Consider the following 57,671-nt stretch of genomic DNA (forward strand, 5'->3'; position numbering starts at 1 on the left):
GATGACCAGTGAGGCATTCCTGAATTGGACGACTATCGGTATTGTGATTGGTGGTTTCCTGGCATTTGCATTGTCCATTACGGGAGGTATTTTCTTTGTGAAGCTGTTCAACCTATTCAGCAAGAAGAAGATCAATCCGCTGATTGGTGCTACCGGCCTGAGTGCCGTACCCATGGCAAGCCGTGTCTGCAATGAAATAGCAACGAAGTATGACCCGAAAAACCATGTGCTGAATTACTGTATGTCCAGTAATATCTCCGGTGTAATCGGTTCGGCTGTTGCGGCGGGTGTGCTGATTTCATTCCTGGGATAAACGGTCAGTAGGAAAAATATAAAGAAACTCCGGTATGGCTTTGTAAAGCTATGCCGGAGTTTTTTGTATGTTTTTCTTTGAGGGGCATTTCATTCACTAACCACCTTCCAATATTCAGCCACCGCCATCTTCTCTGCCAGATACGCATCAATTAGGTTGGTGTGTGCCTGCGTCCACGAGAGTTGTGCGGACAACACATCTGCCATGCTGGCTTTTCCTTCATTATAAGAGAAGGTGACAAGGCCCAGATTCTCTTCGGCGAGTATCATATTCTCCCGGGCCGTCTTGACTTGCTGTTCAGTTTCCGTCAGTTTTGTGGTGGCTGCGGAGAGTTCCTCCAGAATATTGTCCGTTACATAGCTTTGTTGCAGCTTCTGTATGCCGATATAGGCTTTCTGTTGGCGGTTTGTCTTGAAGCGGGCTCCCCAACGGAAGATGGGGATGCTGACATTGACTCCTACGACGGGAGTATGAGGTACATCCTGCCCCATATAGGTGATTCCCGTATCCCAACCGGTAGCGAGAAACATGCTGACTTGTGGGTTGTAGCGGCTGAGGGCGGCATGCCGTTGCGCTTCACTGCGGGCGATGTTCACGGAGGTACTGGCATATTCTGCCCGGCGAAGCAGCACATCATCCAGGCCCAGAGGTATGATGGAGGCAGTCGGTATATCTATTTCGGCTATGCTGTCTATGGGAGCGTCCGGTTCCGAGCCCATAAGGATATTCAGTTTTTGCAGGGCAAGGGTATGGTTTTGGCGTGCCTTGATGTACTGCAATTCGGCTTCCTTACGTCGGGTGGAAATCATCAGCAAGTCTGTGCGGCTGATGGCACCGTCATCAAAGCGGTCTTGGATGATGTCGTACTGCTGTTGTACAATATCCTGAAAGGTAGCCGCGGCTTTCAGACCGGCACGGGCGGCAGAGGCATTCCAATAGACGGCGTCACTTTGATAGTGTATCTGGTCGAGGGTCAGCTCTGTGGTAAGTTGGTCCAGTGCCTCTTCGGCTTGCGCCACTTTCTTTTGGGCTATTAGGGAACCTCCGGTATAAAGCGGCTGCGTCAAGGTGGCAAGTGCCTGATAGGTATAAGGGTGGTAGTCTCCTTTCGGACTGTTCCATTGGTCCAGATGATTGAGATTGGCGGTACCCTCGGCAGTGATGTCAATCTGGGGCAGGAAACCGGTGGAGGCAATCTTGCGTGCCTCGGTACTGGCGAATGTTTTCAGATGCTGTTGTTTCAGAATCTGGCTGTATGCTTCTACCTTGTCGCGGTATTCTTCGCGGCTCAGATATGCTTGTTGTGCCCCGGCATTCAGTCCGGAGCACAGTAATGATAGAATAAGTATCTTTGTTTTCATCATTCAATTGGTAAACTGTAAATTGTTGAATGTTCTCTCACTTGATTTTATGAATGGCGCAATAAGCCACCGGCAGCACGAATAGTGTCAATGCCGAGGCTACCAGCAAACCACCCATGATGGTTGCCGCCATGCCGCCGAACATGGCGTCGAACAATAACGGCAACATTCCCAGGATAGTGGTACCCGATGCCATGGCCACCGGGACAATACGGGTGGTCGTTGCACTGATAACGGCTTCACGCGGTGCTTTTCCGGCAGCGGTTTCCGTATCAATCTGGTCCACCAGCACGATGGCATTCTTGATATTCATTCCAATCAGCCCCAGCAAGCCGAGGATGGAGAAGAAGTCGAATGATTTCCCCAATACCACCAGTCCCAGTACAATACCTATAAAGATAAGCGGCAGCATCAGCAGGATAACAATCGGCTTCCGGTAGCTGCGGAACAGAAACAGCAAGGTGACGAACATAAGGAAGAATGTCAGCGGCAGGTTAGCTGCCAGTGCGGCATTGCTTTCTGCCTGGCTTTCCTGCTCTCCGAAGTATTTCATGGTGTAACCTTCGGGCACATCAATCTCTTCTTGCACTTGCTTCCATATACGGTTGAAGGCGGCAATGGCATTCACACCGCGGCGTGGGTCGGCCTGCGCCATCATCACCATCTGCCGGTTGTAGTCTTTCACATTGGAGAACTTGTACTGGAAGTCGAACCGGCTGACGACTTGTTCCAGAGTGGTTGTTTCGCGTGCAGTGCCGAATACGGGGAGTGTACGCAAGTCGTTGATGCGGAAAGAGTCGATAGTTTTATCCTTCAACAGAACGGGAAGTACCTGGTCTCCTTCCCTATATTCCCCAAGTGTCATGCCGTTCGTACCGATCTGGATACTCTGTGCCATGCTTTGACGGGAGATACCCAACGGTTGTGCACGCTCCTGACTGTAAACGGGATGCCATACCGGTATCTTATTGCCCCAGGAGTTGCGCACGTTGATAAGTTCGCCGTCACGGTGCATGATGTCCAGAGCCTTGTTGGTCAACATGACCAGCGTATCCGTGTTATTGCCGATGAACCCGATTTCAATGGCGGCATCTACAGCAGGAGAGAGTTTGAACAACATGGTACGGGTGATGGCATTGGGATAGTTGGCCTTCATGTAGGCATCAAGGTTCTCTTCCTGCTTCTTGGTATATTTGCTGTCCGTTACTTCCACCAGGATATTGGCGAAGTTAGGTTTGGGACCGACGGAAGTGGAGGCCAGATAGTAACGCAACGGTGTGCTGCCGAATGTGACGGATACCCGTTTCACTTCCGGCTGCTGCATCAGATGCGCTTCCACCTTTTTCATTTCGGTTTCTACTTCGCGGATGCTGTACCCGTCCGGATAGAATACATCTGCCCGAAAGTAGGGCTTGTCCAGAGAAGGGAAGAAGTTCTGGGGCATCAGCCCCATGACGATGAGGGAGAGGATGAACAGTGCTGTAATGCTTCCAAGGGTCAACGCCTTCTTGCGTATCAGTGTGCTGAGGATGGAGGCGAATTTATGGTAGAAAGGCTTGTCGTATGGGTCCTTGCTACCATCTTTAGCCTTTGCTTTCAGTATGAAGTTGCCGAATGTAGTGGTTTGTGTCAACGCCAGCACCCAACTTAATCCCAGGGAAATGGCCAACACTACGAATAGCGGTTTCACGATTTCGGCTACGGAAGAGGGAGCCAGATACAGTGGCAGAAACGAACAGATGGCAATGAACGTTGCTCCCAGCAATCCCCATTGGGGACCGGTGGCACCGTCTATCAGCGCTTTTCGGCGGTCGATGCCGCGGGCAATGGCAATTTGGGCATTATCTGTCACCACGATGGCATTGTCCACCAGCATTCCCATGGCTATGATGAATCCGGCGAGGGAGGTCCGGTTCAGACCTACGCCAAGAAACGACATAATGAGCAGTGTGCCTCCGATAGAGAATATAAGGGAAGAGCCAATCAGTACTCCTGCACGCATGCCCATCACCAGCATGATGATTACAATCACAATCAGGATGGATTCTATCAGATTGATGATGAACCCGTTGTTGGCTTCTTTGGCAATCACGTTTTCGGGATACAGACTTTCCAGTTCCAGCCCCACGGGGATGAGGGGCATGAGTTCGGCAAGCCTCCGGTCTACCAGTTCACCGGTTTTTACCACATCCTTTGTCGGGTCGGTGGAGATGCCGATACCGATGGCGCGCTTTCCGTTGACGTGCATGATATTGCCGGGAGGTTCCATGTATCCCTTTTCAATGATGGCGATGTCACCCAGCTTGACTTGTCCGCCGGAGGTAGTGATAACCTGGTTGTGGATATCATCGACAGTCGTGTAGGTACCGTTGGCCACAATGCGTAACTGTTGTTCTCCGGCACTGATTTCACCCGTATTGATAATCTGGTTCTGCGATTGCAGCAGGCCGGCCAGCTGCTTGGGGTCGATACCCATTCCTGCCAGCTTGTTTACGGAGATGAATATATGGATGACCTCTGTCTGTGTACCGAAAAGGGCTACCTTCATCACACCGTCTGCCGTGATGACTTGTGTCTTGATTCGTTCCGCCCAGTTTCTCATTTCTTCATAAGAGAAACCGTCGTTACCCACCAGGCCGTAATAGATGCCGAAAACGTCTCCAAAATCATCCGAGACGGTCGGTACAGAAGAGCCTGCGGGCAGTTGGGGCTGTATGTTGAGCACTTTACGCCGCAGTTCGTCCCACTTCTGCGGAATGGATGCGGCAGAGAGTGACGGTTGCAGTTCGAAGGTTATCTTGGAGAGTCCGTACATGGACTCTGACTTTATCTTGTAGACGCCGCTCATCGACTGTATTTCTCGGGAGATGGGTTCGGTGACGAGCCGTTCCACTTCTGCCGGCTCCGCTCCCGGGTAGCGTGTCATGATGACTGCCGACTTGATGACGAAAGGTGCGTCTTCCTTCTTTCCCAACCTGCCGAATGACAGTATACCGCCGATAAGCAGCACAGCCAGAAAGAAGTAGACTATCTTCGTGTTGTCTAATGAATATTGGGCTAGATTCATAATGAATATTTTTTAGATAAATGGGGAATGTAATGTGCCAATGTGATTAATCACATTAGTACCTTTATTGCTTCTCCTTCTGTCAGCTGGTATACTCCGGCCGTCACAACGGTTTCTCCCGGTTCCAACCCTTTAGAAATAAGCAGGTTTGCCTCTCCCGTTGGAGAATAAACGGTCACTTCGCGGCGACTGACTTTATTACCTTCCACCACCCATACATACGTTTTCCGGTTTTCACTGTCGCCAAATACGGCGCTTAACGGTACATTCATCAGCTTTTCTTCCAGAAAGGGAGCGACATCCGATGCCAGCTTTATTTTGCATGTGAATCCCGGTTTTACGTCATAACGTGTACGGTCAAAGTGCGGGTCGTCAATTGTTATTGTCACCGGAATACCCGTCCCTGCTGTGGAGATGTCAAGATACTCTTCCAGTCTGGCATCGAAAGCCTCTGTGGGGTAGCTGTCGAACACCACCTTGAACTTTACGTCCTTGGCACGGAGCAGATAGAGATAATCATCCGGTACGGTGAACTTGATTCGTAGCTTCTGTGTATTTACCAGCTGTACAACCCCTTCTCCTGCATTGACACGCTGATAGTTCTCTACCAGCCGTTTTTCGATGGAACCCTCGAAAGGGGCTGTCAGCCGCGTATCCCGCATATTGTTGCCGGACAACTCGTAAGTGGATTTTGCTTTCTGATAGTTGGCTACGCTGATTTCGTATTCCTGCACGGAGATAGCCTGGCGGCCAAGCAGCCGTTTGTTACGTTCCACTTGTGCGGCAGCTGTTTCGTAGGCAGCCTTGTCGGCTGCATATTGCAGGGAGATGTCGCGTGGGTCGATGGCGGCAATCAGTTGCCCCTTTTTTACCCGCTGTCCCTCTACAACCGGGAGGTTGATGATTTGTCCGCTGACGCGGAAGGCAAGTCTCACATATTCCACGGCTTCCACTATTCCGGAGAAGTCTTTGCGGATAACCGACTGTGAACTGACTTGCGCAGTCTTCACCGGTCGGATAAGGGTATTGCTACCCTTTTGTTTTTGCCCGCACGACGTGATGAGCAACGCCATGACCAGGGCGAAAAGAAACATTTTTTTCATTGGTAAACAAGTATATAGTTATTCGTTCAGGTATATATAAAAACATAAAACCGGGAAAACAACCAAATGTTCTCCCGGTTATAGGATAAATGATGATTTAATGTGCCAATGTGCTAATTGGCTGCGCAATGTTTATGCTGCGCTATCACGCCGCAGGTCATTGGCACATTGGCATATTAATTTTCAATTCCGTCCCCCGTTCCAGCGTATATGGGTGTCCGTAGACTTGTATGTCCACTTTGCTGCCTGCTGTAAGCGAGATTTCGATTTCTTTTCCTACCCGTATGTGAAGTGTGTTTTTCAGATAATTCACCTTGAATGAATAGCTGTCCCATTTTTGCGGTATGACAGGGGAGAAACACAACGTCTCCTTCAGCACCTGCATACCTGCAAATCCGCGTACAATGGCCAGCCAGCTGCCGGGCATACTGGTTATGTGCAGACCTTGGTCTGCTTCGTTGTTGTAGTCGTCCAGGTCAAGCCGTGTGGCATGCAGGAAAAGCTGGTAAGCTTTTTCCACTTTGCCGATGCGTGCAGCCAGGATGGAATGGATGTGGGGAGAAAGGGAGGATTCGTGTACGGTCATCGGCTCATAGAACTCGAAATTGCGGCGGACGGTTTCCGTGTCAAAATAGAAATAATAGAGGTAAAGTCCGAGCAACACGTCGCTCTGCTTGATGTAGCAAGAGCGCAGAATGCGGTCCCATGACCAATGTTGGTTGATGGGGCGTTCTTCGGCAGGAATGTTATCTGTACTTTCCAGTACTTTATCCATATAGCCGTCATTTTGGATAAAAATACCCCGTTCCTTGTCTTCCGGCAGATACATGTGTTCGATGATGTCTCTCCACCGGGCACTTTCCTTCACTTGGTCGAGATTGGTGATGCGGCGTATGTGGGCATATTCATCCGGATATTGCTGTGCCACCATTTCCAGAAAACGGAGGGTCATCTTGAGGCACTGTATACAGGAATAGTTAGTGTACCAGTTGTTGTCCACATTGTTTTCGTATTCATCCGGGCCGGTAACCCCCAGTATGACATATTTCTGTTTGGGTTGGGAGAAGGATACCCGTTGTCTCCAGAAACGGCTGACGGCAATCATTACTTCCAGGCCATATTTAGCGATATAGTCCATATTGCCCGTCAGCGCTGCATGCTGAACGATGGCATAGACAATGATATTGTTACGGTGGATTTCCTCGAAGGTTATTTCCCATTCACTGTGGCATTCCTCTCCATTGTTGGTTACCTGCGGAAACAACGCTGCACCGTCCTTGAAACCCAGTTTACGGGCGTTTTCGATGGCTTTGGGAAGCTGGTTGTACCGATATGCCAGCAAGTTCTTTGCAATCTCTTTGGGAGTGGAGAGCAGAAAAAACGGTACACAACACAGTTCCGTGTTCCAATAAGTATTTCCGCCATATTTTTCTCCGGTGAATCCTTTGGGGCCGATGTTTAGGCGCGGATCATCTCCCCGGTAAGTCTGATACAGCTGGAATATGTTGTACCGGATACCTTGTTGCGCTTCCGGGTCCCCTTCGATGACGACATCCGTTTCGTCCCAGATTTCCTGCCAGGCCCTTCGATGCTCTTCTACCAGCGTATTCCAGCCTATGCTCTTGGCTTCGCGTGCCTCGGCCACGGAGTGTTCCACCAATTCACTCCGTTCGTGGTAGAGAGAAGAAGCAATGGCGGTGTATTTGATGAGTGTCACGTTGTCTCCGGGTTTTACGTCGGCACCTACGCTGAAACCGGTCTGCTTTTCCTTTTCTATCCGTATGGGGTTGGCAGTGGTTTCCTTGTTGTTTTTGAAGAATTGGTAAGTCATGGCGTAGCACACTTGTGCATCTTCCCGGCGGGTCTGTGTCCAGAGATAGGCACAGCTGCTGGTAGAACCGGAACGCAGTATGTTCCATATTTTCAGGTTTGGCAGGTCGGCATCGTCTACTATATTCCCGTCAAGGATGGGCACGAGTGAGATTCTGCCGGTATAGTTGATGGAAGACACGCTGTACTTGATGAGACAGAGGTTGGGTCTTGCCATATTTGTGATATGCTCTACATGGATGTGGAGCTGGTTTCCGCGAGGAGACGTCACTTCCATGTCCCGGTAGGAGATACCTTCCTTCATATCCAGGCGGCGGTTGAAGCTGTCGACATCCCAGCCTGCCAAATCGAGTTCCTCATCGATGAGGCGCAGGTTGATGCGGCTCCAGTCAGCAGCCCTGGGTATACGGGTGTAATATGGGGGAAATCCGTTCTTCCACCATCCTACGCGGGTTTTGTCCAGGAAAGTGATGCCGGCCACAAATGAACCACGGTAACTGTCACTGCTGTAAGGCTCCTCAAAATACCCCCGTTGCCCGAAACGTCCGTTTCCGAGACTGAATATACTTTCCGACATCCGTTGACGGTCGGGGTGGAATTGGTCTTCGATGATGTTCCATTCATCGGTCTTGAGGTATTTTTTCATGGCGACGTGTTTTCTGTAGTTATCGCCGTAAAGATACGCAATATGCGGAAATAAAAGAGAAAAGTGAGGACAAAAATAGTGAAAGGGGAAGGGAGGGGATTAAAAAAGATAATATAGCACACAGATGACACAGATAAGGCAGATGAACACGGATAAGTTTGTCTAATAATCCGTATTCATCTGCCTTATCTGTGTCATCTGTGTGCAGAAGTAGGAGCTTGGTTCTATTTCTCTCCCTTAGTCTCTTTAATTAAATATACACAGAAAGCACCTATTATCAGCATCACTCCTGCCAATACAAGCATATTGATTTCGGGGGGCAGTACTCCTTTCGGAGTAAACAAGGACAGAATACTGCCGCCCAAAGCTGCCGCAATAATCTGTGGAATACAGATGGTACCATTGAAAAGACCTAAGTAGGTACCCATATGTCCTCCGCTCAGTGCATTGGTCAAGATGGTGAACGGCAGTGCCAGCATGGCAGCCCATGCACAACCTATCAGCAGGAAGGAAATGAACAACATATACGGATTATGCATAAAATAGGTGGAAATGAAACCTATACCTCCCAGAACAAGGCTGAGTGAGTAGACGCGGCGGCGGTCCTTGAACATCGGTATGCAGATGGCCCAAAGCACAGAGCCGATGGCTTGCACGGCAAACAGTACGCCTACCCAGTCGGCGGCATTCTGATATTGCAGGCTCTTGGTGTCGAGTACTATTTTGGTCACACCATCTACCAGGTGCTCCACTGTAGGGGCGTCAAAAGCATTGGCAGCGATACTGCCGTTGGTATAGGTCCACATGAACATAAAGGCAAACCAGCAGAAGAACTGTACCAGTCCGATAGTCCAGAATGCTTTCGGAGCCTTGATGAGCAGCTTCAGCATGTTGGTCTTTTCATGTTCCTCTTCTTCGGTGATGCCGTGATACTCTGCATATTCGGCAGGCGGCATCTCTTTTACTTTGATCGAAGTGTAGATGACGCAGAAGATAAGGATGGCTGCTCCGATGTAGAATGAGTAAATCACCGAGTCGGGGATTACTCCTTGGGGAGCTGTATTGCTGATGCCAATCCATGCAAAGATGAACGGGAAGAGATATCCCACCAGGCTGCCTGCATTGCAGAGAAAACTCTGGATGGAGTAGGCGAGCCCTTTTTGTTTCTCATTCACCATGTCACCCACCATCATTTTGAAGGGTTGCATGGCCATATTGATGGAGGTGTCGAGGAACATCAGCGATACCAGTCCGAAAATCATGGCTGTACTTACTGCCATGCCGAAGCTTCCGGCATTGGGTAGCAGGCACATGACGAGTACGGCCACCAACGAACCTATAAACAGATAAGGGATGCGCCGTCCGAAGCGTGTCCAGGTCTTGTCACTGGCGGCTCCCACAATGGGTTGTACAATGATACCTGCCAACGGCGGTAATATCCAGAAATAACTCAAATTATGCGGGTCTGCACCCAAAGTGGAAAAGATACGGCTGATGTTTGCACTCTGCAAAGCATATGCAATCTGTACGCCGAAAAAACCAAAGCTGATGTTCCACAGCTTCCAGAAACTTAAATCGGGTTTTACTTTCATGATGGTTTAATATGTTTTATTATTTCGTAGTTCCTCTTATCACCAGATTGGTACGTACTATCTTGTTGTTGCTTTTCTCTTCTCCCTCCAGCTTTCCGGTCAGAATGCTGAAAGCGCTTTTACCTACTTCCTCGCCATGCTGCTCCACGGTAGTCAGCTTCGGGTCGGTGCTTTGCGCAATGGCTCCGTCGGTGAATCCGCAGATGGATACTTCGTCGGGAACTTTTACGCCGACCAGTTTGCAGGCATACAGTATGCCCGAAGCTGTCTCGTCGTTGATGGCAAAGAAACCGTCAGGGCGGTTTTCGCTTTCCAGCAGGTCGGGAGTGATGGAGATGGCGCGTTCACGGGTGTCGCACAACAGAATCATGCTGTCGTCCACCGGAATTTTATACTTCTTCATGGCATCCAGGTAGCCGTTTCGGCGATTCTTGGTAATCTCCAGGTGGGGAGCCGCACCATAGAAAAGGATACGCTTGCATCCGGTCTGTATCATGTATTCCACGGCGGCAAAGGAGCCGGCATAATCGTCCACCACCACTCGCTCGGTTTTCAGCCCCGTGCAGATACGATCGTAAAAGACAATGGGAATATCGTTGTTCAGTAGCTCCTGGTAATGGTCGTATTGGGAAGTGTCCTTGGCAAGTGAAGCGATGACTCCGCAGACACGGGCGGCAAGGAAAGAATGCACAATCTTCACTTCCTGCTCGTACGATTCGCTGCTCTGCGCCACTATGATATTATATCCGGCATTTGCCGCCGCTTTCTCAATTCCGCTCAATACGCAGGAAAAGAAGTGGTGTACCAGTTGGGGGACAATGACGCCGATGGTATTGCTGCGGCTTGCGCGGAGATTTACGGCCAGTACATTGGGCTTGTAGTTATGTTCGCGCGCATAGGCATGGACAAGGTCACGAGTTTCCTTGCTGATGTCCGGATTGTCTTTCAGCGCTCTTGACACGGTGGAAGGGGAGACATTCAGCGCCCGGGCAATATCCTTGATGGTAATCTGCGGTTTATTCATGGTATAGTTTTGAGGACAAAGATAAGGTAAACTTCCCTAATCCGATTGCAAAAATAACGTAATATGGTAAATTGTGCTTATTCGTTGAGGTTTATCGGGTTGTAAGTTTGTGCAAACGATTGCGGTTTCTTATCTTTGTCCGGACCTTTAATGAATATAACCTTGAGTATGTACAAATATATTCTTTTTGTTTTTATACTTTTACAGACTGTCCTTCCTTGCCGTATGTGGGCACAGAAGCCCGATTACCGGTTGTTTCAGAATATCAGTTTAGGGACAGAGGCATCTGTCATCAGCTGTTTTCTGCAAGATACACAAGGACTGATATGGATAGGTTCGGATAAAGGTCTGTTCAGCTATGACGGCTATTCCACCCAACCGCATTTCATTTTTGGCGAACGTAGCAATACGCGTATTTATTGCGGAGAAGTAGTAGACAGTACCTATCTTTATCTGGGAGCAGACAACGGGTTATTGATATACAATTACCGGACAGATACTTATGAGGAACCGGGAATTGATTTTCCGACGGACATCCGTACACTGGTGATGTACGATGGGTTGCTGTGGTTGGGCACACTGAACGGGCTGTATACGTATCATCCACAGACCCGTGAGATTTCTTCCGTAAAAGAAGGTATCCCTCATCAGACAATTTACTCTCTTATCCATTCTTCAGACCATCAGCTTTACATTGGTACCTATAATGGCTGTTGCCGCTATACATCCGTTACCGGACGTTTTGAAATGATAGAACTACCTGCTAGCAGGAATAAAAGTAATCTGTTTGTAAACTCTTTGTTGGAAGATGCGGTGAGGAAATGTATTTGGATAGGTACGGAAGGATGTCTTTTCAAATATACTCCTGCCGACGGGCAAATACAGAGAATTGATGCTTTTCATGACAATTCTGTCAAATCAATGGCTTTGGATGGATATGGGCAATTGTTGGTGGGGACAGACAATGGACTGTACATATACGGAGAAGATTCACCTTTACAGCATATCGTGCATGATTCGCGGAACCTCCAGTCACTGTCCAACAACATTGTATGGACTGTTTATGCGGATTGTGAACGGAATATCTGGCTGGGGACGGACTATGGCATATCCATGGCACGTTGTAAAGAGACATTACGCTATGTTCCCATATCGCGGATTACCGGGACGGGGGAAGGAAACCAGTTTTATTCCATGTTGCGTGATGTGCATGGTAATTTTTGGTTTGGGGGAACAAATGGACTTATCCGTTTCACGTTTTCTGAGGAGGAAAGGCCGGAAGGCCGGGTGCCGGGAAAGGGCAGGGATGTTACCTGGTACAAGATGGGAGATAAGAATTTTCCTTTGACCCATAACCGGGTACGACAGTTGTATGAAGACCGGGACGGATACCTTTGGGTGGCAACAGACGGGAGCATCAGCTGCTATGATGAGGAAAGCCGCCAGTTTATACCTTATAGTATAGTAGACAGTACCCGCCGCTACAATACTAACTGGGCATATGGCCTTTTCGAAGACAAGAATGGAAAGTTATGGGTAGCTACTTGTTTGGGCGGTATTTTTGTCGTAGACAAACATAAATTGCTGCATGCCTCTACACAGCCATATGTAGCCGAAGGAACCTATTCCATACACAATGGTTTGTCGGGTATGTTTATCAACCAGATGGTTCCTGACAGTGAAGGAAATGCACTGGCCCTGCTCAGTAGTGCCAACAGTATTGAGAAAATAAATTCTTCTACCAATAATATTACCCATATTGCTTCAGGAGAGTTCAAGGAGGGGCAAAGGCCCAATTTTGTCTTGTGTGCCGAGGATGGTTGTATTTGGATTGGCTTTCCCGGTGGAGTAATGCGTGTGGAGCCTTCGGATAATAGGGTAAAGGTTTTGCCGTTCGATGCTTTCAATCATTATGAAGTGCTTTCCATGATAGAGGCTGAAGGAAAGATATGGATATCCACTACTGACGGATTTTGGGTGGCAGACCAGCGGACATTGGAAGTGCGACGCCTGAGTATTGCCGACAAACGTTTTACCAGCTTGTTCTTTGATAGGAAAGAGGGTGAACTATACTTGGGCACAGCGGATGGCTTTGCCATTTCCTCCCCGGATGCATTGCTGGCAGAACATCCGGAACGCCCGTTATTGCTGACAGCCCTTTATGTGAATAACCGGCTTTATTTGCCCGGTTCGGAGAAAAACTGCCGGAGCATCCGTCTTATGGAACAGATAAACTTGGAGTACAACCAGAATAATCTTGCTTTTGAACTGTCGGATTTGCCTTACTCGCTGGAGGAGAAAAGCAGGATTGTATATCGTCTGGAAGGGGTAGAGCGTGAGTGGACTCTTCTGGCTCCCAATACCAACCGCATCATTTATAATAATCTGGATTATGGAAACTATCGGTTAATGGCAAGTAAGCTGGATTCCTATGGCAAACCCTTTGAACAAATATATAGTCTGGATGTCCATATCCTTCCACCATGGTACTATACTTCGTGGGCGAAGGCATTTTATATGCTGTTATGCTGCGCTTTGATTGTTTGGACCATTCACTTTTTCCGTGTGAAAAACCGCTTGAAGCTGGAACATTTGGAAAAGGAGAAGATTTTGGAACAGTCGCGTGCCAAACTGGAATTCTTTACCAATCTTTCCCATGACCTCAAGACACCTTTAAGTATGATTATTGCCCCTATCAGCAGGATGTTGCCGGAAATTAGGAATCAGCAGGAGAAGAAGCAGCTCGAATTGGTTCAGCGCAATGCCATGAAACTGAATTCATTGATTCATCAAGGGCTGGACTTGAACCGGGTGGATAGCGGCAATAGGACTTTATTGATTTTATCACAGATAGAACTGGTCTCTTTTGCACGTGATTTGCTTGCACTCTATACAGAAGGAAAAATGAAGGAAAAACAGCTCGCTTGTGAATTTCGGACGAATCGGGAACAACTATACATTCAGATGGATGCCATCAAGTTGGAGTCTGTTTTGGATAATCTGCTTTCCAATGCTGTAAAATATACGCCGGAAGGCGGAACCGTTACTCTTTCTTTGGATGCTCCCGAAGGTGGGAGGGAGGTGTATATTTCTGTGGCAGATACCGGTACCGGAATACCAGTTCAGGACCAACCGTATATTTTCCAGCGTTTCTTCCAATCATCCAAGACTGCGGGAAAAAATGAGGGAACTGGAATCGGACTTTATTTGGTGAAAACCTATACGGAATTGCATGGTGGCAATGTTCGGCTGATGTCAGAGGAGAATGTTGGTACTACGGTAACCCTGACTTTGCCGGTTGTGAATCAAGAGCAGACAGCTCCGGTAGGGGTACCTGATTCATCACCGGATATTCTTTCACCGGATGCTCCTCTTGTATTGATTGTAGATGATAATGCGGAAGTGGCGGAATTCATTTACCAGATTCTGCATGCCAAATATCGCTGTCGTGTGGCAGAAAATGGCAAATCCGGATTGGAGCTTGCCATGGAATTGCTGCCCGATTTGATTGTTTCGGATGTAATGATGCCTGTAATGGATGGGTTAGAGATGGTACGGCGTTTGAAAAAACATATCCCTACATCCACCATCCCGATCATTCTGCTGACGGCTAAGAGTGATAAGGAGACAGAACTTGAGAGTATACAGTTACACGTTGATACCTTCATAGCCAAACCTTTCGAGCCGGATATCCTGCTCTTGCGGGTAGAGCAGTTACTCTCCAGCAAGCAGACTCATGAGGCCAAGGCGCGTATGGAGGTACTTGCTACTCCGAAAGCGATAGAGGCCGTTTCGTATGACGAGAAATTTCTGGCAAATGTCACCCGCTTGATAGAAGAGCATATTTCGGATTCCGAGCTGAATGTGAATACTCTTTGTGACTGGGCGGCGACCAACAACAAGCAGATGTACCGCAAACTGAAACAGCTGACGGGAATGACCCCTGTGGAATATATCAAGTCCATCCGCATGAAAAAAGCAGCCATGTTGTTGCAGCAGAAAAAGTTTACAGTGGCAGAGGTAATGTATATGGTAGGCTTTTCCAATCACTCTTATTTTTCTAAATGTTTTCAGGCAGAGTTCGGACTTCCCCCTAAACAATACGCGGCAGAATAATGCCGCTTTTACAAGGACAAACCCTCATCAGAATATATCTGGTGAGGGTTTGTCCTTTTTTTATCCTCTTATGTCCGATATCTGCTTTCGGGGAAAATGATGTTGCTCTAAATTTGCCGGTGAAAGGCAAGACTTGAATTTGATAGCGGAAGAATAGACTCCTGGTTACAGATACTTTCTTACGTACAAATATACAGATAATTGATATTGTTAACTTTAATTTATTGAATGCATGAAGCAAGTTAATCTTAGAATCTATCGGATGATTCTGCCCTTAATCCTAGGGCTATTCTTGTCAGTAGGCACTTATGCACAAAGCATCACTGTGAAAGGGCATGTTAAAGATGCCCTGGGTGGAGTGATAGGTGCAAGTGTAGTAGAAAAAGGAAATACCACAAACGGGACTATCACCGATCTTGACGGTAATTTCTCACTGAATGTACCCAAAGGTTCTACTTTGGTAGTTTCTTTTATCGGTTATAAGACTCAGGAGGTGGTTGCAGCTTCCAGTGTAGTCGTGACCCTGCAGGAAGACAGTGAATTGTTGGATGAGGTTGTGGTCATCGGTTACGGTGTGGCTAGGAAAAATGATTTGACCGGGTCTGTAACGGCAATTAAACCGGATGAAATGAACAAGGGGCTGACGACATCTGCCCAAGACATGATGCAAGGCAAGATTGCCGGTGTCAGTGTTGTTAACAATGGTGGTGAGCCGGGTGGCAGTGCCACTATTCGTATCCGTGGCGGTTCTTCATTGAATGCCAGTAATGACCCGTTGATTGTAATTGACGGACTTGCCATGGATAATTATGGAGTGCAAGGAATGTCCAATCCATTGGCTTTGGTGAATCCGGCTGATATAGAGAGTTTTACTGTGTTGAAAGATGCTTCGGCTACAGCTATTTATGGTTCCCGTGCCTCCAATGGCGTTATCCTGATTACTACTAAGAAAGGACAGAGTAACTCTAAACCCCGTATTTCTTATAATGGTAATGTGTCCGTCAGCATGGTTACGGACAAACTGGATGTACTGAATGCCAAAGAGTTCATGAAACTTGTACAGAACACATATGGTTATTCTGATGAAGAGTTTCTGGCGAGTGCGGAATATCAGGCATTAGGATATACGAATGCTCAGGGCGAGCATCTTTTTGCCGATACCGACTGGCAGGACGAGATTTATCGTACGGCAGTCAGTACCGACCATAATATCACTGTTTCCGGTGGATTGAAAAATATGCCTTATCGTGTTTCCCTGGGCTACACCAATCAGCAAGGTATCCTGAAAACATCAAGTTTTGAGCGTTATACGGCCAGTGTGAATCTTTCCCCTTCTCTTTTTGATGAGCATTTGAAGGTTAACTTCAACGCAAAGGGCATGTACTCTGTGACAAGCTATGCCAATACCGATGCCATTGGAGCTGCCACTTCAATGGACCCTACCAAGCCGGTTTATGGCGGGACGGAATTTTATGATAAAAACTTTGGTGGATATTGGGAATGGCCCGAAGCAGTAGACTGGAAAGATTCTGAATGGGGATACAACATCAATACTTTGGCTACGGCCAATCCCGTCGGGATGCTGAATAACCGTTCGGATAAAGGAAAGTCAAAAGTGCTGATGGGGAACATTGAACTGGATTATAAGATTCATGGTTTCGAGGATTTGCATTTGCATGTTAATGGTGGTATGGATGTGGCAAGCGGCAAGTCCAACAAGAATTACAACCGTTTTGACCTTGACAATTATTATTATGGACGTGTCGGTTGGAATACACAAGATACATACAATTTGTCATTGAACATGTATGCACAGTACATGAAGGACTTCGGGAAAGCGCACCATTTTGATATCATGGCCGGTTATGAATGGCAGCATTTCCACAAAGAGACAGATTACTATTATTATGGAACTTACCCTGATACGAACCTTGAACATGCCGGTGAAATCTATAATCCGTCAGAAAATACACTCTACAAGACGGAGAACTATCTGGTTTCTTTCTTTGGCCGTATGAACTATTCTTTACTCGACCGTTATCTGCTGACCTTCACCTTGCGTGATGATGGCTCTTCCCGTTTCTCTAAAAAGAACCGTTGGGGATTGTTCCCGTCCGTTGCATTGGCATGGAAGGTGAAAGAGGAGGGTTTCTTGAAAGATGTGGATGCTGTTTCCGATTTCAAGTTTCGTGCAGGTTATGGTATCACCGGACAGCAGGAAGGCATTGGCGATTATACCTATTTTGCTTCATATACCCCCAATTCGGAAGGAGCATATTATCCAGTTTTGGGTAATGGCATCACTTACCGTCCGGATGCCTATAATAATGACTTGACCTGGGAAAAGACCACTACTTATAACATTGGGGTTGATTTGGGATTCCTGGACAACAGAATCACTGCCAATTTTGATTATTACTATCGCAAGACGAAGGATTTGATTAATGATGTTTATGTAGCTGCCGGTTCCAATTTCAAGAATAAGGTGACGAGCAATATCGGTTCACTGCATAATAAGGGTTTTGAATTTGCAGTGACATGGAGAGCCATTCAGCAGAAGGATTGGCGTTGGGAGTTGGGATTCAATCTGACACACAACACTAATGAAATAGACGAGCTGGTGAAGAGTACAGGTGACAAATACATCATTCGTCATGGAGGAATTGCCGTTGGTGATAGTGGTTCCAATGGAATCAAGGGATATTCCGTAGGCGAAGCTGTCTCTGCCTTCTACACCTATCAGCAAGTCTATGATGAGAAAGGCCAGCCGATAGAGGGCGAATTCGTAGACCGTGACAATAATGGCATCATCAATGACAACGACCGTTATTTCTATAAGAAATCAGACCCGGACGTATTGATGGGACTTTCCTCGAAATTGATTTATAAAAATTGGGATTTTAGTTTCTCGCTGCGTGCTAGTCTGGGTAATTATGCTTATAATGCTGTTGAATGTAGCCGTTCTGATTTGTCGGTTACCGGTATTTATTCGGGCAATGCATGGCACAATGTGCCTCAGATGTCACTGGCCAAGAACTGGAAGAAAGTGGATGCCCTGGATGCCCTTTCTGATTATTTCATCCAGAATGCCTCTTTCTTGAAGTGTGACAACATTACGCTGGGCTATTCTTTCGACAAATTGTTCGGGCAGAAAATCAGCGGGCGTGCTTATCTCACGGCCCAGAATGTGTTTACGATAACCAAGTACAAAGGTCTGGATCCTGAAATCAACGGTGGATATGATGGCAGTATCTATCCTCGTCCTCTGGTGGGAATTTTCGGACTCAGCCTTAATTTTTAATCCTTTAAAACTAAGAATAGTATGAAATTCAACAATATGAAATCATTAATTCCGGTTGCTGCCTTTACACTTATGATAGGGTTTTCGTCTTGTGTGGGAGATTTGGATGTAAAGCCTATCAATCCGCAGCAAACCATGACTTTGGATCAAAATGCTCTTTTTAACAAGATATATGCAAGTTTCTGTTTGACCGGACAGACCGGCCCAAGCGGTAATGCGGATATTGACGACATGGACGAAGGACGTTCAGAATTTTTCCGCATGGCATGGAACCTGAATGAGCTCACTACGGATGAGGCACACTGGATATGGCTCACAGATACCGGTATGGATGAAATGCTCCACAATTCTTATGGAGCGAGTGCCGCATTCTCTATCGGACTATATTATCGTCTTTATTTTACTGTCACGTTGTGTAACTTTTTCTTGGAGCAGATTCCGGATGATGGCGGGACGTCTTCCATGCAACGTGCGGAAGTCCGTTTTATCCGTGCTTTACAGTATTATTACATCATGGACTTGTATGGTAACGCAGCATTTACGGAAGAAGTCTCTTCTGAATTGGCAGAACGCTATACACGTACCCAGTATTTCGATTATATTGAGAAAGAACTGAAAGAGTGTGAGGCTGATATGGCAGAACCGGGACAGAATACTTATGGGCGTGTTGACAAGGTAGCTGCATGGAATTTGCTGGCCCGTCTCTACTTGAATGCTGAGGTTTATACCGGTACTGCCCAGTGGCAGAATGCCATGGATTACGCAGAAAAGGTGATAAACAACGGGTATTATCATCTGTGTACGGAGGGAGCTACCAATCCGGTGACTGGTGAAGTTTATTCCGCCTATCAGATGCTTTTCCTGGCAGACAACAATACGAATGGGGCACAGTATGAAAACATTTTTCCGATACTCTTTGACGGGGTTACTACAAAAAGCTATGGTGGGATGAATTTTCTGGTTCTTGCCACTTATAATTCAACAATGGATGTTACGATTCCTTCCGGCACGAATTGCAGCTGGGGAAAGTGCGCCCGGGTCCGCAAGCAATTGCTTGACAAGTTCTATACGGCAACTCCTCCTTCGGGAAAGACGGTTGCGGAAATGACAGCTCCGGCCAATGATGACCGTGCTCTTTTCTATGGTGACGGCTTTTCCGCTTCCATTAAAGACGAAACGGATGCGACTGCAGGTTTTGCATGTGTGAAGTTTCGTAATGTCCGTTCGGATGGACAATCCAATCAGGTGGTCGATTATGTAAATGCGGACCTTCCTTTTTTCCGTGTTGCTGAGGCTTATTTGATTTATGCAGAAGCTTCTACCCGTTTGAACGGGTCTAATACGGATGCAAAGGAGAAAATCAATGAACTTCGTTCCCGTGCCAATGCTGCCCAGAAGAATCTATATACGTTGGATGATATTTGTGATGAGTGGGCGAGAGAATTCTGGTTTGAAGGCCGCCGCCGCATGGATTTGATACGGTTCAATAAATATGCCGGTCAGGCATCCTATAAATGGGAATGGATGGGAGGCACTTATGAAGGTGCGCAATTCAGCAATATCAGAGCGATTTTTGCGCTTCCTGAAAACGATTTGGCGAACAATTCCAACTTAATTCAGAATCCGGGTTATTAATCAAAAAAAGAACAGAATATGAAAAGATATTTATTCACTTTGTTGTTGGCGGGATTGGCGATGTTCACTGCATGTACAGATGATAGAGACTCCAATCCGACAGTACAGCAACCCAGTACTTTCGAACTGAATATGCCTGCCTTGGGAGGCGGTGTATATGACTTGGCTAACACAGACTCCATTAGGTTGACCTATGAACAACCAGACTATGGTTATACGGCTCCCGTCAAGTATTATGCGCAGATTTCTGTCTCCGGTACCTGGAATGACGCCACTTCTGCAGAAGCGGATGACGCTACATATATCGAAATGGACGGCTCTGTCACAGTTTGTGAGTTTGGTGCGGCGGCTGATTTGGTGAACAAAGCTATCATGAAATTGGGCAATTATACTGACCCGAGCCAACTGCCTGCTGAAGGGATATCCTTGTACGTGAGAATGAGGGCAAGGCTGAATGCCGGTTACGAGTGCTATTCAAATGTCATAGAACTTTCTGTTGCTCCCTATTATGTAGCTTTGGTATCAGCTGCTCCGGAACTGTGGTACTTGATTGGAAGCTGTATCGGTGATGGTTCTTGGGGAAGCGAAGTAGGTACGGGAGTCATTCCATTGTCACCGGTGGAAGGTGCCAAGTATGATGATGTGACGGGTAAGGGAGAATTGACCTATACCGGTTACTTCCCGTCCGACAAAGGTTTCAAGATTGTAAGGGTGCCCGGTGAGTGGGATGACCAGTGGGGAGCTGATGGAGGTGACTTCAACAAACCGCGTCTCAAGGATGCCGATGGTGAGGGAAGTGATTTTTATGTTCCTGCCAGTGGATATTATAAGATTTCCTTGAACACGAAAGAGAACACTCTCTCCATCGTTGCCACTGATGAACCGAAAAATGTTTATGATGGATTATTGATTTCCGGTGACTTCAACGGTTGGGGTACTGATACGAAGATGATTCCCGTAAATACGGTTGAAGGTGTGGTCAATCATGTCTGGAAGTATGAGTTGGATGCGACAAGTGGAGATACCACGGCAAAATTCTTATATGCTGGATGGACCCCCAACTGGGGAGCTTCCACTTTCCCATATGGATTCGGAGTGAACGGAGGTGCCAATATTCCGGTAGTTGCCGGCAAATACGTAGCTATCCTGAATGACATTGACGGTTATTATCATTTCTTCAGCAAATAATTAATGAAATAATAAGGTAAGATTCGATATGAAGAAAAAAGTATTGTTTTCAGGAATTCTGCTGGCTTTCCAAGTTTTGTTGGGGCATGCCCAGCAGCGTCTTTTGGGGGGAGATATTTCTTTGCTCCCCTCTTACGAGGCGGCAGGAACTGTATATAGAAATGCAGTTGGAGAGCCGGTTGCTCCCCTTGACTTTTTCAAGGAACAAGGTTGGAATGCTGTTCGTGTACGGCTTTTCGTTGAGCCTTCCAAAGCCTCCGCGGAGCATAAGGGAGAAGGAGTATGCCAGGATTTGGATTACGTAACCAAATTCGGACAACGGATAAAGGATATGGGTTATCAGTTCATGCTCGACTTTCATTATTCCGATACATGGGCTGACCCGGGGAAACAGTTCATGCCGGACTGTTGGCTGGATGCCGAAACGGCCTCATTGCCTGACAGTGTGTACCGATACACTAAAAACACCCTTCGGTCTATGGTGGAAGCCGGTGCATGTCCCGATTTGATACAAGTAGGAAATGAGATAACGAATGGGATGATGTGGCCTGCTGCCAAAGTCGATCCGTTGGGAAGTGATAACTGGGATTTGTTAGTGAGACTTTTGGAAAGTGGCGCCAGGGCTTGCCGTGAAGTCTGTCCCAAAGCAAAGATAATTATCCATACCGAGAAAGCCGGCGAATGGAATAAAACCAGGACCTACTACAATCGTCTGCAGCAGCTTGATTATGATATTATCGGACTCAGTTATTATCCTATGTGGCACAAGGCGGTGGGGGTACTTGCCGCTACGCTCGATTCTTTGGCAGTCCACTTCCCGAATAAGGAGGTGATGATAGTGGAGACTGCAGCTTATTATTCGCACGAGAATGACAGATGGGCAAAAAGTGCGGACGAATATTCCGAGTTTTATCCGGTCAGTGCAGAAGGGCAACGTATCTTCACTCGTGAGCTGGTAGCTGAACTGCGCCGTCATGCCAATGTAACCGGGCTGTTCTGGTGGTTTCCCGAGGAGAATGCCAGTGGCAATACTGTGACGGAGGGATGGTTGAACCGTGGACTCTTTGATAACCATACGGGAAAGGTGCTTCCGGCAATGGAAGAGCTCAGACGGTTTGTACAGCCGATTGACCGTTGATTTCAAATTATTGGGAACCTCATCCCTTAGTAAATGTGCTAAATTATTATATTTGCGGAAATAATTAAGATAACGCCATGAAACACATGAAGTTTTTGACTTTCTTTTTTTGTATTGCCTTTGCTGTATTTGCATGCAGCAGCAATAATGAGACAGACCCCAACGCAGGTGGACTTCCCGATAAGGAAGAGCCTCTTACTACGGACTTTGCTAAAGGTGCCGACATAGGCTGGTGCACCGAATATGAATCCAAAGGATACGACTTCTACAATGCTAAAGGCGAGAAGCGTGAATGCACGGCTTTGATGAAGGAGCTGGGACTCAATGCCATCCGCATCCGTGTATGGGTAGACCCGAGCGACAACTGGTGCAATACTGCCGACGTGGTGGTGAAGGCCCAAAGAGCCAAAGCGCTGAATATGGATGTGATGATAGATTTCCACTACAGTGACTGGTGGGCAGACCCCGCCCAGCAGAATAAACCTGCCGCATGGGTTGGTAAGAATCTGGCGGACTTGAAGAAAGCTCTCAGCGACCATACGGTGAGTGTGCTTCGGGAACTGAAGGCGGTCGGTGTCACTCCCAAATGGGTGCAAGTGGGCAATGAAATCCGTCCGGGCATGCTGTGGGATAAAGACAAGGCTTTGAGCGGCGCATCCTATGACGTGAAGGAATCCGACTTGAAAGATGCTCCGGCAAACGCTTCTTCCGAGGTGGTATATCCCATGAATTGGGCCAATCTCGGCGCATTTATCACTACCGGATATGATGCCGTGAAGTCGGTCTGCCCCGATGCCATCGTCATTGTTCACCTGGACAACGGATGGGACAATGGTTTGTTCAACTGGTTTTTCGACGAACTGAAGAAGAACGGAGGCAAGTGGGATATGATAGGTATGTCACTCTATCCTTACTGGTCGCGCGATGCCAAGCCGGAATATACAGCGGCTGATGCCGTTATTACGGACTGCATCAAAAATATCAAAGCGGTAAGTGCGAAGTATAACTGTGATGTGATGGTGGTGGAAACCGGTATGGAGTGTGCCGACGACAAAGGGAACCTGGCAAGTGCTTCCGTACTGGCAGAAGGGAAACGCCAACTGGCCCGTGTCCTGAAAGAGTGCAAAGAGAATACTGACGGACGCTGCAAGGGTGTGTTCTACTGGGAACCGGAATGCAGGCCGAACCAATATCGGCTGGGGGCATTCACTGAAGACGGCCGCCCCACTGTGATAATGGATGCTTTTAAATAATTATATTAACAAAATCTTTTAAAGAAGAATGAGAAAGACAATACTTATCTTTTCCTGCTGCGCTTTTTTTGCCTTGGCGGCAATGGCGCAGCGTACAGAAGCATTGTTGGAAAAGAACTGGAAGTTCACCAAGGGAGATGTTCCCGAAGCAACACAAACAAATTTCGACGACAGTAAGTGGGAGACAGTGACCATTCCTCATGATTGGGCCATCTTTGGTCCGTTCGACCGCAACAACGATTTGCAGGAGGTAGCGGTTACGCAAGACCTTGAAAAACAAGCTTCCGTAAAGACCGGGCGTACCGGAGGGTTGCCTTATGTGGGTGTCGGTTGGTATCGTACGGCTTTTGATGCTTCTGCAGACAAGCAGGTCACTCTGGTTTTCGATGGTGCAATGAGTGAGGCTCGGGTCTATGTCAATGGGAAAGAAGCTTGTTTCTGGCCTTTCGGATATAACTCTTTTCATTGCGATGTTACCGGTTTGCTGAATGCCGACGGTAAAAACAATGTGCTGGCTGTCCGTCTGGAAAACAGACCCCAGTCCTCCCGTTGGTATCCGGGGGCGGGATTGTATCGCAATGTCCACCTGGTTACTACGGAACGTGTTCATGTTCCGGTTTGGGGTACACAGCTCACCACACCGCATGTTTCTGATGAATACGCTTCCGTGCGTCTGCGTACTACAATACGGAATGCCGGTGATGCGGATGTTCGTATTTCTACTGATATTATTGCGCCGGACGGTAAGATAGTAGCCCGTAAGGATAATAGCCGGAAAATTAATCACGGACAGCCATTTGAGCAGAATTTTCTGATAAATGCTCCGTCTCTGTGGTCCCCTGAGACACCTTATTTATATAAGGCAGTATCTAAGATTTATGTAGATGGCAAACAGACTGACGAATATACCACGCGTTTTGGTATCCGCAGCATTGAGATTATAGCTGATAAGGGATTCTTCCTGAATGGTAAGCACCGTAAATTCCAGGGGGTATGCAATCACCACGATTTGGGCCCGTTGGGTGCGGCTGTCAATGTGGCTGCTCTTCGCCGTCAGTTGACATTATTGAAGGATATGGGATGTGATGCAGTCCGTACCTCCCACAATATGCCTACACCCGAATTGGTGGAACTCTGTGACGAGATGGGCTTTATGATGATGTTGGAACCTTTCGATGAATGGGATATTGCCAAATGTGAGAATGGTTATCACCGCTATTTCAACGAATGGGCAGAAAAGGATATGGTAAACATGCTGCATCATTATCGGAACAATCCTTGTGTGGTAATGTGGAGTATAGGAAATGAGGTTCCTACCCAATGTAGTCCCGAGGGCTACAAAGTGGCTTCTTTCCTGCAGGATATTTGCCATCGCGAAGACCCTACACGCCCCGTTACTTGCGGTATGGACCAGGTGACTTGTGTGCTTGCCAACGGGTTTGCGGCAATGATTGATGTACCCGGTCTTAATTATCGGGCTCACCGTTATGTGGAGTCTTATGAGACTCTTCCACAGAATATTGTGCTCGGTTCGGAGACGGCTTCCACTGTAAGTTCCCGTGGTGTCTATAAATTTCCCGTACAGAAGGGAGCTAGTGTGATGTATGATGACCATCAGTGCTCCGGTTATGATGTGGAGTGTTGTTCCTGGTCGAATCTTCCCGATGAGGATTTTGCTTTGTCTGATGATTATGACTGGACAATCGGACAGTTCGTCTGGACGGGCTTTGATTATTTGGGTGAGCCTTCTCCTTATAGTACGGATTCCTGGCCCAGCCACAGCTCCGTTTTCGGTATCATAGACTTGGCAAGCCTCCCCAAAGACCGTTTCTATCTGTACCGCAGCCTATGGAACAAGCAGGCAAATACCTTGCATGTCCTTCCGCACTGGACGTGGCCGGGCAGGGAAGGGGAGAATACTCCGGTTTTTGTTTACACCAGCTATCCCAGTGCCGAACTGTTCGTCAACGGAAAGAGTTATGGCAAACAACGGAAACTTACTGCTGATGAAAGCCGTGCTTTGGAAGGTCAGGACTCCCTTGCTTTGCAGCGTCGCTATCGCTTGATGTGGATGGATGTTCCTTATGAACCGGGCGAAGTGAAAGTGGTGGCTTATGATGCTTCCGGCAATCCTGCAGAAGAAAAGGTGATTCGTACCGCTGGCAAGCCCCATCATCTGGAGCTGGTTGCCGACCGCACCCACTTGTCTGCCGATGGTAAGGACCTGGCATATATCACAGTCCGTGTCGTGGATAAGGACGGTAACCTTTGTCCGGCAGACAGCCGCATGGTAAACTTCTCGGTGAAGGGTGCCGGAAAATATCGCGCTGCTGCCAATGGAGATGCTACCAGCCTCGATTTGTTCCATCTGCCCAAGATGCCGGCTTTCAGCGGTCAGCTGACGGCTATTGTGCAGAGTGGCGAGCAAGCCGGTGAGATCGTGTTTGAGGCAAGGGCTAAAGGATTGAAGTCCGGAAAGCTGGTACTTTATACTTCAGAGAAATAAATAGCACTATTTGCTTCCACTCTACCACACCTGCTCTGTACCCCTTTGTTCATCGGTGTTTGAGGTGCGGTGGAAGCAACAGAAAAAGGTGGAAGCAAATTTTGCTTCCACCTCTGTTTTTAGGGTTGACATGATGTTAACTTGTTGTAATATAATAAGTTAACATCGTGTCGGCCATTTTGTTAATATCGTGTTAATGGCATATTAATATTGTGCAGACACGTTATTCATATCCTGAAAGTATGTTGCTTGGTTCATACATGCATGGCATTTCTTCAGTAAAAGCTTTGTGTTTCTTTTGTTTTGTCTTGATGTTGTGTAGTGCTTAACGGCCATCATCCGATCTGTTGACGGCCGTTAGGCGATTTGTTGACGGCCGTTGGCAGATTGCTTTACGGCCGTTAGGCGGTGAAAAGTTCTGTGGTTCAGTTGAATAAACATATGCATAGCATGCAGGAATGCCGTATGTGGAGTGTACAGATGCATTGTATGATGGTGCAAAGTAGCCAAAATCAAATGACTTTTTCGTATTGTGCAACTGCATGCAATCGTTTGCATTGTTTGCTCCCCACATTTTACACATTCTTTATACTTTACTAAATTAATAAAGCATATTTTTGTGGCGTCATGCTTTAGGTACTTGAAAGACATTAGAAAGCAAAAGTACGAAATTATTTTTACGAATAATATATATAGGTAATTAATATTGTTAACTTTAATTTATTAAATGCATGAAGCAAGTAAATCCTAGAATCTATCGAACGATTCTTACCCTAGTTTTAGGGCTGTTCTTGTCAGTTGGCGCTTATGCACAGAACATCACCGTGAAAGGTACTGTTACTGATGCGACAGGCGAACCGGTAATCGGTGCAAATGTCTTGGAAAAGGGTACAACTAATGGCGTTATCACCGACATTGATGGTAATTTTCAGTTGCAAACCTCTCGTGGTGCAATACTTCAGGTCTCTTTTGTCGGTTTCTTAACAGCTGAAGTAAAAGCAGCTCCTAATGTGAATGTTATTTTGCAAGAAGACTCCCAGTTACTTAGTGATGTTGTGGTAATTGGTTATGCTACAGGTAGTCAGCGAACTATCTCGGGTGCCGTTCAAAAAGTAGGCCGTGAAGAAATGAATGCAGGTGTAGTGGTTAATCCATTGGCTGCTATCAAGGGCAAAATAGCTGGTGTAAATATTCAAAAAACAGGTGGTGACCCTACAGCTGCCCCCGCTATTCGTGTTCGTGGTACTACTTCTCTGACCGGAGGCAATGACCCTTTGGTTATTATTGACGGTGTGTTTGGCGATTTGAACATGTTGAATGCCATTTCTCCTGCCGATATTGAGAATTTTACAGTATTGAAAGATGCTTCTGAAACAGCTCAGTATGGTTCACGTGGTGCATCAGGAGTAATTGTAGTTACTACTATCAAGGGCAAAAATGGTGTGAAGAGTTTGAGTTACGATGGAAGTTTCGGTATTGAAACTGTTTATAAGAATCTGGATATGTTGAGTGCGAGTCAATATAGAGCTGCTGCTCAAAATTTGGGTATCAGTATCCTGGATAAAGGGTATGATACGAATTTTATAGAAGAAATGCAACAGTCCGGTTATACTCAGAATCATCGTTTGTCTTTCTCAAATGGAAATGAGGATTCCAATTATCGCGCTTCTATTGGCGTTATTGACCAGAAAGGTATTATAAAGAACAATACGATGCGCAATTATACAGCAAAGATTGATGCAATGCAAAATATGTTCAATAATAAATTGAAATTAGAATTCGGCATGTTTGGTTCATTGAAAGAAAACAGATATGTGAATGACTATCAAAAAACATTTTATTCTGCTGCTTCTTATAACCCCACTTTCCCGAATGTGAAGAATCCTGAGACGGGAATGTGGGATGAAAATGCCAATGCTAATGAGGTGCATAATCCGCTAGGTCGTTTGGATATTGATGACCGCGAAACGAATGCATTTATTAATGCGAATGCACGCATTACTTATAGCATTACAGATGATTTGAAATTGAGTGCATTTGGTTCTTATACATACAATGTAAAGGAGAACAAGAAGTACATCCCTACTTCTATTAAAGCAGGGTTGAGTAATCGTGGTGAAGCTTATCGTGGTGACAATAAGTCGCAATCTATGTTGGCGAATATGATGTTGACCTATAAGAAGGCTTTTGGCAAGCATTACATCAATGCTTTAGCTTTGGCTGAAGTTCAAAGGGTAACTAACACAGGTTTTGGAGCTACAGTGAATGGATTTAGTTCTGATGATTTTTTATATAACAATTTGCAAGCAGGTGCAGTGTTAAAATGGGGTAATAACACTTCTTATTATAATAATCCGAGTTTGGCATCTTTCATGGGACGTGTTAATTATTCATATGCCGATAAATACATTGTAACTGTGAACGCCCGTACAGATGGTTCTTCTAAAGTTGGAGCAAACAACAAATGGGCTTTCTTCCCGTCAGCATCTTTGGCTTGGGTGCTTTCTGAAGAAGAATTTATGAAAGATATTGATATTATCAGCAATTTGAAGATTAGAGCTGGTTATGGTCTTGCTGGTAATCAGGATGCTATCAGTTCCTATATGTCTTTGCCTTTGATGAGTCCGAATGGTACAACTACAGTAAATGGCCTTCCTGTAGTAACTATGGGGGTGACCCGCAATTATAATCCGGATTTGAAATGGGAAGTTAAGAAAACTTTTGATGTTGGTTTTGACTTGGGAATGTTTGACGAACGTTTGACTTTGGGTTTTGATTATTATAATTCAAAGACAACCGACCTGCTTTACAATTATGATGTGAAGGTTCCTCCTTTTACCTATCCTACTTTGCTTGCCAATATGGGAGCTATGCGTAACACGGGTATTGAAATATCATTGGGTGGAACTCCTCTGAAAACCAAAGATATGGAGTTGAATATCAACGCTAACATAGCTTTCCAACAGAATAAGTTGCTCTCGTTGAATGGCACATATATGGGTGAAGCTATGACCGCCAAAGAATATATGAATTTGGGTGGCATGAATGGTGCTGGCTTCATTGGTGGCTACAATCAGATTATCTATCAGATGGTGGGGCAGCCGGTGGGTGTATTCTATTTACCTAAATGCGACGGTTTGGTCGATAATGGATTTGGTGACTATACTTACCACATCCAAGACATTGATGGTGTTGAAGGGGTTGACCTTGCAGATGGAAAAGATCGCTATATAGCAGGTCAGGCTATGCCTAAAGCTTTATTGGGTGCTAATGTTAGCTTCCGTTATAAACAATTTGATATTCAGGTGCAAATGAATGGTGCGTTCGGGCACAAAATATATAACGGTACCTCTTTATCCTACATGAATATGAATCAGTTCCCCACATACAACGTAATGCAAGGAGCTCCAGAGAAGAATATTAAAGACCAGACAGTGACAGACTATTGGTTGGAGAAAGGTGACTATTTGCATTTTGATTATGTGACATTGGGTTGGAATCTTAATACAAAGAACATGAAAGCTATCAAGTCCTTGCGTGTCACGTTCTCTGTAAATAATTTGGCTACAATTACCGGCTACTCAGGGCTTTCTCCTTTGATTAACAGTACTACCGTAGGTGGTGATTTGGGTGTTGATGACAAACGTTTCTATCCGTTGTCTCGTACTTACTCTTTAGGACTTAGTGTTAACTTTTAATTAGATGTATATTATGAAAAAAAATATATTATATAGCTTGTTGATTTCAACAGTGGCAACTGTCGGTTTGTCTTCTTGCGATGCTTTTTTGGAAGAGAATCCGAAAGATCAGATTACGGAGGAACAGGCATATCAAAATTCTACGCTACTCTATTTAAATACAGTAGCTTCGCTCTATACCGAAGTAGGTGCTAATGGTGGTGGATCGGGTTTACAAGGTACTGACCGTGGTCTTTATGACTTGAATACTTTTACTACCGATGAGGCTGTTATCCCTACACGTGGTGGTGACTGGTATGATGGAGGGTTGTGGCAGGATGTATTCCTTCATAAATGGGGAACGAAGAACGACTTGGTAAAAGGTTCATGGGATTATCTTTATAGGGTAATTGCTCAAGCCAATAAATCATTGGATAAGTTGAATGAAATTTTGGCGAAAGACCCCGAAAATACATCTGTGCCCAAGTATATATCCGAGGTTCGCGCATTCCGTGCTTTGTATTACTATTATCTGTTGGATATGTTTGCTCGTGTGCCGTTGGTTACCTCTTCTACTACGGCAATGGCTGATGTCGAACAGTCTGAACGTTCCGTTGTATTCACATTTGTGAAAACAGAACTTGAGGAATCTGTAGCTGATTTGAGTGATGCTCATAGCAACTTGCCGGGTGAGTATTACGGTAGAATAACGAAACCGGTTGCTTACTTTCTATTGGCAAAATTGGCTTTGAATGCCGAAATTTATACAGACGATAATTGGACTGACGGTTCAAAGCCCGATGGGAAAACTATCAAGTTTACTGTGGATGGAGCAGAAAAAAATGCTTGGGAAGCTACAATCGCTTATGGTACTAAGATTAAAGAGTTGGGCTATCAGTTGGCCGATAACTTTGCTTCCAACTTCTCTACGAAAAATGAAACTTCAGTAGAGAACATTCTTACTATTCCCATGGATCCTAATTTGTATAAAAATGAGTTCTATAACTTGATCCGTTCCCGTCATTATAATCATGGTAATGCTTATGGACAGGGGGGATGGAATGGCTCTTCGGCTACCAAAGAAGCTCTCGATGCTTTTGGATATGGAACAAATGCAGTAGACCCACGTTTTGATGTTACCTATTATGCCGGTAAAGTAGAAGGACCGAAAGGTATTATTAAATTGGATGATGGAACAGATTTGGAGTATCTTCCTGCTGAAATTTCATTGGATATGTCTGGTAAGGCTTCTGAAAAAACTGCCGGTGCACGCATGAAAAAATACGAACTGGATGCAGCTGCAACCAATGATGGTAAATTGCAAACGAATGACATCGTTTTGTTCCGTTATGCTGATGTATTATTGATGATAAGTGAGGCAAAGGTAAGAAATGGCGAAAGTGGAAATGTTGAACTGAATGAAGTTCGTGCTCGCGCTGGAGCAAGTACAGATGTAGTAGCTAACCTTGAAACATTGTTGGCAGAGCGTCTGAGGGAATTTGCTTGGGAAGGTTTGCGCCGCCAAGATTTGGTACGCTTTGGTAAGTTTACACGTGCCTACACTGACAGACCTCAACTACAGGGTGAAGCTAACGGATATACTACCGTGTTTCCTATCCATGAAGATGTTTTAAGTCTGAATACTAAGTTGACTCAGAATTACGGTTACTAATGTTTAATGATTTAATACTTGATAAAATGAAAAAAGTATTTGAATATATAGCAACACTCTTATTGCTACTGGCAGTAGGGACAAGTTGTGAAGAAGGAAATGATAACTGGAAGGTGATTACGGCTGTTCCGACAGGATTGTATATTACGGGTGATGCTACAATTTATAGTGCGGCTGCCACTTCCTCTCAATTGACAACTCCAGCGTTTGACAATGCTCCGGAAGGAACTAATATTGTAGGAATCTATACATGGCTCAAATCATCAGGGAGTTTCACTATGTTGGAGGTGGATTCTGAAGGCAATGAAATCAATTATGGCAGTGGAGAATCTGTTGCTACGACTCCGGCTCCGACTTATAGATTGACCGTAGGTGGTAGCCCGTTCACGGTTGCGAAAGACGGATTATATTATGTAGCTTTTAATAAGGCTGATAATCAGCTCACGGTTATCCCTACTGATTTTGGTATTATTGGTGATGCAACTCCTCAGCAGTGGGATGATGAAACTGCTATGGTGGGTGCTTTGAATGAAGCTCAGGCTACTGTGGAGTATACTATAAAAGATGTAACACTGGATAAGAAAGAAATGAAGTTCCGTTACTTGCATAATTGGGGCGTGGATATTCCTTATCAAGGGGCAACAGTGAAGATGCACTCAAATATGGGAGCCGTCGCAAAAGGTGCTATTTCCGAGGCATTCAGTGAATGTAAAGGTGGAGGGGATAACTTTACTGTAGGTAAAGCTGGCATTTATGATGTTACATTGAAACTGGATTTACGCACCGGTGTTTTTTCTGCTCAGGCTATTTGTACGGCAGAAGACACTTCAAGTGCTACGTTACCCGAAAAGATGTTTGTTGTTGGTGCACCATGGGATTGGAAGTGGGAAAATGCACCGGAAATGATACCGGTACATAGTCACGATGGTATGTTCTGGGGAATCTATTATATTGAAGCAGGTCAAGGCGTTAAGTTCAATAATGAAATGAGCTGGGATACTGGTGACAACTTTGGAGCTGAAAACGAAGAACCCAAAGGGTATGGCGAATATCCGGCAGGTGGAGCTAATTTGGTAATCAGTACATCAGGTTATTATCAGATAGTAGTGATATGTACACTTTCTGCGGATAAGAAGAGCATAAACAGAAAGATTGTTCTTTCTGAACCGGAGCCTTACTTGATTGGTGATGCAGCAGCTGGTGGATGGGATGCTCAGTTGGCAGATGTTGATAAATTCAAATTGAATGCAGAAGGTGAGTATGTGTCTCCGGTATGCAAAGAAGGGAATTTGCGTATGTGTGTAAAATTGGAGAACTGCGATTGGTGGCAAACTGAATTTAATGTTTTTGATGGCAAGATTCTATTCCGCGGTAAAGGCAATGATCAGGATGCCGTTAAGGTAGCTGCCGGACAAACAGTGAAGTTAAACTTCAAGGACAATACCGGGAGTATTCAGTAAGAACAATGTGCTGAAAGAATATAAAGTATTATAATGAAAAGGGCTGCAGGTGAAGTGCGCCCCAAAAGTTGGACAGGTTAAACATTAACCGGTTATAGAAAGAGTTCGGTATTGTACCGGACTCTTTCCATTTAACCGGGACTTTATTCTTTTATAAGTATGTTCTTTTATTTCTTTTATATTATCGGTATCTGTCATTAGCTTCGCTCAAAACCTCTTCTGATTATTTCATCAAGGTATAGTCAGAGCGTAGCGAAGAATCTACTTTCTTTATGAATACGCAGAGAAGAGATTCTTCGCTACGCTGAATACGGATAGTATAAGCTAATTATGGCGACATACTTGGTTTATAATCAGTACTTATAAGAAAACTTGAGAGATAATTGCATTGTTTGTGATGCAGTATTTGCTCAAGATTCAGCTCAGCCCCGACAAAAAGTTGAGCGCACTTTTACCCTCATGCCCTCATAATGTGCTGCATCCCTTTGTCCATCGGGCATACAGCTATGAGGGTAACCATGAGGGCAGCATGAGGGTAAGGCGTTACTCTCATAGCGTATCGTCCGCTCGCTTCGTGGCATCCGGGAAAAACAATGGCAAGAAAGATGTATACCCCTTTGCTTTCTATGCTGAATCACAGAGGTTTGTCGTGTTGAAGCACCTTGTCTGTCAACGGCTCACTATGGTGGGCTTTCTTGTTCATATGGGCAGGGCTGACGCATTAAAAATATTTCATTGATAAAAGTTCACAAAGAAGTTCATCATCCCATCCAGCAGCCTTTCTTTTTCCTTTCACGCTTCCCTTTCTTTCATTTTTCTTAATGACCATCAGTGCTATTTTATTCATAAGTGAAACATTCTGTGCCGCATTGCCCGTTTTTCTGCCTGCGTCTTCATTAAAGGAGACATCCAATTGCCAATGTAGATTGTTCTCAATAGCCCAATGTGCCCGTATGGCTTCTGCTATTCTTTGAGGCTCAAGTCCCAATGAAGTGATATAGAACCTATGGTTTACAGTCGTCTCGCCTGTCGTCCTGATGGTTCTTTGCGAGGAGATTCTCACAACTGCCTTCAATCCCTTCCAATCCTTTAACATCCCGGTTAACGCCTGGCAACTGTACACAAGACACTCACGGCGTTCGTGTCTGCCATGAGCCTCTTCCTCCGTTATGTATTTGCCGTATCTGGTGGCATAATAAGCCTTGTTGACATCTATATTCTTCTTGTCCAAATCATCGAACCATCCTTTGACTGTATTATAAAGATTCCGATGGTTTTCTTTAAGAGCCAGGACATAATCCGCCCCACACTCTATTATCTTTTTGGCAATATCCGTTTGACAGCCCATTGCATCAATGGTTACAAGGCATCCGGTTAAGTCCAATGCTTCCAGCAACAAGGGGATAGCCACAATCTCGTTATGTTTCTCATTGACTTTCAGTTGTCCAAGGCTGATTCCATTAGCTGTAGCCCAGGCACTGACCATATGGAGCTTAAATCCGGGATTCCCGGCGGGGTGGGAAGAGGTACACTTGCTGGCACCACGGATGGTCTTGCCGTCAATGGCCACGACACCCTCATATTTCTCACAAATCTCAAACATCCAGTGCCGGAAAATACGTTCGAAATACTCAGGGTTCAGAGCGCTGAAAAAGCGGTTGAAGGTATCATGGCTGGGGATGGATTCCAATCCGGGAAGACGCTCGCGGAAAAAGTCAATCTTGGCATTGCCGAAATCCTCTATCTCATACCAGGACTCCGCGCCACATATGACAGCAGCCATGGCGATATAAACGATGGCATCGGCAGAATGTACACGTTTTCTGTCAATACGAGGGTCATTGATTTGTTTACAGATACTAAATATTGCCATTGTTCTTGTCAACTTATGTTTCTTAATTGCTTATAAAGATAAGGATTTTAGATGATGTATGAAAGCGTTTTGTCTATTAGTTATCAAGCATATAAAGTATGCTTTTAATAGAATTATAATAGTTACTATGTTTGTAAATGCTGAAAATATTCGCTTGTCGGGACGGGTGGTCCCGCCCCTTGCCGCTGGGCGCTCCCCGACCAATGAATTTTAGATAAAGTAAAATAGGCGCAATAATTGAATTACTAAATTTGTAATTGACAAGATTCAATATTCAGTAATTAAAACTATTACACCTATGGTGCAAAGAAAAGAATTAAATTTTGAAGGTCAAAATATCTATATAGGTATTGACGTTCATTTGAAGACTTGGCATGTGTCAATCCTCACCGAATCCGGTTGCTTGAAAAAGCACAGCCAGCAGTCTTCCGCCCAAGCGCTCTTTGAACATTTGAAGAAACATTATCCCAACGGTAATTATCTGTCCGCTTATGAGGCCGGTTTCAGTGGCTTCTCCACTTATTATTCATTGTTGGATTTTGGTATAGAATGTCTTCCGGTTCATGCTGCCGATATTCCGACGGGACAATACGAATCCGTGATGAAAACAGATGCCATTGACTCCACCAAAATAGCGAGGGCTTTGAAGTCCGGTCTGCTTCGGGGTATTTACATCCCTAAGAAAGAGGTTCTTGATGACCGTAACGTCATGCGTTTGCGTATAACTTTGAAACGGCAACTTTCCGGTTACAAGTCACGAGTGAAGCACCTGCTTTATAATAACGGAGTTATTTATCCTGAATGTTTTCAAAACTCAAAGTCTCATTGGTCGAAACGCTATCTTAAATGGGTACATGAAGATGTACAACTGTTATCAGAAAGTCGAAATTCACTGGATCTGTTGTTGAGACAAGTGGAGTTGTTTCGTAAGAGTCTCCTTGAGATTACCCGTCTGGTACGTACGTTATCCCGTAACGGGCGTTATGGGGAAGCATACGAGAACATCGTCTCCATTCCCGGTATTGGTATGATTACAGGCATGTGCCTTTTGACAGAGATAGGTGACATTCACCGCTTCCGTAATGAAAGACAATTCGCCTCCTATCTGGGACTGGTACCTACAAGCCATAGCAGCGGTGAAAAGACAAGTCACGGCGAGATGACGTTCAGAGGAAATAAGCGGCTTGGCCCTTTACTGGTGGAGAGCGCCTTGGTAGCCATACGGCAAGACAGGGCATTGGCCGCTGCCTACGGAGAGTATTGCAAGCGTATGTTGCCGCAAGAGGCGATAATCCGCATAACCCGTAAATTGTCAAACAGAATACTGATTATACTCAAAAGTGGAAAAAAGTATGAGCATGACAGATGTTACTGACAGAAAATATAAAAGAGCCCTTCAGGCAAATTTCAACCGGGACGACTCCTGCATAAATTATGATGAACCTTCAAGGTTGCATCTCTAAATAGATTGTTGCGTCCTACCTATTATTCTGAAGAAGTAAATTGTTGGCTGCATACATTGTGGTACAACTTATAGAAGTTTGTCTAATAGGGCTTTTATTTAATTTTAAACGACACAAGGCTTACGGCTTTGGGTTAGTTCATAGGTTGTGGCTTTAGTCGCAATCGGGATGAATATTGTTTCTTTTTGTGAACTCAAAAAACGTAAGTGATTGATTTATAAAGTTAATAACAAATAAAAAGGTATTCAATTATTAGGAATACAACATAGAAAATATTTATGGTAAAAACTATAATGCGTCAGCCCTGTAGGCGTTTTTATCAAAGGAAAACGGTGCTGAAGCATAAGGATGCTTGCCTTGACGATGATGAACGCCAAGGGAGAGCAACCTCGCAACCATATTGAAGTTCCGCAAGTTGATTTGGTTCTGTTGTCATATCCGTGTTTCTTGATTCGTAATCCTTATCGTTTATTCTACAATCGGTCAAGCTAAACCGAGGAAAACCACGGCTCTTTCATTTAAGGGAGTCAGAAGGAGTTATCGGGAGTTAAAGGGAGTTGGAAGCCGGTAGTATCGTTATATATCAACAAGAGTATCGGCCTTTAACTCCCGATAACTCCTTCTAGCTCCCGACAACTCCTCTAAATGAAAGAGCCGTGGAGGAAAACTTGAAAAATCAGCAGCAATGCGCCTCTCTACAAGAACTTTTGCTATCTTTGTGTCGTTGATGCCAAAAGTGGCTGATTGAATAGAAAAAACAACAGGAGGACAGCAGATGGACCCATTGAAATACATAGTACCCGGCAGAAAGAGACTTCCCTACGGCATGATGAACTTCGCGGATATCCGCCAAGACAATTATTATTATGTGGACAAGACCCGCTTCATCCCCATGATAGAGGAGGCGGACCGCTTCTTCTTCTTCATCCGTCCGCGCCGCTTCGGCAAGAGCCTCACGCTGAACTTGCTGAGACAATACTACGACGTGCGCACCCGTGACAAGTTCGAAGCCCTTTTCGGTGACCTGTACATCGGGCAGCATCCCACGCCGAGCCGCAACAGCTATCTGGTGCTCCATCTCAACTTCTCCGGCATCGGCGGCGAGCTGAACGACTACCGCAGAGGGCTGGATGCGCATTGCGGCATTACTTTCGAGAACTTCTGCAAGATATACGCCGACCTCCTTCCGCAAGACACTCTGGAAGGACTGCGCAAGGCGAACGGAGCCGTGGAGCAGCTGGACTTCCTCTGTCAGGCTTGTGAACGTGCCGGACAGGATATGTATCTCTTCATCGACGAGTACGACCACTTCACCAACACCATCCTTTCCAGTCCCGAAAGCCTGCGCCGATATACGGACGAGACGCATGGCGAAGGTTATCTGCGCGCTTTCTTCAACAAGGTGAAAGCAGGAACGGATTCATGCATCAAACGTTGTTTCATCACCGGCGTAAGCCCCGTGACGATGGACGATCTCAGCAGCGGATTCAACATCGGCACCAACTATTCCCTCGCGCCGAAGTTCAACCAGATGATGGGATTCACCGAGGAGGAGGTGCGCGAAATGTTGGCCTATTATTCAGCAAACAGCCCCTTCCACCACAGCGTGGACGAGTTGATGGAGATGATGAAACCGTGGTACGACAACTACTGCTTCGCGCAGGAATGTTACGGTGAAACCACCATGTACAATTCCAATATGGTGCTTTACTTCGTCAAGAACTACATTGACGATGGCAAAGCGCCACGCAACATGATAGAGAGCAATATCCGCATCGACTACGAAAAGCTGCGCATGCTCATCCGCAAGGACAAGGAATTTGCCCACGATGCTTCCGTCATACAGACTCTCGTGAGTCAAGGCTTCATCACCGGTGAACTGAAAGACAGCTTCCCTGCCGTCAGCATCACCAATCCCGACAACTTCATCAGTCTGCTCTACTACTTCGGAATGCTCACCATCAGCGGCACGTATAAAGGAAAGACAAGGCTCACCATCCCCAACATGGTGGTGCAGGAACAGCTCTATACCTATCTGCTGAATACTTACGACGAGGCCGACCTGAGCTTCAGCTCTTACGAGAAGAGCGAACTTTCCTCGGCTCTGGCTTACGACGGCGACTGGCAATCCTACTTCGGCTACATTGCCGACTGCCTGCACCGCTATGCCTCGCAGCGCGACAAGCAGAAGGGCGAGTCCTTCGTCCACGGCTTTACCCTTGCCATGACTGCGCAGAACCGTTTCTACCGTCCCGTCTCCGAGCAGGACACGCAGGAAGGTTATGTCGATATTTTCCTCTGCCCGATGCTGGAAATCTACTCCGACATGAAGCACAGCTACATCGTAGAACTGAAATATGCCAAGTATAAGGATTCCGAAACCCGTGTGGAGGAACTTCGCCGGGAAGCCATCGCCCAGGCCGACCGCTATGCCGAGACGGAAACGGTGAAGCGTGGCATCGGCACCACCCGGTTGCATAAGATTGTGGTGGTGTATAAAGGTATGGAAATGCGTATCTGCGAGGAAGTAGGTTGATTGGCTACAAAAGTTTGTCATTCAGCTTTCATAAAACATGGTGGTACGGGAACATTTGCTTGCCATGCAAACGTTTCCGTAAGCTTGCTGCTACTTTTCTCTTGCGTTAATCGGTTTGCCCTTTCTTTTCCGGCTATATTTGTGAAGTGATAACTTTGAACACTTCATATTATGAAAATTATCAATCAACGTAAGATTTCTGTTTTATGGCATTTAATATGCTTCAGTTTAGTGCTGGCATTCGCGGCATGCAGTGACGACAAAGAGGAGTTCCAGGAGTATCTGACTCCTGCTTCCGGTAGTGAATCAATCTTTGAGCAAGGTTTTAGCTTTGGTGAAGCTGCTTCTTCGCAAAGCGTCAGTTTTGAGGCCGGGCAGCAGTGGACAGCCGAGCTGAGTGGTGAAGATACCGGTTGGTGCAACATCAGTCCGGCAAAAGGTACGTCCGGGAAAGCTACGATTATGGTTTCTGTCGGCAAGAATGAGACAGGGAAAGCGCGGACGGCACAATTGAATATTGTATCCGGTTCGAAGAAGAAAGAAATATCTGTCACTCAGGCTGCCAATGCGATTGTAGCTCCGGATGGTTTGAGTTTTACACCGGCAGCACCGGATGCCGACCAGTCCCTTGTAATTACTTTTAAAGCGGATGCAAAGTCTGCTCTCTATGGGCATAAAGGAGATGTGTATGTGCATATTGGTGTGGTCAGTGAAGGAACTTGGCTGTTCGTTCCGGCAGAGTGGACGGAAAACAAGGATAAATGTAAGATGACTTCAACCGAAGCCAACGTATGGAGCATTACGCTGAGCCCGAATATCCGGGAATGGTTTGGAAGCGGGAAGACACCGGTGAACCGGCTCGGAATAGTGATTCGCAGTGCAGACGGCAATAAGAAAGGGATAGAATCGGATTCCTTTGTTGAGGTGACCGACACAAAATATGAAGGTTTTGTTCCTGGTGAAATTAAAACTGCAGCAGTGCCGGCCGGTATGGTCGAGGGTATCAATGTAGTGGATAATTCTACGGTGACACTGGTACTTTATGACAAAGATGCGAATGGGAATCATAAGGACTTTGCCCATGTAGTGGGCGACTTCAATAACTGGACATTGGGCAATGACGAAAAATCGCAGATGTATCGTGATGATGCTTCCGGATGTTGGTGGATTACGTTGGCGGGGCTGGATGCTGGCAAAGAGTATGCTTTCCAATATTATGTAGGTACGAAGGCGGGTGAAGTGGTTCGCCTGGCTGATGCCTATACGGAAAAGATTCTTGATCCTGATAATGATAAATATATTCCGGCTTCTACCTATAACGAAAGTATGGCTTATCCTGAGGGAGGAGTAGGAATCGTTTCGACCTTCAAGATACAGAAAGACAGTTATAACTGGAAGGTCAATGACTTTAAAATAGCAAATCCTGAGCAATTGGTGATATACGAATTGCATCTACGTGACTTTACCGCCTCCAGCGACATCAATGGTGCAATGGGCAAGCTTTCTTATCTGAAGGCTATGGGAGTCAATGCCATCGAACTGATGCCGGTGCAGGAGTTTGACGGAAACGACAGTTGGGGGTATAATCCTTGCTTCTTTTTTGCGATGGATAAGGCTTATGGCACAAAGGCCATGTATAAGCAGTTTATTGACGCTTGCCATGAGGCGGGTATGGCAGTTATTCTGGATGTGGTCTATAATCACGCTACAGGAAACAATCCGCTGGCTAAACTTTATTGGGATGGTGATAAGACTGCAAAGAATAATCCATATTTCAATGTGGAAGCACCTCATCCTTATAGTGTGTTCCATGACTTCAATCATGAAAGCCCGTTAGTGCGTAAGTTTGTGAAGCGCAATCTGCAATTCTTGTTGAAGGAATATAAGGTGGATGGGTTCCGCTTTGACCTGACGAAAGGATTCACACAGACTTCTTGTACTGAAAGCACGGCATCCAATTACGATGCAAGTCGCATTGCTATCCTAAAGGATTATAATGCTGCCATCAAGGAAGTGAAAGAGGGCTCTTATGTTATCCTGGAGCATTTCTGTGATTCAAAGGAAGAAAATGAACTGGCTGCAGATGGCATGCACTTATGGCGCAACCTGAATAATGCCTATTGTCAGTCGGCTATGGGATATGCTGAAAATAGTTCTTTTAGCAGCCTTTATGAGAAAACACCTGCATGGGTAGGTTTTATGGAAAGTCATGATGAAGAACGCGCAGCTTACAAACAGTCGCAATGGGGTGAAGGTATACTGAAAACCGACCTTGATGCTCGCATGAATCAGTTGGCGCTGAACACTACATTCTTCCTTACTGTTCCAGGTCCTAAGATGGTTTGGCAATTTGGAGAGATGGGATATGACATTTCCATTGAGGAGAATGGACGTACGGGCAGGAAACCGTTGCATTGGGAGTATCTGGAGAATACTAACCGCAAGGAGCTGCACGATGTTTATGCGGATTTAATGAAATTGCGTAACGCCCATCCGGAATTGTTCGATTCAAGTGCCATCTTGACATGGAAGGTCGGAGTTTCTGATTGGGACAACGGTCGTTCATTGTTGGTAGAAAGTGTAACGGGCAAGCAGCTGGTTGTTATGGGCAACTTTACGCATAATGCGGTTGATGTAGCTTTCCCGGCAACAGCTGGTAACTGGACCAATTATTTTACCGGAAAGAGTGAAACAATAAATACACAGGTCAATGTACCGGCTCATGGATATGTAGTCTACACTAATTTCTAATTTCGGTAAAAATCATTCATACATCTTTATCAGCACCCGATTCAGCCAGTTCCAACGGAAACGGAACCAGCGTCGGGTGCTGCTTTGTTTTCCCCCGAAGCGGAGAACGAACTCACGGTAGCCATGCCTGCGGAAGGGAAGTCCCACGTCCATGAACTCTAAGTGGCGGTATCCGCGTTGTTTGGCATCATCCAGTGCTTTCCATACGGCAAGAATCCCCGGATATTGCAGGGCATAAGTCTTGCGCATGCCACCAGAGAACCATAGATAGGCGCTGTCATCTGAATAAATGCATGCGCTGCCACCGATAATCTTCTCCTTATAAATGACGATGAAGATTTTGCTTTGCTGCCCTTTTGTCAACTGGTTTTCGAGATGCTGAAAGAACTTGATGCTGGGGAAGTGGCGCCGTATCTTGGAAGAATATACGTGGCGCAACATCTGGGCAAAACAGAGAATCTCCTCTTTGGTACGTGCTTCCCGTACTTGGGCGCCGTTTTTGAGCCCTTTCTTTATTTGCCGGATACGTGACGGGCTGAAACGCTCTTCCACCTTTTCGACGCTGTGCAGCGAGTTGCGTACCCGCAGCCAATTGATGGCGATGTATTGGTTGTCTCGGAAAGATTTGTATCCGAACATGGCATTTTCCAGGTTGCGGAACTCGATGAGAAAAGAATTGCGCAATGCTTCATTGGTAAGCCTTTGCAGCATGTCACTGAAGATAATCTCTTTGTCTGCCTCGTTATTGAAATATTCTCCCGTACCGTACACCTCACATCTTTTGATGATGCCGGGTGGAAACATGCGGACACTTTTACGTATGGCGGCAAGCAGTTTCGCAACGGGCTTGTCATCTTCGGATGCCACAATGAGTATGGGGGTATACCCCGGAGTTGCCTCGTAGATTCGGAACAACTCTGTGGAATGGAAGGTGTTGGTGCCTGGCAGGTCAGGAACCTTGCTCCCACGGTAATATGTAGTGAGTTTGAGGGGCATGGCCTGCAAATTTAAAAAATAATCTCGTATCTTTGCAAAAATTATTGTTAATGTGTCGATGTGCACATTAGCATATTAGCACATAAAATCATTATGGAAAGTTTCAGTGAATTGATAAAAGCACGCCGCAGCATGCGGAAGTTTACAGAAGAAGAATTGACACAAGAACAAGTCGTTACTTTGATGAAAGCAGCCCTGATGGCACCCACGTCGAAGCGTAGCAATGCATGGCAGTTCATAGTGGTGGACGAGAAGGATAAATTGAAGGAATTGTCCTATTGCAAGGAGCAGGCATCGCAGTTCATTGCCGATGCGGCACTGGCTGTAGTGGTTGTTGCCGACCCTCTGGCAAGCGATGTGTGGATAGAAGATGCCTCCATTGCTTCCATCTACCTGCAACTTCAGGCCGAAGATATGGGGCTGGGAAGCTGCTGGGTGCAGGTGCGCGAACGTTTTACGGCTTCCGGTATGCCTTCCGGCGAGTATGTGCACGAGGTGTTGGATATTCCTTTGCAGTTGCAGGTGCTTAGTGTTATTGCTATCGGCCATAAGGGGATGGAGCGCAAGCCTTTCAACGAAGACAATCTGCAGTGGGAAAAGATACATATCAATAAGTACGGAGGAAAGTAACAGTGAGTGCAGCAAAAGCAAACAATAACCGTGATACATATAAGGCCACTGCCATCACACTGATTGTATTCGGCATTCTTTACTTGGTGGACAAATTGGTGCATTTTTCTGCAATCGGCTTGCCGTGGGTGATGAATAAGGATAATTTTCTATTGTATACCGCAGTGATTTTTTTGCTGTTCAAGCATGACAAGTCAGTGGGATTGGTATTGATAGGTTTGTGGCTGATATTGAACTTCGGGTTGATAACTGCCTTACTCGGTACGATGTCCGCTTATCTGCTGCCGTTGGCGTTGCTGGTATTAGGGACTATTCTGTATTGGTTGGCAACAAGATAAGCGTATGGCAGGAAGAAGTATAGAAGATACGTCCATTGCCTTTATCGGTGCCGGAAATCTGGCTACTAATCTGGCAAAGGCTCTTTATCGGAAAGGGTTTCGTATTGTGCAGGTCTACAGCCGTACAAAAGAATCGGCGCAGGAATTGGCACAGACGGTGGAAGCTGCATATACCACGGAGCTGCAGGCGGTTACGAAGGAGGCACAGCTTTATATCGTTTCGCTGAAGGACGCGGCTTTTGTAGAATTATTACCCCAGATTGTTTCTGGAAAGGAGAATGCTTTATGGGTGCATACAGCCGGCAGTATTCCTATGAATATTTGGCAGGGGCATGTAGTGCGTTATGGAGTGCTTTATCCGATGCAGACTTTCAGTAAGCAGCGTGAAGTGGATTTTGGACAGATACCGTGTTTTGTGGAAAGCAACTCGGAAGAGGATGTGCAGCTTCTGAAGGACATTGCTTCTGCCCTATCGGAAAAAGTGTATGAAGCAAGTTCTGAGCAGCGCAAAAGTTTGCATCTGGCGGCTGTGTTTACGTGCAATTTTACCAATCACATGTATGTGTTGGCTGCTGAACTGCTGAAAAAGTACGGGTTGCCGTTCGAGGCAATGCTCCCCTTGATAGACGAGACGGCCCGCAAGGTGCATGAGCTGGAACCGCTTGCCGCACAGACAGGACCGGCTGTGCGCTATGATGAGAATGTCATTGACGAGCATCTGCGGATGCTTGCCGATGAGCCGCAAATGCTGGAACTATATCGGGAGATTAGCGAGAATATACATCGGTTGGCAATAAGATAACCGGATGCCGATGCTTGCCTCTTTTGAACTAATGTTTTGCTGCATATAGGTATATTATAATGAACAAGAAAAAAGTGCAATGAGTACCATAAACTATGATTTGAAAAAGATAAAAGCCCTTGTTTTTGATGTGGACGGTGTGCTGAGTGCCAATGTTATCCCTATGAGTTCGGAGGGTGAACCTCTGCGTACGGTCAACATAAAGGATGGTTATTCCCTGCATCTGGCCGCTAAGCAAGGTGTGTTGCTGGGTATAATTACGGGTGGACGTACAGAAGCAGTCCGCAAGCGTTTTACTTCTTTAGGTTTTGAGGATGGAAATATCTATATGGGTTCTTCTGTTAAAATCCATGATTACCATGACTTCCGTGACCGTCATGGCTTGAAGGACGAGGAAATATTGTATGTAGGTGATGATATTCCCGACTTGGAGGTGATGCGTGAGTGTGGTTTGCCGTGTTGTCCTAAGGATGCTGTGCCTGAGGTAAAGGCTGTGGCTCGCTATATTTCGTATGCAGAAGGCGGTTATGGCTGTGGTCGCGACATTGTGGAACAGGTATTGAAAGTGCAAGGGCTTTGGATGGCAGATGAAAAAGCTTTTGGTTGGTAGTTGTTTCAATCGTTAAATTGTAAATCGTCAAATCGTAAATGATATGATGTTGGATAATCTGAAGAAATATAAGGTGATTCTTGCCTCTAACTCTCCGCGAAGGAAAGAATTGCTGGCTGGTTTGGGAGTGGAATATGAAGTAAGAACTTTGCCCGATGTGGACGAGTCTTATCCCGAAACGTTGCGGGGAGCGGATATTCCTCTCTACATATCCAGGGAAAAGGCAGATGCCTACCGTGATATGATGCATCCGGACGAATTGATGATTACAGCAGATACCATTGTCTGGCTGGATGGACAAGTTCTCGGAAAACCCAAGAATAGGGAAGAAGCTATGCAGATGTTGCGCGACATGTCCGGACGTACCCATGAAGTGTTTACCGGTGTATGCATCACTACCACTGAGTGGCAACGCAGTTTTGCGGCGGCAACAGAAGTGCGTTTTGCCAAACTGAACGAAGAGGAAATTGCCTATTATGTGGACAAATACCACCCCATGGATAAAGCCGGAGCTTATGGTGTACAAGAGTGGATTGGATTCATCGGGGTGGAAAACATATCCGGGAGTTACTATAATATAATGGGGCTCCCCGTACAGAGGCTGTACAGGGAGTTGTTGGAGGTCTAAACCAGATCCATCATTAGAGGGATATCTTTTTCACTGATTCCTTGTCTGACAAGTGTTTCTTTGTCTTTACCGAACATTTCTCTAAAAATCTCCTGCCCGCCATATTCCAAAGCTGCTTTACTGTAAAGTTCTGCAGCTTTTTCTATTTTGCCCGTTCTCCAAGCAACATGTCCGGCATTGAGATAGTCTGCTGCGAGTGGTTTGGAGGCGAGTATCTTTTCGTAATACTTCATTGCTTGCTCATACTTGCCGTTGACAAACGAACACCAGCCTATAGCACGCCATGCTTTGATACAATTGCTTTCGATGAAATCAAGCTTGAAGAAATATTGCAGAGCCTCTTCATATCTTTCCAGTTCGGCAAGGCAGCTTCCGGCGTAGAAAAGGATATTATGGTTTTCCGGCTGGATTGCCTCCACTTTCTTGTAGTATTCCAGTGCAGAGGCAAAGTCCCTTATCTGCCTGTAGCACGTAGCGAGATGGCGGATTGTCCAGACATGGTCGGGCTTTAGTACATCGGCTTTCAGGTAGGCGTCTATCGCTTCCTTATACCTCTTTTCCTTTTGCAGGCAATAGCCAGCCTTTTGGAAAATGTCTGCATTTGCATGGTTCAAGGCTATCAATTCCTTATAAAGCTCCAATGCTTCTGCCGGGTGTTCTTTGCGGAAGTGGAAATCGGCGATGGTAATCAGCAGCTCGGGTTTGCACAGAATATCTTTGAGTGCCGGGATACGGTGCAGGGCAATCTCTTCCTTGAAGATGTCACGGAACTCGTGTCTGCGCTGGCTTAACTTGAAGAAACGGTATAAGTCGTGGACATACTGGTTGCTGATGACATCCGGTCGTTCGGCATACTGCCGTAAAGCGGAAGATTTGCTTTCGTCCATGAGTGCATCCAAATCCTGGGAAGTCATCTGGCTGAGCATCATCGTACGCTGTGACTGTGGTATATGTGCCATTGTAAAGCAAAGGGAATACTTGTCACTATTGCAGAAGAAACCGGATTGGAGGATAAGGGAGAGGATGGCATTGTCTCCGGTAGGCTTGAATCCGAATTCCTTGATGATGCTGGAGTGATGCATGTCGAACGGATAGAACCAGTTGTACGGTTCCTTAAAGAACGGATAAGTCTTGAGTTGTGCAAACGTACTCATATAGACGTCAGCGCCTTCCAGCTGTAATTCGTTCATCTCCCGTATCTTGTCTCCCAGTCCGGAACTTTCAAAAGCTTTCTCCCAATCCGGATTAAGATCGTTTTCCTCAGGGTTCTCTTCAAAACCGAACTTCATGTTGCGCATGATGTTCACATTCCTCATCATCTCCGGAATGATTTCTTCACGCATCTTCTTGTCTATCTTTTCCGTTTCCTGGCTACGGAGCAGCTCGATGTAAATACGGTTCAGTTGCTTGCCGAAACTGCCGTCTTCGTTGAGCAGGGAAAGGCGGGCTGTCAATTCGGGATAAAGCGACAGACGGGTGGGATGAAAAAGAAGTGCGAAAGCGATACCTACCAAAGCCCGTTGGTTTACTTGCGTATTTGCATGCGTTACGGCGTCTAGCAACCATGAGAATTTGCGGGTATCGAAGCATTCCATCAGACTGAGCATGACGGCACTGGTGAACAGGCACAAATCATTGACGGGAAGCATTTCTGATTCCAGTAATCCTTTGGCTTGCTGTTCGTCTTCTGCAGACCAGTCACTGTTACTCCATGTGGAAAGGAAAAGAACCTGGGCGGTTTGTTCGTGCCGTTGCAGTACGGCGTCCATGCCTTGGTTATCCGGCATCAGCTGACAAACGGCCAGGTCATCAGGGAAAGATTCCAATACCTTCTGCAGTGCGGCAATATTGTATTCTTTGGGGAGGCGTTCCCGGTTATTGCGCAGGGAATGGTAATAGTGCGTGGAAACTCCGTCAAGGAGAGACAGACGTGCCTGGTCAGCGACTTCCCAAGTTTCGGTCAGAATCTGGCGATATAGTTTCTGTCGTTCAGGATCGTCGATTCCCTGGCGCATGTATTGCAGCATGTACTGATAGGATGTCTGAGCTTGTTCCAAGCGGTTGCGGAGTGTCCAGTCACCGCTGTTCCAAAGAAAGGCTTCCAGTTGGGATTGTGCTTCCTTCAGCCGTTGCTGCTTGAGTAGAGTAACGATATGCTGATATTGTTCTTGTATGGCTTGTTCGTTCATAAATCAGTCTCTTTTTGGGTATGTATCTTATAAAACTACAAAAAGGATGCCAAAAAGTTCATAAATTTCCATTTCCCCAGCTCAGAAACGAACTTGCAACTGTGCTTGAAGCAGGTTTGAGTTTTCTCCTTTATGGCGGTTACAGTATGTATACTGGGCTTGCAGACGGCATTTGGGATAGAACCAATACTGTACACCTGCTACATAATTGGTCTGTTTATCGGAAATAGTTTTATTTTTGTTGAAATAGTCATAAGAGGCTATTACGTCAAATTTGGGAAGCACATGGGCAGATACGGTTGCATAGTAACCGTCACTTTTAACGTGTCCGTCTTTTCCGGCCAAGTATTCTGTACGTACATCTACGGATTTTGTTTTGATGGTGGCACCTGCCGACCAGCGGTTTCGGGTGTAATTCTCTCCTATGGCTATGTCTGGATTAATGGAAGAAACGGCTACGGCGCATCCTTTCCCTTTAACAAAGGAACCGCCGACGGACAACCATTTCAATGGATGTACCATAAGGCTGCCTACAATATCTTTCTGATTGTTTTTATCTTTTAGGTTGATGCCTTGTCCGTTCATGATGGCAAGGTTATAAGTCATCAAAGAGTCGAACAAGTCTCCATAAATTAACAATCCCATATCACGACCGCTTGCAGAGCCATACAACGGATCACTGCCATTGATACCGGCCAGGTAATTGACGGCTTGAGAATAACAGTTTATTAATTCGACAAAGCAGGGAGACATCGGGTTCTCAATGGTATACATGGTTTTGAACTGTCCGATACGTGCTGTGAGTTGAGGGAGAAAGCGGTATTCCGTGTAGGCTTCCAGAATTTTTCCGGTATTGGCAAAGCTGTACATGAAGTAAGCCGACCATTTATCGGTGATTTTACCGCGCGCCATAAAGATAACTCTCTTTATATCGAAAGTATTGCTGGTACCTTCGCCCGCATCATCGTATGTATATCCCACTTGGGCATAGCCGGAGAGTGAAATGCGGTCTTTTAAAGTGTTGACTACATCATTCAGACAAGCATCTTGTGCTTTCAGGATGCATGTGGCTGATAAAAGGATGCAGGATAGTAGAATTCGTCTCATTATAGGGATGGATAGTAGTAAAAAAGGCAACCCTTTTTTCAAAGAGCTGCCTTTGGGTGTTATTTTGCTTGTTTTTATTCGTTGATAGCAGCGATACCCGGAAGGATTTTTCCTTCGATTGCTTCAAGCAATGCACCGCCACCGGTAGATACGTAAGACACGCCGCTTGCCAAGCCGAACTTGTTGACACAAGCTACAGAGTCACCGCCACCTACGAGTGAGAAAGCACCGTTCTTGGTAGCTTCTACGATAGCTTCGCCTACAGCGCGTGAACCGTGAGTGAAGTTCTCGAATTCGAATACACCCGTCGGACCGTTCCAAAGGATAGTCTTGGAGTTCTTGATGACATCTGCAAAGATCTTTTCAGTCTCAGGACCGATATCAAGACCTTCCCAGCCATCAGGAATTTCGTCAACCGGGCAGAACTTGGTGTTGGCATCGTTGGAGAAAGAATCGGCAATCTTGGCATCAACAGCCAAAACAAGGTTTACGCCTTTTTCTTTTGCTTTCTTCACCAGGTCAAGAGCCAAATCCAGTTTGTCATCTTCGCAGATAGAAATACCGATTTTGCCGCCCATGGCTTTGGTGAAAGTATAAGTCATACCGCCGGCAATAATCAGGTTGTCTACCTTGTTCAGCAGGTTTTCAATGATTTCAATCTTGGAAGAAACTTTGGAACCACCCATGATGGCAGTAAACGGACGTTGGATATCGTTCAAAACTTTATCAACAGCCTTTACTTCTTTTTCCATCAGGTAACCGAACATTTTGTTGTCCTTGTCGAAATATTTAGCGATCAATGCAGTAGAAGCGTGTGCACGGTGAGCGGTACCGAAAGCGTCGTTTACATAGCAATCTGCATAAGAAGCCAATTTCTTGGTGAATTCTTTCTGGCTTTCCTTAACAGCAGCTTTGGCAGCCTTCTTTTCTTCGTCTGTAGCATCTTCAGCCAAACCGCGGGGTTTGCCTTCCTCTTCAGCGTAGAAACGGAGGTTCTCGAGCAACAACACTTCACCCGGTTGCAGAGCAGCAGCCTTTACGGCAGCTTCTTCGCCCATACAGTCGTTAGCAAATTGCACCTCAACACCCAACAACTCTTCGAGATGCTTCAGAATGTGCTTCAAGGAGAACTTGTCAGCCGGGCCTTTCGGACGACCGAGGTGAGAACCGATAATTACACTACCGCCATCGGCCAAAATCTTCTTCAATGTAGGAAGAGCGGCACGCATACGGGTATCATCTGTAATGTTGAAGTTTTCGTCCAAGGGTACGTTGAAGTCCACACGAACGAATGCCTTTTTTCCGGCAAAGTTAAATTGATCAATTGTCATAATACTCTATTTTATTTAAAAGTGTTACTAATTTCTTTTTAGTGAGCGCAAAGTTAGCATTTATTTCTTTTTTTTGCTATGAAACCGTTGTTTATTCTTTGTCTTTGCCGCTCTCTTTGCTAACTTTATATTTCTGGCAGTAATATTTGCACATTAATTGCAAACCGCAGGTATCACATTGTGGAGTACGTGCCTGGCATACATAGCGACCGTGCAGGATAAGCCAGTGGTGAGCTATGGGGATGTCTGTTTCCGGTATATGTTTTACCAATTCTTTTTCGACACTGAACGGAGTTGTACATTTATCTGATACGAGACCCAGGCGATGGCTGACGCGGAACACGTGTGTGTCTACTGCCATAGCCGCTTTATTGAAAACAACGGATTGGATGACATTGGCTGTTTTGCGGCCTACGCCGGGCAGTTTTACCAGTTCTTCAAGGGTATCGGGTACCTCACTGTTGAATTCTTTCACCAACATCTGTGCCATGCCTACAAGATGTTTAGCTTTGTTGTTGGGATAGGAGACGCTGCGGATATACTCGTATACCACGTCGGGAGTAGTAGCGGCGAGTGCTTCGGGAGTAGGGAAGTCCCGGTAAAGGGCGGGGGTAATCATATTGACGCGTTTGTCCGTACATTGTGCAGAGAGAATAACTGCTATCAACAGCTCGAACGGATTGTCATAATGCAACTCTGTTTCGGCTACGGGAACGTTCTCCCTAAACCAAGCAAGGATTTTTTCATAACGCTCTTTCTTTCTCATCTTAATTTGTTTTTATGATAGTGAGGAGATACTTTCAGATTGAAATAGAAGATGGAGATAACCGTGAGGCAGGCTCCGAAAAAATATGCCATATCGAATGAGGTAATCTGTGCGATATAACCTCCTGCTGTCAGACCTATACCAATGCCTACATCCCATGAAGTCAGGTAGGTAGAGGTGGCTGTTCCGCGCTGGTTGTTGGGGGCCAGGTTTACGAACAGCGTATTGAAGGCGGGGAACATCGTCCCGAAGCCTACTCCCAATAGGAGGGCAACCATAAAAAACAATATGTTTGTCAGTTCCGGGACGGTCTTCATCAGTAGTCCGCAAGCGGACAATATGAAGAAACAGCTACATACCAGATATAGTCCTAAAGTTATGACTTGGGTGATACGTCCTTTATCCACTTGTTTGCCGGAGAACATACGGGACACTGCCATGCCGACGGCCATAAAAGTAAAAAACAATCCGGAATTCAAGGTAATTCCTATTTCTTTGGCATACATGGCTACATAAGTGCTTGTCATGCCATATGGTATGGAGAGCAATAGCAGTGCGATTCCTGCCGGGATACCTTTCAGCAGCACAAAGCGGTCCAATGAGATAGGTTCTCGTTTGACTGGTTGTTTGGGTGGGGTCTTGACGAGGCATGCGGCAACAAAACCGATAGTTCCTGATATGAGCGAGCAGGCAAAAATCGTTTCAAAGGAATATATGTCATGCATGAAAAGACCAATCATCGGGCCGAAGCTCATGGCTGTATTGTTCATCAGTCCATAATATCCTACGGCTTCGCCGCGACGGGACGAAGGGGTAATGTCAATCACAATTGTATTTCCCGCTACGGTCACCATTCCAAATGCAAGGCCGTGGACAACCCGCAACATGATGAATAAAGATAGGACTCCCGCTAACATGTAACCTGCGAAAATGGTGATAAAGACGAAGTATGCCACCAGATAAAGAGGCTTGCGGGCTAGCGTGTCGAGCAGGTATCCCGAAAACGGGCGTATGCAGAGCGAGGCAATGGTGTAGCATGACAAGATGACACCTACTGCTGCATTTCCGGTATGGAATACCTCAGTCAGGTAGAATGGAAGAACCGGTAGTATCAGATAAAAGGCAAAATACAAAAGGAAATTGGCAGCCAGGATAAGGCAATAGCCGGAAGTTACAAGTTTGTCTTTTGCCATAGCGAAAAATAGTGGTTAGCGATGAGTGGTTAGCGATGAGTGATTAATGATATGCTGAAAATGCGCAACTTATTAATCACTAATCACTAGCCGTTATTCACTATATTTAGTAAGCGCTCTCGAATTCTTTCAGGAAGCGTGTGTCATTTTCAGAGAACATACGAAGGTCTTTCACCTGGTATTTCAAGTTGGTGATGCGTTCTATACCCATACCCAGGGCATACCCGCTATACACTTTACTGTCTATTCCGTTCAGCTCCAATACATTCGGATCTACCATACCGCATCCCAAAATTTCTACCCAACCCGTGTGCTTGCAGAAGGGGCAGCCCTTGCCGCCGCAGATGTTGCAGCTGATGTCCATTTCGGCACTCGGCTCGGTGAAGGGGAAGTAGGAAGGACGCAGACGAATCTTGGTGTCACTGCCGAACATCTCTTGCGCAAAGAGCAATAAAGCCTGCTTCAAGTCGGTGAAAGATACATTGCGGTCTACGTACAAGGCTTCTACTTGGTGGAAGAATGCGTGTGCGCGGTAGCTGATGGCTTCATTACGGTATACACGTCCCGGACAAAGCACGCGGATAGGAGGCTGTGTAGTCTCCATAACACGGCTTTGCACGCTGGATGTGTGTGTGCGAAGAATGATGCTGTGCGATACGTTTTCTGTATCATTTTCGATGAAGAATGTATCCTGCATGTCGCGTGCCGGATGGTCTTCGGCAAAATTCATGGAGGAGAATACGTGCCAGTCGTCTTCCATTTCCGGTCCGTCGGCGATGTTGAATCCCATACGGGCAAATATATCGATGATTTCGTTTCTCACGATGGAAAGCGGATGGCGAGTTCCTAATTCTACCGGGTAGGCTGAACGGGTCAAGTCAATATCGTCACAGCCGGTATCCTGGCTTTCGAATTGTTCCTTCAAGGCGGCAATCTTTTCTTGTGCTTTGTTTTTCAGTTCGTTCAAGCGCATTCCCACCTCTTTTTTCTGTTCGGCGGCTACATTGCGGAAATCTGCCATTAAGTCATTGATGGCTCCTTTTTTACTGAGGTATTTGATGCGGAGTGCCTCTAATTCCTCGGCGTTAGCGGCTTTCAGCGCCTCTACTTCCTGCAGAAGCTGATTGATTTTAGCTATCATATCGTTGTTATCTTATTTATTTTCTAAGTTAAAAACGGTGCAAAGATACAATATTATCATTGTTTTGCCGCCAATTGGGGAAGATTATTTGGTGTCAGTGGTACAAAATTTCATGTGAAGAAGAAATGATAGAGGATGGGAGAAAAGATGATATATATGTAAAAGTCTTCATATTGTTTATGGAAAAAACATAAATGAGCGTTGTTTAGTGACTTTTAAAATATACTTTTCGTATCTTTGCGCCCCGTTTACCGTTCTATGGAGGTAGAACAAACTGGCGGTTGGTATTTATTAACATACGTCAAAGAGAGAGAGTTAACGGAGTAATTGTTGCATTAAAGTTAGAGTTTGAATTGATGAAATTGAAGACAATCCTGCCAGTCGTGGCAGTTGCGGGAGTACTCATGTGTGAGCCTGCCGTATTGTTGCATGCCGGTACATCTGATTTTGCTTCTCCCGAAGCTATGGGATGGTTCCGTAAGAAAAAGAAGAGTGAAACCAAGGACAGCGTTCAATCCAAGAGCGACTACGAGAAATTGACAGGTTCCGGTGCTATTGCCCGCAAGGGAATGTTCAATGTTTACCAGAAGAAGAGCGATTATTACTTTGAAGTGCCGGCAAGGCTGCTGGGACGTGATATGCTGGTAGTAAATAAATTACAGCGTGTTCCTTCCGAACTGAATGAGGCAGGTGTGAACCGTGGTACGAATTACGAAAATCAGATGGTGCGTTTTGAATTGGACAAGGCTGCCAACAAGCTGTTGGTACGTCAGAGCCGTCCTCTTCCGTTGGCGCCGGATGAGGATGCCATACGGCAGTCCGTACTGGATAATTATATTTCTCCGCTGATAGCCGGTTTCAAGATTGAGGCATTCAATAATGACTCTACCATGATAGTGGTCAAGGTCAACGATATTTATGATGGTACAGAGACGAGTATCAATAATGTCTTTACGAATATCAACCTGGGAACTTCGGCCATCAAGAATCTCTCCCGCATTTTATCTATCAAAGCTTTTGAGAACAATGTGGTAGCCACTTCCGAGTTGACAACTAAGGTGACCGAGGGAACAACGACTGTGTTTGTTACGGTCGAAGTCAGTTCCTCTCTGTTGCTGTTGCCGGAGAAACCTATGATGGGACGTCTGGATAGTCCGCGCGTAGGTTACTTTACCAATCCGTTGTTGAATTACAGTGACGGTCAGCAGCGTGTAGACAAGAAACCCTTCATCACCCGCTGGCGTCTGGAACCGAAACCGGAAGACCGGGAGCGTTACCTTCGCGGTGAATTGGTGGAACCGGCCAAGCCGATTGTGTTCTACATCGAGAACTCCACTCCCCGTCGTTGGCGGAAATATATCAAGCAGGGAATCGAGGATTGGCAGGCTGCTTTTGAACGTGCCGGATTCAAGAATGCTATCATAGCCAAGGAACTGACGGACAGCATGAATGTGGATAAGGATGACGTGAACTACTCCGTGCTGACCTACGCCGCCTCCACCAAAGCCAATGCCATGGGCCCCTCTATCCTCGACCCCCGTTCGGGCGAGATATTGGAAGCGGACATCATGTGGTGGCATAATGTGCTGGGCATGCTCCAGGAATGGATTACAGTGCAAACCGGTGTCGTACGTCCCGAAGCAAGAGGAGTAAGGCTGCCGGATGAACTGATGGGTGATGCCATGCGTTTTGTGGCATGCCATGAGGTGGGGCACTCGTTGGGCTTGCGCCACAATATGATTGCTTCCTGGACTTTTCCGACAGATTCCCTGCGTTCCAAAACATTTACGGATCGTATGAATACCACTTCCTCCTCTATCATGGACTATGCACGTTTCAACTATGTGGCACAGCCGGGTGACGGTGTTACGGCGCTTTCTCCCCATATCGGTCCGTATGATATGTTTGCCATAGAATACGGCTATCGTTGGTATGGTAAAGAAACCCCAGAGGCAGAGAAGGACTTGCTTGCCGACTTCCTGAGCCGTCATACAGACCGTTTATATAAATATAGTGAGGCGCAGGATGTACGTGATGCCGTAGACCCGCGTGCGCAGAATGAAGATTTGGGCGATGATGCTGTCCGCTCATCTCTGCTGGGTATTGAGAACTTGAAGCGTATTGTTCCTCAAATCATCCAATGGACTACTACTGGCGAGAAAGGACAGACTTATGAAGAAGCTTCCCGCCTATACTATGCGGTTATCAACCAATGGAACAATTACCTCTATCATGTATTGGCAAACATCGGTGGTATCTATATAGAAAACACCGTTGTGGGCGACGGACAGAAAACCTATACTTTCGTAGAAAAAGAAAAGCAGCAAGCCGCCCTGAAGTTTCTGCTGGACGAAGTGCTGACCTATCCCAAATGGCTGTTCGACACGGAAGTTGGAGAGTACACTTACTTGCTGCGCAACACTCCACTGGGCGTAGTGGAGAATGCACCGACACAAGTGTTGAAGAATGCCCAATCCTATATCCTTTGGGATTTGCTGGGCAACAACCGCCTGATGCGTATGTTGGAGAACGAATCGGTGAACGGCAAAAAGGCTTTCACGGTGGTAGAGCTGATGGATGGCCTGCATCGCAACATCTTTGCCACTACGGAACGCGGTGCCTTGCCGGACGTCATGACACGCGCCTTGCAGAAGAACTTCGTAGATGCACTGATTACAGCAGCTGCCGAAAGCGAAGGAGTGAAAATAAACAAAAAACTGATGGACAACCACTTCTTGCTGGACCATCAGACTGCCCTTTGCAGCTGTGACGAGCATGCCGGTAAGACTTTGGATGCCGACCGTATGGGTGCACACCGCGAACTGAACTTCTACGGTTCGCAGATAAACCGCGTATCTGATGTCATCTCCGTGAAGCGTGGTGAGTTGCTTCGCATCAAAGAATTGCTCCAAAATCGTCTGGGTGCATCGGATATAGCCACTAAATATCATTATAAGGATTTGATTTTGCGTATCAATACTGCATTAGGAGTAAAGTGATTTTTCTTTTCAATAGAGTATTAATTAATTTTATATGTAACGCATGAAAAAACGTGTATTAATCGTTTTGCTATGCTTTGTAGGAGCTTTGTCATCTGCTTTTGCTGCAGAGAAAAAAGTCCAGGGCGTAGTAATATCTTCAGAGGATAACCTACCGCTTATCGGTGCTTCCGTTTATGTGACTGCGGAAGACTTGAAAAAGGCGGGGAGTGCTCAGACTACAATGGGGGTCATCACTGATGTGGATGGTCAGTTCTCTATCGCTATACCTGCGGGGATAACCCGTTTCTTTTGTAGCTACGTGGGATATGACGTATTGGAAGTGAAGCTTGTTCCGGGAAAGGAACATTATGAAATAACACTTCATGCATCTTCCCAAATGCTCGATGCCGTCGTTGTGACGGGTTACCAGACAGTGGAGCGCCGCAAGCTGACGGCAGCGGTATCCAAACTGGATATATCGGACGAGACCATCGGTGCAGTAAAAAGTATCGACCAGGCACTTGCCGGACAAATTGCCGGACTTTCTGTCAGCCCGACTTCCGGTGCTCCGGGTGCTCCGGCAAAGATACGCATTCGCGGTACCGCTTCATTGAATGGTACACAAGACCCTTTGTGGGTGCTGGACGGCATTCCTTTGGAGGGAACGGATGTTCCCGAACCGGATGAGCTGAATGACATAACCAACATGAAGCAATCTTCCATTGCAGGCTTGAATCCGGCTGATATTGAGAATATCACCATTCTGAAGGATGCGGCAGCCACTGCCATCTATGGTGCGAGGGCAGCCAATGGCGTCATTGTGATTACAACAAAGAAGGGTAAGGTCGGTAAACCGGTTATCAGTTTCTCGTCCCGGTTTACCTATACTCCTACATTGAGCCTTGACCGGTTGAACTTGCTGAACTCAGCGGAGAAAGTCGGATTGGAAATGGATATGATCCGTAATAACTATTCTCCGGACAATCATAAAGGAGGCGTATATAATATTCTTTCCAATTACAATGAGTTGTCTGCTTTCCAGAATGGAGGATGGGATGCCTTGAGCAGTGATACACAAGCTGCCATCAACCGTTTGAAGAGTGTTAATACAAACTGGGGAGATATCCTTTTCCGCGATGCTTTCAGCCAGGAATATAACTTGAGCCTTTCCGGCGGTACGGAAAGGGTTACGTATTATACCTCTTTCGGCTATTATAAAGAGGATGGAAATGTGGACGGTGTGGGTATGGACCGTTTCAACTTGGTAGGAAAGACTTCCTATAAGGTGAACAGTATACTGAAAGTGGGTGCCTCCATGTTTGCCAACCGTCGCAAAAATACCAATTACTTGACAGATGCATACGGTATGTCGAATCCCGTGTTCTATTCACGCAAGGCTAATCCGTATTTTGAACTTTATGACAAGAATGGCAACTATAATTACGACTACGATA

Annotated in this window: 35 protein-coding genes (2 of these 35 running past the window's edge); 21 read left to right on the top strand and 14 right to left on the bottom strand. The window is 46.0% G+C overall.

From position 1 onward, the window contains the following. On the top strand, positions 1 to 313 hold the 3' end of the coding sequence (locus DW096_RS03995; RefSeq protein ID WP_005826328.1) for a sodium ion-translocating decarboxylase subunit beta. It extends 923 nt beyond the left edge of the window; only the last 313 of its 1,236 coding nucleotides appear in the window; the start codon falls outside the window, past its left edge; it ends in the stop codon at positions 311 to 313. A gap of 89 nt (positions 314 to 402) precedes the next feature. Here DW096_RS03995 and DW096_RS04000 read toward each other — a convergent pair whose 3' ends face one another. From DW096_RS04000 to DW096_RS04025, 6 genes are all read right to left on the bottom strand, one after another. After that, the gene (locus tag DW096_RS04000; protein WP_120028794.1) at positions 403 to 1,677 is read right to left on the bottom strand and encodes a TolC family protein; all 1,275 of its coding nucleotides are present in this window, start codon (positions 1,675 to 1,677) and stop codon (positions 403 to 405) included. Positions 1,678 to 1,711: 34 nt separating this feature from the next. Then, positions 1,712 to 4,741: an efflux RND transporter permease subunit gene (locus DW096_RS04005; RefSeq protein WP_120028795.1), complete on the bottom strand. Its 3,030-nt coding sequence runs from the start codon at positions 4,739 to 4,741 to the stop codon at positions 1,712 to 1,714. A 50-nt stretch (positions 4,742 to 4,791) separates the two neighbouring features. Next, positions 4,792 to 5,844, bottom strand: coding sequence for an efflux RND transporter periplasmic adaptor subunit (locus DW096_RS04010; RefSeq protein ID WP_118931039.1), 1,053 nt, complete (start codon positions 5,842 to 5,844; stop codon positions 4,792 to 4,794). Positions 5,845 to 6,001: 157 nt separating this feature from the next. Continuing rightward, a complete protein-coding gene (locus DW096_RS04015; protein ID WP_118931038.1) occupies positions 6,002 to 8,320 on the bottom strand; it encodes a family 65 glycosyl hydrolase domain-containing protein in 2,319 nt (772 codons plus the stop codon). A 224-nt stretch (positions 8,321 to 8,544) separates the two neighbouring features. After that, positions 8,545 to 9,912, bottom strand: coding sequence for an MFS transporter (locus tag DW096_RS04020; RefSeq protein ID WP_009036571.1), 1,368 nt, complete (start codon positions 9,910 to 9,912; stop codon positions 8,545 to 8,547). Positions 9,913 to 9,931: 19 nt separating this feature from the next. Further along, a complete protein-coding gene (locus tag DW096_RS04025; protein WP_118931037.1) occupies positions 9,932 to 10,936 on the bottom strand; it encodes a LacI family DNA-binding transcriptional regulator in 1,005 nt (334 codons plus the stop codon). Between the two features lie 168 nt (positions 10,937 to 11,104). Between DW096_RS04025 and DW096_RS04030 the strand changes: the two genes are divergently transcribed. From DW096_RS04030 to DW096_RS04080, 10 genes are all read left to right on the top strand, one after another. After that, positions 11,105 to 15,052, top strand: coding sequence for a two-component regulator propeller domain-containing protein (locus DW096_RS04030; protein ID WP_120028796.1), 3,948 nt, complete (start codon positions 11,105 to 11,107; stop codon positions 15,050 to 15,052). Between the two features lie 232 nt (positions 15,053 to 15,284). Next, on the top strand, positions 15,285 to 18,353 hold the full coding sequence (locus DW096_RS04035) for a TonB-dependent receptor (protein WP_057089228.1): 3,069 nt from the start codon (positions 15,285 to 15,287) through the stop codon (positions 18,351 to 18,353). A gap of 36 nt (positions 18,354 to 18,389) precedes the next feature. Continuing rightward, positions 18,390 to 19,988: a RagB/SusD family nutrient uptake outer membrane protein gene (locus DW096_RS04040; RefSeq protein ID WP_227238581.1), complete on the top strand. Its 1,599-nt coding sequence runs from the start codon at positions 18,390 to 18,392 to the stop codon at positions 19,986 to 19,988. Between the two features lie 18 nt (positions 19,989 to 20,006). Beyond that, positions 20,007 to 21,176, top strand: coding sequence for a SusE domain-containing protein (locus tag DW096_RS04045; RefSeq protein WP_009036576.1), 1,170 nt, complete (start codon positions 20,007 to 20,009; stop codon positions 21,174 to 21,176). A gap of 28 nt (positions 21,177 to 21,204) precedes the next feature. Continuing rightward, positions 21,205 to 22,314, top strand: a complete 1,110-nt coding sequence (locus DW096_RS04050) for a glycosyl hydrolase 53 family protein (protein ID WP_009036577.1) — start codon at positions 21,205 to 21,207, stop codon at positions 22,312 to 22,314. Positions 22,315 to 22,391: 77 nt separating this feature from the next. After that, positions 22,392 to 23,567, top strand: coding sequence for a glycosyl hydrolase 53 family protein (locus DW096_RS04055; RefSeq protein WP_009036578.1), 1,176 nt, complete (start codon positions 22,392 to 22,394; stop codon positions 23,565 to 23,567). A 28-nt stretch (positions 23,568 to 23,595) separates the two neighbouring features. Then, the gene (locus DW096_RS04060) at positions 23,596 to 26,073 is read left to right on the top strand and encodes a glycoside hydrolase family 2 TIM barrel-domain containing protein (RefSeq protein ID WP_057281758.1); all 2,478 of its coding nucleotides are present in this window, start codon (positions 23,596 to 23,598) and stop codon (positions 26,071 to 26,073) included. Between the two features lie 731 nt (positions 26,074 to 26,804). After that, positions 26,805 to 29,771 (top strand): TonB-dependent receptor, encoded by a 2,967-nt coding sequence (locus DW096_RS04070; protein WP_005835749.1) that lies wholly within the window; start codon positions 26,805 to 26,807, stop codon positions 29,769 to 29,771. A gap of 4 nt (positions 29,772 to 29,775) precedes the next feature. After that, on the top strand, positions 29,776 to 31,422 hold the full coding sequence (locus tag DW096_RS04075; protein WP_087332742.1) for a RagB/SusD family nutrient uptake outer membrane protein: 1,647 nt from the start codon (positions 29,776 to 29,778) through the stop codon (positions 31,420 to 31,422). 26 nt (positions 31,423 to 31,448) lie between these two features. Further along, the gene (locus DW096_RS04080; protein ID WP_118930940.1) at positions 31,449 to 32,882 is read left to right on the top strand and encodes a SusF/SusE family outer membrane protein; all 1,434 of its coding nucleotides are present in this window, start codon (positions 31,449 to 31,451) and stop codon (positions 32,880 to 32,882) included. A 721-nt stretch (positions 32,883 to 33,603) separates the two neighbouring features. On the opposite strand, the gene DW096_RS04090 is transcribed toward DW096_RS04080, so the two are convergent. Then, the gene (locus tag DW096_RS04090) at positions 33,604 to 34,755 is read right to left on the bottom strand and encodes an ISAs1 family transposase (protein WP_005835756.1); all 1,152 of its coding nucleotides are present in this window, start codon (positions 34,753 to 34,755) and stop codon (positions 33,604 to 33,606) included. Positions 34,756 to 35,053: 298 nt separating this feature from the next. On the opposite strand from DW096_RS04090, the gene DW096_RS04095 reads away from it, so the two are divergent. From DW096_RS04095 to DW096_RS04105, 3 genes are all read left to right on the top strand, one after another. Then, entirely contained in the window at positions 35,054 to 36,130 is a 1,077-nt protein-coding gene (locus tag DW096_RS04095; protein WP_005835758.1) for an IS110 family transposase, read from the top strand. An 863-nt stretch (positions 36,131 to 36,993) separates the two neighbouring features. Continuing rightward, entirely contained in the window at positions 36,994 to 38,754 is a 1,761-nt protein-coding gene (locus DW096_RS04100; protein WP_087332739.1) for an AAA family ATPase, read from the top strand. A gap of 171 nt (positions 38,755 to 38,925) precedes the next feature. Beyond that, the gene (locus DW096_RS04105; protein WP_118930936.1) at positions 38,926 to 41,505 is read left to right on the top strand and encodes an alpha-amylase family glycosyl hydrolase; all 2,580 of its coding nucleotides are present in this window, start codon (positions 38,926 to 38,928) and stop codon (positions 41,503 to 41,505) included. A 12-nt stretch (positions 41,506 to 41,517) separates the two neighbouring features. On the opposite strand, the gene DW096_RS04110 is transcribed toward DW096_RS04105, so the two are convergent. Then, on the bottom strand, positions 41,518 to 42,501 hold the full coding sequence (locus DW096_RS04110) for a GNAT family N-acetyltransferase (RefSeq protein ID WP_120028719.1): 984 nt from the start codon (positions 42,499 to 42,501) through the stop codon (positions 41,518 to 41,520). A gap of 93 nt (positions 42,502 to 42,594) precedes the next feature. Between DW096_RS04110 and DW096_RS04115 the strand changes: the two genes are divergently transcribed. The 5 genes from DW096_RS04115 (at position 42,595) to DW096_RS04135 (ending at position 45,509) form a co-directional block, all read left to right on the top strand. Beyond that, entirely contained in the window at positions 42,595 to 43,131 is a 537-nt protein-coding gene (locus DW096_RS04115; protein WP_005826354.1) for a nitroreductase family protein, read from the top strand. A gap of 2 nt (positions 43,132 to 43,133) precedes the next feature. Beyond that, the gene (locus tag DW096_RS04120) at positions 43,134 to 43,469 is read left to right on the top strand and encodes a hypothetical protein (protein ID WP_087332736.1); all 336 of its coding nucleotides are present in this window, start codon (positions 43,134 to 43,136) and stop codon (positions 43,467 to 43,469) included. 4 nt (positions 43,470 to 43,473) lie between these two features. Then, on the top strand, positions 43,474 to 44,271 hold the full coding sequence (locus DW096_RS04125) for a Rossmann-like and DUF2520 domain-containing protein (protein ID WP_087332735.1): 798 nt from the start codon (positions 43,474 to 43,476) through the stop codon (positions 44,269 to 44,271). Positions 44,272 to 44,350: 79 nt separating this feature from the next. Further along, a complete protein-coding gene (locus DW096_RS04130; protein ID WP_005826358.1) occupies positions 44,351 to 44,881 on the top strand; it encodes an HAD family hydrolase in 531 nt (176 codons plus the stop codon). Positions 44,882 to 44,927: 46 nt separating this feature from the next. After that, positions 44,928 to 45,509 carry a Maf-like protein gene (locus DW096_RS04135; protein WP_008663872.1) on the top strand — a complete coding sequence of 194 codons (582 nt, stop codon included), beginning with the start codon at positions 44,928 to 44,930 and terminating at the stop codon, positions 45,507 to 45,509. Here DW096_RS04135 and DW096_RS04140 read toward each other — a convergent pair. From DW096_RS04140 to pheS, 6 genes are all read right to left on the bottom strand, one after another. Next, positions 45,506 to 47,698, bottom strand: coding sequence for a tetratricopeptide repeat protein (locus DW096_RS04140; RefSeq protein ID WP_005826360.1), 2,193 nt, complete (start codon positions 47,696 to 47,698; stop codon positions 45,506 to 45,508). The genes DW096_RS04135 and DW096_RS04140 overlap by 4 nt on opposite strands. 81 nt (positions 47,699 to 47,779) lie before the next feature. After that, the gene (locus tag DW096_RS04145; RefSeq protein WP_005826362.1) at positions 47,780 to 48,805 is read right to left on the bottom strand and encodes a porin; all 1,026 of its coding nucleotides are present in this window, start codon (positions 48,803 to 48,805) and stop codon (positions 47,780 to 47,782) included. A 74-nt stretch (positions 48,806 to 48,879) separates the two neighbouring features. Next, a complete protein-coding gene (pgk, locus tag DW096_RS04150; RefSeq protein ID WP_085929901.1) occupies positions 48,880 to 50,139 on the bottom strand; it encodes a phosphoglycerate kinase in 1,260 nt (419 codons plus the stop codon). An 88-nt stretch (positions 50,140 to 50,227) separates the two neighbouring features. Continuing rightward, positions 50,228 to 50,902 carry an endonuclease III gene (gene nth, locus DW096_RS04155; RefSeq protein WP_005826369.1) on the bottom strand — a complete coding sequence of 225 codons (675 nt, stop codon included), beginning with the start codon at positions 50,900 to 50,902 and terminating at the stop codon, positions 50,228 to 50,230. Next, on the bottom strand, positions 50,899 to 52,095 hold the full coding sequence (locus DW096_RS04160) for an MFS transporter (protein WP_118930935.1): 1,197 nt from the start codon (positions 52,093 to 52,095) through the stop codon (positions 50,899 to 50,901). Before DW096_RS04160 ends, nth begins: the two co-directional genes overlap by 4 nt. Positions 52,096 to 52,201: 106 nt before the next feature. Next, positions 52,202 to 53,236: a phenylalanine--tRNA ligase subunit alpha gene (pheS, locus tag DW096_RS04165; RefSeq protein ID WP_016273196.1), complete on the bottom strand. Its 1,035-nt coding sequence runs from the start codon at positions 53,234 to 53,236 to the stop codon at positions 52,202 to 52,204. 356 nt (positions 53,237 to 53,592) lie between these two features. Between pheS and DW096_RS04170 the strand changes: the two genes are divergently transcribed. After that, on the top strand, positions 53,593 to 56,235 hold the full coding sequence (locus DW096_RS04170) for a zinc-dependent metalloprotease (RefSeq protein ID WP_087332731.1): 2,643 nt from the start codon (positions 53,593 to 53,595) through the stop codon (positions 56,233 to 56,235). A 43-nt stretch (positions 56,236 to 56,278) separates the two neighbouring features. Beyond that, positions 56,279 to 57,671 carry the 5' end (the start) of a SusC/RagA family TonB-linked outer membrane protein gene (locus DW096_RS04175; protein WP_016273198.1) on the top strand. Its footprint extends 1,901 nt past the window's final position, so only the first 1,393 of its 3,294 coding nucleotides appear in the window; it begins with the start codon at positions 56,279 to 56,281; the stop codon falls past the right edge of the window.

This window comes from Bacteroides sp. AM07-18 (assembly GCF_003602695.1).
Lineage (GTDB): Bacteria > Bacteroidota > Bacteroidia > Bacteroidales > Bacteroidaceae > Bacteroides > Bacteroides uniformis.

Excerpts from the sequence above, each read along its gene's own strand:
- DW096_RS04000 (WP_120028794.1), bottom strand. The coding sequence starts at position 1,677 with ATGATGAAAACAAAGATACTTATTCTATCATTACTGTGCTCCGGACTG.
- DW096_RS04005 (WP_120028795.1), bottom strand. The coding sequence starts at position 4,741 with ATGAATCTAGCCCAATATTCATTAGACAACACGAAGATAGTCTACTTC.
- DW096_RS04010 (WP_118931039.1), bottom strand. The coding sequence starts at position 5,844 with ATGAAAAAAATGTTTCTTTTCGCCCTGGTCATGGCGTTGCTCATCACG.
- DW096_RS04015 (WP_118931038.1), bottom strand. The coding sequence starts at position 8,320 with ATGAAAAAATACCTCAAGACCGATGAATGGAACATCATCGAAGACCAA.
- DW096_RS04020 (WP_009036571.1), bottom strand. The coding sequence starts at position 9,912 with ATGAAAGTAAAACCCGATTTAAGTTTCTGGAAGCTGTGGAACATCAGC.
- DW096_RS04025 (WP_118931037.1), bottom strand. The coding sequence starts at position 10,936 with ATGAATAAACCGCAGATTACCATCAAGGATATTGCCCGGGCGCTGAAT.
- DW096_RS04030 (WP_120028796.1), top strand. The coding sequence starts at position 11,105 with ATGTACAAATATATTCTTTTTGTTTTTATACTTTTACAGACTGTCCTT.
- DW096_RS04035 (WP_057089228.1), top strand. The coding sequence starts at position 15,285 with ATGAAGCAAGTTAATCTTAGAATCTATCGGATGATTCTGCCCTTAATC.
- DW096_RS04040 (WP_227238581.1), top strand. The coding sequence starts at position 18,390 with ATGAAATCATTAATTCCGGTTGCTGCCTTTACACTTATGATAGGGTTT.
- DW096_RS04045 (WP_009036576.1), top strand. The coding sequence starts at position 20,007 with ATGAAAAGATATTTATTCACTTTGTTGTTGGCGGGATTGGCGATGTTC.
- DW096_RS04050 (WP_009036577.1), top strand. The coding sequence starts at position 21,205 with ATGAAGAAAAAAGTATTGTTTTCAGGAATTCTGCTGGCTTTCCAAGTT.
- DW096_RS04055 (WP_009036578.1), top strand. The coding sequence starts at position 22,392 with ATGAAACACATGAAGTTTTTGACTTTCTTTTTTTGTATTGCCTTTGCT.
- DW096_RS04060 (WP_057281758.1), top strand. The coding sequence starts at position 23,596 with ATGAGAAAGACAATACTTATCTTTTCCTGCTGCGCTTTTTTTGCCTTG.
- DW096_RS04070 (WP_005835749.1), top strand. The coding sequence starts at position 26,805 with ATGAAGCAAGTAAATCCTAGAATCTATCGAACGATTCTTACCCTAGTT.
- DW096_RS04075 (WP_087332742.1), top strand. The coding sequence starts at position 29,776 with ATGTATATTATGAAAAAAAATATATTATATAGCTTGTTGATTTCAACA.
- DW096_RS04080 (WP_118930940.1), top strand. The coding sequence starts at position 31,449 with ATGAAAAAAGTATTTGAATATATAGCAACACTCTTATTGCTACTGGCA.
- DW096_RS04090 (WP_005835756.1), bottom strand. The coding sequence starts at position 34,755 with ATGGCAATATTTAGTATCTGTAAACAAATCAATGACCCTCGTATTGAC.
- DW096_RS04095 (WP_005835758.1), top strand. The coding sequence starts at position 35,054 with ATGGTGCAAAGAAAAGAATTAAATTTTGAAGGTCAAAATATCTATATA.
- DW096_RS04100 (WP_087332739.1), top strand. The coding sequence starts at position 36,994 with ATGGACCCATTGAAATACATAGTACCCGGCAGAAAGAGACTTCCCTAC.
- DW096_RS04105 (WP_118930936.1), top strand. The coding sequence starts at position 38,926 with ATGAAAATTATCAATCAACGTAAGATTTCTGTTTTATGGCATTTAATA.
- DW096_RS04110 (WP_120028719.1), bottom strand. The coding sequence starts at position 42,501 with ATGCCCCTCAAACTCACTACATATTACCGTGGGAGCAAGGTTCCTGAC.
- DW096_RS04115 (WP_005826354.1), top strand. The coding sequence starts at position 42,595 with ATGGAAAGTTTCAGTGAATTGATAAAAGCACGCCGCAGCATGCGGAAG.
- DW096_RS04125 (WP_087332735.1), top strand. The coding sequence starts at position 43,474 with ATGGCAGGAAGAAGTATAGAAGATACGTCCATTGCCTTTATCGGTGCC.
- DW096_RS04130 (WP_005826358.1), top strand. The coding sequence starts at position 44,351 with ATGAGTACCATAAACTATGATTTGAAAAAGATAAAAGCCCTTGTTTTT.
- DW096_RS04135 (WP_008663872.1), top strand. The coding sequence starts at position 44,928 with ATGTTGGATAATCTGAAGAAATATAAGGTGATTCTTGCCTCTAACTCT.
- DW096_RS04140 (WP_005826360.1), bottom strand. The coding sequence starts at position 47,698 with ATGAACGAACAAGCCATACAAGAACAATATCAGCATATCGTTACTCTA.
- DW096_RS04145 (WP_005826362.1), bottom strand. The coding sequence starts at position 48,805 with ATGAGACGAATTCTACTATCCTGCATCCTTTTATCAGCCACATGCATC.
- nth (WP_005826369.1), bottom strand. The coding sequence starts at position 50,902 with ATGAGAAAGAAAGAGCGTTATGAAAAAATCCTTGCTTGGTTTAGGGAG.
- DW096_RS04160 (WP_118930935.1), bottom strand. The coding sequence starts at position 52,095 with ATGGCAAAAGACAAACTTGTAACTTCCGGCTATTGCCTTATCCTGGCT.
- pheS (WP_016273196.1), bottom strand. The coding sequence starts at position 53,236 with ATGATAGCTAAAATCAATCAGCTTCTGCAGGAAGTAGAGGCGCTGAAA.
- DW096_RS04170 (WP_087332731.1), top strand. The coding sequence starts at position 53,593 with ATGAAATTGAAGACAATCCTGCCAGTCGTGGCAGTTGCGGGAGTACTC.